The sequence below is a fragment of the Paenibacillus sp. DS2015 genome (assembly GCF_050433705.1).
In the GTDB taxonomy this organism is placed as follows: domain Bacteria; phylum Bacillota; class Bacilli; order Paenibacillales; family Paenibacillaceae; genus Paenibacillus_AQ.
Genome location: NZ_JBNPWS010000031.1, coordinates 1 through 57186, shown reverse-complemented (window position 1 = coordinate 57186; position 57186 = coordinate 1). Strand labels below are relative to the sequence as shown.

The following is a 57186-nucleotide window of genomic DNA, read 5'->3' as shown; positions in this document are numbered from 1 at the left end:
TAATTGAATTAAGCCTGATCCATAACACAACTTCTTTTGACTTAGGCTTGGACATAGAAAAGCCACCTCCTGTCCCACATGGACTCTAATCCATCTATATGGGCGGGGGTGGACAAATATAACCTGATATTATGAGTTCTGTTCTTAAGCCATACCTTCAATAAGTACTTTTGCAACTTCAGGCCGAGTAAATTCTGGCGGTGGACAAAGTCCATCACGTAATAAAGCTCGAACCTTTGTTCCAGATAGTGTCATATGATCCTCTTTGCCATGTGGACATGTTTTGCTAGATGCCATATTCCCACACCGAGTGCAGAAGAAGCTATGTTCAAAAAATAGCGGAGTAATATCCAGCTCTTCAGCGGTAAAGTTCTTAAATATCTCCTGTGCTTCATACGTTCCATAATAATCGCCTACACCCGCGTGGTCTCGTCCTACGATAAAATGTGTACATCCATAGTTCTTGCGAACCATCGCATGAAAAATCGCTTCACGCGGTCCTGCATAACGCATAGCAGCTGGGAATACACCAAGGAAAGTACGATCCTCAGGGTAATAATTCTCAAGTAGCGTTAGATAGCTATTCATTCTTACGTCTGCGGGAACATCGTCGGACTTTGTCTCTCCCACAAGTGGATTCAAGAACAAAGCATCTACAATTTCCATAGCACTTTTCTGAATATACTCATGAGCACGATGCACAGGATTTCGAGTCTGAAAACCTACAACGGTATTCCAACCCTTTTCAGCGAATAAACGACGCGTGTCAACCGGATCGAAGTAGAACTCTTTAAATTTAGCTGGCTCAGGTCGATTTAGAACTTGAATGGCTCCGCCCACATAGATCGAAGAACGCTCCTGCAACTTCTTAACCCCTGGATGCTCTGGATCATTCGTCTTAAATACTTGGAGCGCTTCTTCCTCTTGATCTACAGTATAAATACTCTCTACGAGAAGTGTCCCGTAAATGACGTCATCCTCTGCACCTACGAGAGCTACCTGTTCATTAAGTGTTAGACTAGCTGCGGTAGCATCATCTATAGCCAGCGTAATCGGTATGGACCATACCGTACCATCTGCAAGTCTCATAGAAGAAATAACAGAGCGATAGTCAACTTCATTTAAGAATCCTTGTAACGGAGAAAATGCTCCCACACCAATAAGATCTAAATCAGAAATCGTCCACGTATTGATTGCAATCTTCTTCCAACTCTTTGCTTCTTGCAATAACTTTTCTCTTGCTTCACCTTGTATCACACGCTGAATCAGTTTCCCACCATGAGGAAGTATTGTAGTCATCTGTTTCTCTCCTTGTATCATGCTATTATGAATGCTAATTATTTATGAAGCCCACATTCTGTTTTCTCATTACCTGCCCATCGACCTGCACGAGGATCTTCTCCTGGCATTACAGGACGTGTACATTGTTCACAACCAATACTTGGGAAATTCTGATCATGCAAAGGATTATACAGCACATTATTCTCCCGAATATAATTCCACACTTCATCAGATGTCCAAGCGGCGATAGGATTAAATTTAACAAGTCCGAATTTCGCATCGTATTCTACTTTTCTAGTATTCGCACGCGTAGGAGCTTGATCACGTCTAACACCTGTAATCCATGCATCATATTCGGATAAAATTCTTGTAAGTGGTTCTACTTTTCTAATATTACAACATGCATTGGGTTCCGTCTTCCATAGTGCTTCACCATATTGTGCGGCCTGCTCTTCAGGTGTTATCTTGGGTGATACTCTTACGAAATCAATACCATAATTCAGAGCCATTTGGTCTCTCGTCTCATACGTCTGTTGGAAGTGAAAGTCTGTATCTAAGTAAAAAATATCTGTGGTCGGGCTAATTTGTTGTACCATATGGACCAATACCACATCTTCAGCTCCAAAACTACAAGCAAATGTAATATTAGGAAATGTCTCTACTGCGAATCTGATGACTTCCTCAGCAGATGCATTTTCAAACTCATCTGCCTTCTCCTTAATCATTTGTTCCTTTTCTAGTAAATTCATGTTTATTTCCCCCGTTTCTAAATGAGTATGGTTCTCAATCCCCACTTAACTAATATGAATTATCTATTATAGTATAGATAATTCCCATAGTATGTCAATGATTTAAGATAATTTCTAATTTAATATTATGTATGACAAATGATCAAAGTGAGTGCAACAAGGTTTATACAACCTTACATACTTAGTAAGAAGAAACAGCTGCGCCGTCCTTTCAAGGGACGGCATCCGTTTCTCGTAAAAATATAAGGATCATTTATTATGTACAGCATATAAATTCTTATATTTCAAAAAAAGACCCATTCCTATAGGAATGGGTCTTTCCAAAATAATATTAACGTTTCGAGAACTGAGGAGCACGACGTGCTGCTTTAAGTCCGTATTTCTTACGTTCCTAAATGTTTAGTTCCGATTAGTTCCCAATTCTACGCTATACAAAGGAAGTTAATATTTTAGTTCCGATTACTTTAGATAGGTTCTGTAGAGCATGATGAACCTCAAGTGGAGGAACTGCCACTGCTGAATTGCATCTGCTTGTTCCAATTCAATCAATTCCAGGTCAGAAGCTTCCAAATCCCTTATTCTAATCCTTTATTTGACATCATTCTTTTTATAAAATAGTATTTTAATATCCTTGCCTTACTTCCAGTCTTAAGCGCACGAGGAGGAACAGGACGATGACCCGCAGGTGGAGGAACTGCAGCTGCCGCTTGTAGCGGCTGTTGACGGAATTGCTTCCACCTGATTGAGTTCGATCAACTCCAGATCGAGGTCCTCAAGCTCTTTATCTAAATGATTCATATGTATATTCACCTCCCTCGCCTTCACCGACCATCATTCCAGTAATTACAACATATATATAAATTGCGGTGCGGCTGCAGGTGTTTTTGCAGATTAATATGCATATTTAGGTGCCATACTGATAAAGATTAACGAACAGATACATAGGAGGAAGAAGATCATGGGGGAAAACGTAAGACAAGATCGGGGCAAAATCTTTCTGAATAAAAGGGTATGCGGGTTGTGGCTGGTCTGGGTGGCCGCCATCCTGTTTGCGGGACTGCTTGCGGGCGGAACGCAGCTCATTTCCATGCCTGTATTTTCACTAGGGTATATGGCCGGAATATTTGGAATATTGACCAACAAAACAGTGAACCGCAGACTATCCTACGGTCCGCAAACCGCCTTTCAAGGCAAAATGACGCTCTATTCTATTATTCTAATGTTTATACTAATGGTATTGATTGGCGGTCCTCACTTCGGAGACGGCAATTACCGGATGGTCTGGCTGGGTGCCTTTTTGGCAATAGGCCTTCATTTTGTTCCGATGGCATGGGTGCATGGACGCTCCATGATCCTGCTGGCCGTCCTGCTAAGCGCCAACGCCCTGGCCGGGATGTTCTGGCCGGACCTGTCCTTTCACACCGTCGTTTATGTGGATCTTGCCATTAAATTGGTCTGGGGTGCTGTGCTGCTCCTCTCCGGCCGTCCGGCAGCTGCCGGACAATCTGCATGCCCTTCGGCAATCGCCAAGTAAACGGAACCCTGATAAAACGGATACTTATCCAACGTAAAAAGACACCTGTTAAGAGAGTCTGCAAAAGCCTCGATTTTCTGAATAAAGGTAGCCTCGGAAGGTAAAAGTGATCGGAAAACTAAAATAAAGCAGCTCATTCCTTGTCAGAGAATGGGCTGCTTTTGCTCTATTAGCTTAACCATTCGTTTCACAGTGACAACAAATGCTGTGAGATAGACCTGTATTTGCTTGCGAAATAAACCTAGGTATCTGGCCGTATCTATCCAGTGGAACCTCTTCATCCTTAGAACATATAAGCGTTACAGGGCCTCTATATTGCTCTGAGTGGCGTTTTCGTAATAACCCTAGTGTAGTTTTTGTCTAAGCTAGAACACGGTGGGAAGGGATGTCTTGGAGTTCAGAGCCATGAAGCCGGTATCAATCGTTTTGATTTCTTTCGCCATCTTGTTAATGACTTCCTGACAGTAGGAGCGGGCATATTCAGAGGGCAAAATTAAAGCCCCTGACCCAAAGGGCCAGAGGCTTGATTTCCTTGATAAGCAAGGGATATTAACGTTTCGAGAACTGAGGAGCACGACGTGCAGCTTTAAGTCCGTATTTCTTACGTTCCTTCATACGTGGATCACGAGTCAAGAATCCTGCTTTCTTAAGAGCAGGGCGTAACTCAGGATCTACTTTCAGCAATGCACGTGAAATACCGTGACGAATTGCGCCTGCTTGACCAGAAGTTCCTCCACCGTGAGCAATTACGAGAATATCGTATTTGTCCAAAGTCTCTGTTAAGTTAAGAGGTTGTTTAACGATCAGCTTTAGTGTTTCTAGATTGAAGTATTCATTGATGTCGCGTTTATTGATTAGAATGCGTCCTTCACCCGGTAGAAGGCGAACACGTGCTACCGAATGTTTACGACGACCTGTACCATAGTATTGTACTTGTGCCATGAAAACTGTCCTCCCTTTTAATTACCCGCGAAGTTCGTAGACTTCTGGTTTTTGTGCTACATGTGGATGATCCGTACCTGCATAGACTTTAAGTCTCAATTTCATACTGTTACCCATACGGGTTTTAGGAAGCATACCATAAACTGCTGCTTCAAGAACACGTTCAGGCTTAGTCTTAAGCATGTCTCCAGCTGAAGTTACTTTCAATCCACCTGAATACATGGAGTGACGGTAGTATTTCTTATCCTGTAATTTGTTACCTGTTAAGTGAATCTTCTCAGCATTGATCACAATAACGAAATCTCCTGTGTCAACATGTGTTGTGAATTGTGGCTTGTGTTTGCCGCGAATAAGAGCAGCAGCTTCTGAAGCTAAACGACCAAGCGTTTTACCTTCAGCATCAATGATGTGCCAATCGCGCTCTAATTCGTTTGGCTTAGCCATATAGGTGGTGCGCATAGATAGTTCCTCCTTGTTTTCGTACGAAAATTAATCTTGTTTATTTATTCGATCATATTCGATCATAGTAGTTAGCAAAATCATAATTATTTTAATATTAATGTGATCATCTTATTTGGGGCTGTGGGAAAGCCATTAAGAAAACACAATTTTTATTGTACAGCATATACATACAATTCGCAAGAGTATTTTTATAATTATTCCGTTCTACACCAAAAATATTTCACATTCTTAAAATAGATCACTAAATACATCCAAAACAGATTTCTTCTTCTTGTAATGACCATTCGAGTTGCTATTTTGGGGATATTTAGAATCGTATTTTCCCTCTTCGTAACGCTTATCATTCCACTCGTTATAAGCAGGACGTTGTTCACGTACTTCAGACATTAATTTCTCAAGTTCATTCCGGTCAAGCCATACACCCTTGCACTCAGGACAAACATCAATCATAACATCATTTTTCTCTACTTCACGCATACGAATATCATTACAAACAGGACACTTCATCCGAATAACCTCCTTAACAATTTTGAATCATTACTTAAATAGAATTGAAATGCTGCAATTAAAGATCACTATACTCCACACTACATAACGTAAGCCCTTTTCCTTCGGCTGTTGGTCCTGCCTTAGAACGGTCCAACGAATTGAGTATTATAGGAATATCGTCGGCGTTTTTTTTGCCTTCCCCAACCTCTAGTAAGGTTCCCATTATAATTCGGACCATGTGCTGAAGAAAACCACTTCCCGTTAAGTAGGTATGGATGACACCTTGATCCCGAGTATTCGGTCGACACATAGATTGATCAACCACCATATATGCATCATACAATGTCCGTATATGTGAGGGTTTGGTCGAATTTTTTGAAGCAAAGGAACTAAAGTCATAAGTACCAATTAAATGCTTCAACCCTTCCTCCATAGCAGCAGTGTTCAATCTACTAGTATGATGGTATTGAGTCCGTCTTTGAAATACATCAATAAACTGATTCGCATTAATCGTGTATAGGTATGTCTTACGCTTAGCGGCCCTTCTAGCGTGAAAAGATAACGGAACCTCTATTGCATCCCTCACAATGATATCTTGCGGGAGACGCGTGTTTAGAGCCATACACCATCGTTCCACAGGTATGATAGAAGAAGTAGTGAAATTAAATACCTGTCCATAGGCATGTACACCTGAATCTGTTCGGCCAGAAGCTATAATTTTCAATTCTTCCCCTGTCAAACTCTTAATTGCTTGCTCCAATCGATCCTGCACCGTAATTCCATCTGGTTGTGTCTGGAATCCGTTATAATTCGTACCTTCGTAACTAACCTTCATACAAAGATTACGCATCATTTATCTCACCTCAATTAAGCCCTCAGTAAGAAGAAGAACAATAAAGAAAAAGAAGCTCCTTTCGGAGCTTCTATTGTTCCGAAATGAAGTGAAAAAAAGGGCTAATCTAGAATCTAAGATTCTTTATTCCCCTTTCTCCATTTCGTCAGTTTACACGCTTACGCGCGATCTACTAATTCCAAATATACCATAGGCGCAGAATCGCCACGACGAGGTCCTAGTTTAAGGATACGAGTGTATCCACCTGGACGCTCAGAGTAACGAGGTGCCAAATCTGTAAACAATTTTTGAATAGCGTCTTGTTCACCATCAATAGTTTCTTTACGTACGAATGCTGCCACTTGACGACGGGCATGAAGATCTCCCTTTTTCGCTTTAGTGATCAGTCTTTCAGCAATAGAACGAACTTCTTTTGCCTTAGCTTCCGTTGTTTGGATGCGTTCGTATAAGAATAGGTCCGTTACCAGGTCACGAAATAATGCCTTACGTGCGCTGGAATCGCGGCCCAACTTTTGGTATGCCATGTTTTCCCCTCCTTCACTAACGAATCTAAGAAGCTATTCTTCCGTCCGAAGACCTAAACCAAGTTCCTCAAGCTTCTCTTGTACTTCCTCTAAAGATTTGCGGCCCAAGTTACGAACCTTCATCATATCTTCTTCGGTTTTAGTAGTAAGTTCTTGCACTGTGTTAATACCAGCACGCTTAAGGCAATTGTAAGAGCGGACTGAGAGATCGAGCTCTTCGATCGTCATCTCTAACACTTTTTCTTTTTTGTCTTCTTCTTTTTCAACCATGATCTCTGCATCTTTAGCTTCATCTGTAAGTCCTACAAATAGCATCAAATGCTCAGTCAAAATCTTGGCACCGAGACTCACTGCCTCTTCTGGTCTGATGCTACCATCAGTCCAAATTTCTAGAGTTAGTTTGTCGTAGTTCGTAACTTGCCCTACCCGAGTATTCTCTACGCCATAATTGACACGAGAAATCGGAGTGTAGATAGAATCAATCGGAATAACGCCAATTGGTTGGTCATCACGTTTGTTCTTATCTGCTGTTACATAGCCACGGCCACGACTAGCAAAAATACGCATGTGAAGTCTAGCACCAGGACCCAATGTTGCAATGTGAAGATCCGGGTTAAGGATTTCAACATCACTATCCGCACGAATATCAGCTGCAGTGATTACTCCTTCGCCTTCAGCATCAATCTCGAACACTTTCTCTTCGTCAGAATGAATTTTAAGGGATAGAGCTTTCAGATTCAGGATGATCTCCGTCACGTCTTCTTTCACACCCGGAACTGTTGAGAACTCATGTAGAACACCGTCAATCTGAACCGATGTTACAGCTGCACCAGGCAGTGATGATAACATAATCCGTCGAAGTGAATTCCCCAAAGTAGTACCATATCCCCGTTCCAGCGGTTCTATTACGAACTTCCCATAGGCTCCATCTTCGTTGACATCTACAGTCTCGATTTTCGGCTTTTCGATTTCAATCACGTATTTTCCCTCCTTCAAGCGTCGCTCCTATATGAACTAGTCACCATGTCAAGCGTATCCATGTAGTATGCCTAAACAACCATTGTTAGCAGATTGCGCCGGTTTTATACCACATTGTTCAGGTAGACTTTATTAGACACGACGACGTTTAGGTGGGCGGCATCCATTATGTGGAACTGGAGTAACGTCTTTAATTACGTTAACTTCCAATCCAGCAGCCTGTAAAGAACGGATCGCTGCTTCACGACCAGCACCAGGACCTTTAACCATAACTTCAACTGTTTTCATACCATGTTCCATTGCAGCCTTAGCAGCTTGTTCAGCAGCCATTTGAGCAGCAAATGGTGTAGATTTACGGGAACCTCTAAATCCTAGACCGCCTGAGCTTGCCCAAGAAATTGCGTTTCCGTGTGGATCCGTAATAGTTACAATAGTATTGTTGAACGTGGAACGAATATGTGCCACGCCAGATTCGATATTTTTGCGGTCACGACGTTTAGTACGTACGACTTTTTTCGGTTTAGCCATTGTTCTTTATCCCCCCTTATTATTTCTTCTTATTTGCTACCGTACGACGAGGGCCTTTCCGTGTACGTGCATTCGTCTTGGTACGTTGTCCGCGAACCGGCAACCCACGGCGATGACGCACACCACGATAGCAACCAATATCAACTAGACGTTTAATATTCATGGAAATTTCACGACGAAGGTCACCTTCAACCTTAACCATCTTGTCGATCGTTTCACGTAATTTGCTCACTTCATCTTCCGTCAAATCTCTAACACGAGTTTCAGAACTAATGCCTGTTTCTTTCAAAATCATCTGGGAAGTTGTTCTACCAATCCCGAAAATGTAAGTCAAGGCGATCTCAACGCGCTTTTCACGTGGCAAATCCACACCAGCTATACGAGCCATTTTACGCTACACCCCCTTCTTTAACCTTGTTTTTGTTTGTGTTTCGGATTTTCGCAAATCACCATTACTGTCCCTTTGCGACGAATAACTTTACATTTTTCGCACATGGGTTTTACAGAAGGTCTTACCTTCATGTTAATTACCTCCCTAAAGTTTTGCGAAGCAAAACTAACTTCGTAAGGATCAGCTCAGTTTTGCGAAGCAAAACTGACTTCGAAAGCATTCACCAAGTTTTGCGATGCAAAACTTACTTCGTAGTAACAACTATGCTTTGCCGAGCAAAACACACTACAATCTTACTAGTAATCTTTGTTTAAGAGAACTATTTGCGGTATGTTATACGACCTTTGGATAAATCATAAGGTGATAACTGTACGACCACTTTGTCTCCCGTCAGAATACGGATAAAGTGCATCCGTAGCTTTCCTGAAACATGGGCAAGTATTTGATGACCATTCTCAAGTTCTACCTTAAATGTTGCATTTGGAAGCAACTCAAGGACCGTACCTTCAATTTCAATTACATCTTCTTTAGCCACAGTTAGTCTCCTTTCTCTTCAGCATGTATTGCGGTGGACTCATTAAACTTCATAACTGCATGACGCAGTTTGCCGTTTGTTACCCGACCGCTTTCAATTAAACTGTCTACAACTTCACTGCTAATAAAAGGCTGGGGTTCCAGATGAAGAAGATTTTTCTTTTTCGCTTGGTCAAACTTTCGTTTATCCCCATCCGCAATATAGACAAACTTGTTATCGGCTTTTGAGAGTATAACAGCTACCTGTCCGGTATCCTTACCTCTCAAGATTCTCACAATTTGACCGATGTGCGTATCGGTTTGTTCTTTCATATACAATCACCTACGACTTCAGTTTTGTGATCATCCCATTAACAAGCAGTAATGTAATTGGTAGTTTAATTTGCAACTGTCGGGAAATCCATGCACCTAGACCGAAGCGCAAATGCGAGCAGGAAAACCATTGTAGTCCTTAGAAGAGTGATTGATTTAAGAATGAAGATGTACGGGTTAACAAGCAAACCTGTCACCAATTTATGTCTAGCTTCATTCATAAAGCCAAGTTCCGTTGTGGACTTACTAATGATCATTACATCGAACCTCGCAGTAATGATACGATTTCAGCGGAAACCGCACCAATTTCCTTTTCACCATCGATCTGACGCAATTTACCTTTGTTCTCATAGAATTCTAGGAGCGGTGTTGTTTTGTTGATATATTCGTCAAGGCGAGTTCCTACGCTCTCTTCGTTATCATCAGAGCGTTGATACAATTCACCAGCGCATTTATCACATATACCTTCCTGTATAGGCGGGTTAAAGATCACATGATATGTGGCTCCACAGTTCTTGCATATCCGTCGTCCAGTAAGACGCGCTAACAATTTGTTGCGGTCTACCTTCAAATTAATGACATGATCCAATTGAGTGTTTAAGCGTGATAGAATGCCCTCAAGCGCCTCCGCTTGCGAAAGTGTTCTTGGAAATCCGTCCAATAAAAAACCTTTTTCGCAATCGGACTGCTGTAGCCGTTCTTCCACAATCCCGATCGTTACATCATCCGGTACCAACAAGCCTTGATCCATATATTCTTTGGCTTTGTTCCCGATTGGTGTTCCCTCTTTTATCGCCAGACGAAATGCATCACCTGTTGAAATATGAGGAACACCGTACTCGTTCACAATTGCCGCTGCTTGCGTTCCTTTACCTGCCCCAGGAGGGCCCATGAATAGAATGTTCAATATCTGTCACTCCCTCCAAGAGTTTCCCATTGCAAGAAATAACGCAACAGGCGCCGGGAAGTTCAACAACTTCTCCGGACCTATCCATTATTTATTAATGAAACCTTTATAATGGCGTTTGATCAATTGACTTTCGATTTGCTTCATAGTATCCAATGCTACACCAATAATGATGAGCAATGCAGTACCCCCGATTTGAACCGAGCTAGGCAAACCAGCCAAAGATCCTAATAATATTGGCATTAAAGAGATTACAGCAAGGAATATGGCACCAGACATAGTCAGACGAGACATAACTCTTGTCATATACTTCTCTGTTGCTTTCCCTGGGCGTATGCCTGGGATATATCCGCCATTCTTCTTCATATTATCAGCCATTTGTTGAGGATTCATCTGAACAAATGTATAAAAGAATGTAAAACCAATGATCATCATAACGTAGAGTACCATACCAAGAGGTTCATCATGTCTTAGGTTAACGGTAACCCATTTTGCCCACGCATGTGTAGACCAAAAGTTTGCAATAATAATTGGAAACTGTAGTAACGAAACGGCGAAGATAACTGGAATTACGCCTGCTGCATTTATCTTCAGCGGTATGTGCGTATTTTGTCCTCCGTACATTTTGTTACCAACAACGCGTTTAGCATATTGTACTGGAATCTTGCGAATACCTTGTTGAATAAATATTACTCCAACAATAATCGCCACGATCACAATAAGAATAATAATAGTCTTTAGTGAATTCATAAACAATTGATTCTCTTGAATGAAATCAGATTGAGCCGTTGTACGAATATACGTTGGGATATTTGCTACGATACCTGCGAAGATGATGATCGAGATCCCGTTACCAATACCCTTTTCCGTAATCTGCTCACCAAGCCACATTAGGAACGCTGTACCTGCAGTCAAAACGATTGCAATCAAAACATATTTACCAAATGTTGCATTAGGAATCATTTCGGTTCCATATAAACGGTTGAAACCGATAGACATCGCGAACGCTTGAATTAAACCTAATACTATCGTAGCATAACGTGTCAATTGTGTTGACTTTTTCTTACCATGCTCGCCTTGTTTCGCCCACTCAGCAAGCTTTGGAATAACATCCATTGAGAGCAATTGCACTATGATGGATGCTGTAATATATGGCGTAATTCCAAGGGCTAATATAGAGAACTGAGACAGTGCTCCACCCGAGAAAGTGTTGAGAAGACCAAACAATTCAGCACCTGCATTATTACTAGCGGTTAGGGCTTCTTTGTTTACTCCGGGAACCGGAATAAATGTGCCTATCCGATAAATAAATAGTACGAACAACGTGAACAAAATTCTTTTGCGAAGATCTTCAACATGCCAAATATTTCTAAGAGTCTTGAACATTAGATCACCTCGGTTTTACCGCCGGCAGCCTCGATTTTCTCCACCGCAGATTGAGAAAACTTATTCGCTTTGACAGACAGCTTAACTGTTACTTCGCCGTTGCCAAGAATCTTGATTCCGCTTTTAGCATTTTTCACGATTCCATTTTCGAACAAAAATTCTGGTGTTACTTCTGTATCTGCTGCAAAGTTGTTAAGATCTTCGATGTTTACGATCGCATATTCTTTACGCGTAGGATTTGTAAATCCGCGTTTAGGTAAGCGACGATACAACGGGTTTTGTCCACCTTCGAAACCGGGACGAACACCGCCGCCGGAACGAGAATTTTGACCCTTGTGGCCACGACCTGATGTTTTACCAGTACCACTACTAGTACCGCGTCCAACGCGTTTGCGTTCTTTACGGGCACCAGGGGTAGAGGAAAGCTCATGTAATTTCATCGTTCGTTGCACCTCCTTAAAATTTGTAAGTTAGTCTAAGTAGACTAACCTTCTATTTCTGAAACTGATACTAAATGGCTCACTTTATTGATCATTCCACGAATAGCAGGATTGTCGTTATGAACCACGATTTGGTTGATTTTACGCAAACCTAATGTATTAACAGTCGTACGTTGAGTCTCAGGACGACCAATTAGACTACGGACAAGGGTAACTTGAAGTTTAGTCATGACATTCACTCCTTAACCGAGCAACTCTTCGACGGATTTGCCGCGTAATTTCGCAACATCCTCAGCGCGTTTTAGACGGGATAAACCTTCTAAAGTTGCGTTGACCACATTCATGGAGTTCGAAGAACCCAAAGATTTTGTCAAGATATCTCCTACACCAGCTAGTTCAAGAACAGCACGTACAGGACCACCGGCAATAACTCCAGTACCTTCAGATGCTGGCTTCAACAAAACAAGACCGGCACCAAAGTGACCTGTAACAAGGTGAGGAATGGTTGTTCCAACAAGCGGAACATGAATCAGATTTTTCTTAGCATCATCGATGCCTTTACGGATCGCATCAGGTACTTCGCCAGCTTTACCGATACCAGCGCCAACATAACCTTTACCATCGCCGACAACTACCAACGCGCTAAAGCTAAAACGGCGTCCGCCTTTTACAACTTTAGATACGCGGTTAATATTTACAACTCTTTCAGTCAGTTCTAAAGTATTCGGATCTACACGCAAGTCGTTAACCTCCTTTTTAAAAATGTCTTAGAATTCTAGCCCTGCTTCACGAGCTGCATCAGCAAGTGCTTGAATCCGTCCGTGGTACAAGTAACCTCCGCGGTCAAAAACAACAGATGCAACACCTTTATCCTTCGCACGTTTAGCGATCAATTCGCCAACTTTACGAGCGGATTCTACGTTACCACCATTGCTGATTCCTTCGCTAAGTCCCTTATCAACAGTAGATGCTGATACGATCGTTACGCCAGTTACATCATCAATTAGTTGAGCATAGATATGTTTTGAAGAACGGAATACGTTAAGACGTGGACGTTCAACGGTTCCAGTAATTTTCTTACGAACACGAAGATGTCTTCTTACACGCGCTTTGTTCTTATCTTGTTTGTTAATCATGACTTCCATTTCACTCCTTTCAGTTTGCCTTCAAAGCTCTACTTTAAGACGCACAAGGTAAAAGATAGATAAGAAAAAATAATTTATTTTTTCTTACCAGCTTTACCTTCCTTACGGATAATGCGTTCACCTTCATACTTAATTCCTTTACCTTTGTAAGGTTCAGGCTCGCGTACGGAACGAATCTCAGCAGCATAGGCACCTACGCGCTCTTTATCGATTCCCTTAACGGTGATTTTTGTATTAACAGGTACTTCAAATTCGATACCTGGCTCTGGAGAAATTTCAACTGGGTGAGAGTAACCTACGTTCAATACGATTTTATCTCCGGATTTGCTTGCACGATACCCGACCCCAACCAATTCCAGATTCTTCGTAAATCCTTCAGTTACACCCGTAACCATATTATTGACAACGCTGCGAGTTGTTCCGTGAAGGGAACGATGCGTTTTGTTATCAGATGGACGGTTTACATTGATTTCGTTGTTATCTACCGTTACTATCATGTCTTTATGAAGTTCACGGGTCAAAGTCCCCTTAGGTCCCTTAACTGTGATAACTGTCTTATTAAGTGTGATTTCTACACCACTTGGTACTGCTATAGGCTTGCGACCAATACGAGACATGTGTGTTGCACCTCCTTGTCTTGTGACATTATATTACCAAACGTAGCAGACAACTTCTCCGCCAGCTTTTGATTGACGAGCTTCTTTATCCGTTATAACTCCCTTTGAAGTGGAGATAATCGCAATACCTAGACCGCCTAGAACACGAGGAACTTCATTACTCTTCGTGTATACGCGAAGGCCTGGTTTACTGATTCTCTTCAAACCGGTAATAACGCGCTCATTATTTTGACCATATTTCAAGAAAATACGGATAATCCCTTGTTTGTTATCAGCGATAACTTCTGCATCACGAATGAAACCTTCACGCTTCAAGATATCAGCGATTTGTTTCTTCATAGTTGATGCAGGCATTTCTACTGTCTCATGGCGTACTGTATTAGCGTTACGAATACGAGTCAGCATATCTGCAATTGGATCAGACATAGTCATGTGTGTAAACCTCCTTCCCGTTATGGACTTCTTACCAGCTTGCTTTTTTCACGCCAGGAATCTGGCCCTTATGAGCTAATTCACGGAAACAAATTCTGCAAATTTTAAACTTTTGCAGCACCGAATGCGGACGACCACAACGCTCACAGCGAGTATAAGCACGAACCTTATATTTTGGTGTACGTTGTTGTTTTACTACCATCGAAGTTTTTGCCACTTTAGCCTGACACCTCCTAATAATTTTCGGAGAAATTAATTTGCGAAATTACTTCGCAAAAGGCATTCCCAGTTGAGCCAAGAGCTCGCGGGATTCTTCATCTGTATTGGCTGTCGTTACGATAACGATATCCATTCCACGAACTTTATCTATTTTGTCATACTCTATTTCAGGGAAGATTAATTGATCCTTAAGTCCAAGTGTGTAGTTACCACGTCCATCAAATGCTTTGGTGGATACACCGTGGAAGTCACGAACACGAGCAAGTGTTACATTGAACAATTTATCCAAGAAATAGTACATACGTTCACCGCGAAGAGTAACCTTCACGCCGATTGGCATATTCTCACGTAATTTAAATCCAGCGATGGATTTCTTTGCACGAGTAATGACCGGTTTTTGACCTGCAATCAGTTGCATATCATTAACAGCGGCATCAAGTACTTTAGAATTCGAAACAGCTTCACCAACACCCATGTTGATTACTACTTTCTCAATTTTCGGCACTTGCATGACTGTCGTATAATTAAACTTCTGCATCAAAGCAGGTGTAATTTCGTTCAAGAAACGTTCTTTCATTCTTACTGCCATGGATCACAAACCTCCTTTCTTCACTATTCCTTAGTCGATAACTTCTCCGGATTTTTTCGCTACGCGAACTTTTTTTCCGTTATCCAATACTTTGTATCCGATGCGAGTTACGCTTCCGCTCTTAGGATCAATATGCATCACGTTTGATACGTGAATAGCTGCTTCTTGATCAATGATACCGCCTTGCGGGTTAGCTTGGTTAGGCTTTTGGTGTTTTTTCACCATATTGACGCCTTCCACTAGTACCCGATTGTGACGAGGATAAGCTGCAATGACACGGCCTTTTTTACCTTTGTCTTTACCGCTGATCACCATAACTGTATCATCTTTTTTCACATGAAGTTTATGGCTATGGGATTCTAGAACTTTTTTAACTTTTGGCATTTGTTACACCTCCTGCGGCTTGCGATACGTTGCAAGAACTTTAAGGGTATTAGATTTAGATAACTTCTGGTGCCAAGGAAACGATTTTCATGAAATCTCTGTCGCGAAGTTCGCGAGCAACAGGTCCAAAAATACGAGTTCCACGTGGGCTCTTATCATCTTTAACAACAACCGCTGCATTTTCATCAAAAGCGATATATGAACCGTCTTTACGACGAACTGTACGTTTAGTGCGAACTACAACAGCTTTAACGACATCACCTTTTTTGACAACGCCGCCTGGTGTTGCCTGTTTTACTGCACACACGATCATATCACCAATTGCTGCTGTACGACGACCAGTTCCTCCCAAAACGCGGATACACATTAGTTCCTTCGCTCCGGAGTTGTCTGCTACATGCAAACGTGTAAATGGTTGAATCATTGATATTTCCTCCTTTCGAAAAAAACCTGTAACTGGTTTAGATAATTACCGCTTTTTCAACGATTTCTACTAATCTCCAGCGTTTATCCTTAGAAAGCGGACGAGTTTCCATTATTTTAACGGTATCTCCAATTTTAGCTGTATTATTCTCATCATGCGCTTTAAATTTCTTAGTTGATTTAAGACGCTTGTGATACAACTTATGCGTTTTGTGTGTCTCAACAGCAATAACGATTGTTTTGTCCATTTTGTCGCTGACTACTTTACCGAATTGCACTTTCCGAGCATTGCGTTCTTCGCTCATAGTTAGCCTCCTTCCTGAATATAGACAAGAATGTCCGATTCAATTAACTAATGCCGAGTATTCTCTCATGAATTATAGTTTTAGCACGAGCTATTTCTTTACGTACATCACGAATCCGCATAGGGTTATCAAGCTGACCGGTAGCCAGTTGAAAACGGAGATTAAAGAGTTCTTCTTTAAATCCGGATATTTTTTGCTCTATCTCAGTAGAGGTTAGGTTGCGAAATTCACTAGCTTTCATTTGCTTCACCGCCCAATTCTTCACGTTTCACAAACTTCGTTTTCACTGGTAGTTTATGAGAAGCAAGACGCATCGCTTCACGAGCGATATCCTCAGGTACTCCACCAAGTTCAAACATAATCTTGCCTGGTTTTACTACAGCAACCCATTTCTCCACGTTACCTTTACCACTACCCATCCGCACTTCTAGAGGCTTCTGTGTAACTGGTTTGTCCGGGAAGATTTTAATCCAAACTTTACCGCCACGTTTGATATAACGAGTCATTGCAATACGCGCAGCCTCGATTTGACGGTTAGTGATCCATGAAGGCTCTGTAGCTTGAAGACCGAATTCGCCGAATTTCAGCTCAGTACCGCCTTTTGCCATACCTCTCATGTGACCGCGTTGTTGTTTACGGTGTTTTACACGTTTTGGTACCAACATGATTAGTTGCCTCCTTCCTGAGCAGCTTGTTTCTTAGCCGGAGGAAGAACCTCACCACGATAGATCCACACTTTCACGCCAATACGGCCGTAAGTTGTAGCCGCTTCAGCTGTACCATAGTCAATATCAGCACGAAGCGTATGAAGTGGAACAGTTCCTTCGCTGTAGCCTTCCGAACGAGCGATCTCAGCACCGCCAAGACGTCCGCCGACTTTCGTTTTAATACCTTTAGCGCCTGAACGCATTGTTCTTTGCATTGCTTGTTTCAGTGCACGACGGAAGGAAACACGACGTTCCAATTGTTGTGCAATGCTTTCAGCAACAAGAATTGCATCTAGCTCAGGGTGTTTGATTTCAGAGATGTTGATGTGAACTTTCTTACCATCAGCGATTTTAGTAATTTGGCTCCGTAGTACTTCTACTTCAGAACCGCCCTTACCAATAACCATACCTGGTTTCGCTGTATGGATCGTAACATTCACGCGATTTGCTGCTCTCTCAATTTCGATATGAGAAACAGCTGAATCTTTTAATTTATTTTTAACGTATTCACGAATTTTGATGTCTTCAAGCAAAAGAGTACCGAAATCTTTGCCTGCAAACCACTTAGATTCCCAATCACGGATAATACCTATCCGAAGTCCTACTGGATTTATCTTCTGGCCCACACGTTATCCCTCCTTATTTCTCAGATACCACCAAAGTAATGTGGCTTGTGCGTTTATTTATACGACTTGCGCGTCCCATCGCACGAGGACGGAAACGTTTCATCGTAGGTCCTTGGTTGACATAAGCTTCAGTAACAACCAATTTATTAACATCTAATGAGTAATTATGCTCAGCATTGGCAATCGCCGAGTTAAGCAACTTCTCCACTACCGGGGAAGAAGCTTTCGGAGTGTGGCGAAGAATTGCGATCGCTTCACCAACTTGCTTGCCGCGAATCAAATCGATAACCAATCGAACTTTACGAGAAGAAATTCGAATAGATTTAGCATGTGCTTTTGCTTCCATTGTTTTACCTCCTCTCAGACAAAGAGATTAAAATATTATCTTCTTGTTTTCTTGTCATCATCCGAATGACCTTTGTAAGTACGCGTTGGAGCGAACTCGCCCAATTTGTGACCTACCATATCTTCCGTTACGTATACTGGCACGTGTTTACGTCCATCATATACGCCAAATGTAAGCCCGATAAACTGTGGGAAAATAGTGGAACGACGTGACCAAGTTTTGATTACTGCCTTTTTGTCCGAATCGATCATAACTTCAACTTTTTTCAACAGGTAACCATCAATGAATGGTCCTTTTTTTAAGCTGCGACTCATATGTGAATCCTCCCTTCATCAAATCTCTCGTTACTTTCGGCACTTCACAAAGTTATGCACAGTGTGCATTATTTTGTGCGGCGGCGAACGATATATTTGTCAGAAGCTTTGCCTTTTTTACGGGTCTTGTATCCAAGAGTTGGTTTACCCCAAGGAGACAATGGAGATTTCCGTCCGATTGGAGCGCGACCTTCACCACCACCGTGTGGGTGATCGTTAGGGTTCATTACTACCCCGCGCACTTCTGGGCGTCTTCCTAACCAGCGACTACGTCCTGCTTTACCGATTTTGATTAGTTCGTGGTCACCATTACCAACAGAACCGATCGTAGCACGGCAAACCTTCAGGATATGGCGAACTTCACCGGAAGATAGACGAATGGATACGTATTTCTCTTCCTTACCAAGAAGTTGAGCTTCAGTACCAGCTGCACGTACCAATTGTCCACCTTTACCTGGTTGCAATTCGATGTTGTGGATAACTGTACCTACCGGAATATTCTCCAAAGGAAGAGCATTACCGATTTTGATATCAGAACTAGGTCCGGATTCAACTTGATCTCCGACTTTCAATCCTTTAGGAGCGATAATATAACGTTTCTCTCCATCAGCATAATGAATCAGAGCAATATTGGAAGTACGGTTCGGATCGTATTCAATCGTAGCAACGCGACCTGGTATGCCGTCTTTAGTCCGTTTGAAGTCAATAATACGGTATTTACGTTTGTGTCCACCGCCATGATGACGAACGGTAATTTTACCTTGGTTATTACGACCCGCTGTTTTGCTTAGGGGTGCCAACAATGATTTCTCCGGTTGATCAGTTGTGATCTCTTCAAACGTAGACACTGACATGTTACGTCTGGCCGGGGATGTCGGTTTATACTTTTTAATGGGCACTGAATTTCCCTCCTAACTTTAGCAATTTTACTCTACAGATTCAAAAAATTCTAACGGCTTGCTATCTTTACTAAGCGATACAATGGCTTTTTTCCATTCTGGTGTATAACCAGAATATTTACCATAACGTTTAGGTTTTTGCGGTACACGCATTGTATTAACATTCGTTACTTTAACTTTGAAAATAGCTTCGACAGCTTGCTTGATCTCGGTTTTGTTGGAACGGATATCAACTTCAAAAGCATATTTCATATCGCTCATATAGTCGGCCGTACGTTCCGTAATTACCGGACGCTTAATCACATCGCGCGGATCCTTCATTACGCGAACACCTCCTCTACCTTCTGAACTGCTTCCTTCGTAATGATCAACTTGTCGTATAGAAGCACGTCAAGGACATTAATGCCGTCCGCTGCTACAAATTTCACACCTGGAATGTTACGTGATGCTAATGCAACCACGTCATCATAACTAGGAGCTACGATAAGAGCCTTACGGTCTACTTTCAAGTTGTTCAATATTGCAACAAACTCTTTTGTTTTTGGTGAAGTCAATGTAAGTGCATCTAGGACGATAATATTATTATCAATCACTTTAGAAGACAATGCAGACTTAATTGCCAAACGACGAACCTTCTTAGGCAGTTTAAATGTATAGCTGCGTGGAGTTGGTCCAAATACTACGCCGCCGCCTTTCCATTGTGGCGAACGAATAGAACCCTGACGAGCACGACCTGTACCTTTTTGTTTCCAAGGCTTACGTCCACCACCGCGGACTTCAGAACGCCCTTTAACTTTGTGGGTACCACGACGTAGCGAAGCTCTTTGTAGCAAGACAGCTTCATTCATAACATGTACGTGCGGTTCAATACCGAATACAGTGTCACTCAATTCCACTTCTCCTACTTCTTTTCCGCTGACATTAAAAAGCACTACTTTTGGCACTTTTGTTCCTCCTTTCTTTGGGTGATTATTTCTTCACCGTTTCTTTAATTTTCACAAAGCTGTTTTTAGGTCCTGGAATAGCACCTTTTATTAGAAGAACGTTACGTTCTACATCCACTTTGATCACTTCAAGCTTTTGTACTGTAATTGTTGTGTGACCCATGTGTCCTGGAAGGCGTTTGCCTTTAGGAACGCGGTTCGCTTGGATAGAACCCATTGAACCTGGTCTACGGTGATAACGCGATCCGTGAGCCATTGGTCCGCGGCTTTGTCCCCAACGTTTAATTACCCCTTGGAAACCTTTACCCTTGGAAGTACCAGTTACGTCAACAAATTCACCTACTGTGAAGACATCAGCCTTCAACTCCTGACCCACTTCAACAGTTGTGGAGTCAATCCCGCGAATTTCGCGAACGTAGCGCTTAGGCGTAGCGTTTGCTTTCTTCGCATGACCTGCTTCAGGTTTGTTTGCGTTTTTCTCTTTCTTGTCAGAGAAGCCCAGTTGAACAGCTACATAGCCATCGTTTTCTAGGTCTTTCTTCTGCAATACAACACAAGGGCCTGCTTCGATTACCGTTACAGGAATTACATTACCTTCTGGGGTAAATACTTGAGTCATTCCGAGTTTTTTTCCTAAGATACCTTTCATGTTGACACCTCATTTCCTTTCAATATTCTCTTAAAGAGAAATTACAATTTGATTTCAATATCTACACCGGACGGCAGGTCCAAGCGCATTAAGGCATCCACAGTTTGTGGAGTCGGGTTCACAATATCGATCAAACGCTTATGTGTGCGTTGTTCGAATTGTTCCCGCGAATCCTTATACTTGTGTACCGCACGGAGAACGGTGATAATTTGTTTTTCAGTTGGAAGTGGAATTGGTCCGGAAACACTTGCACCCGAACGTTTTGCAGTTTCAACAATTTTCTCTGCGGATTGATCAAGAATTCTGTGATCGTAAGCTTTCAAACGAATACGAATTTTTTGCTTTGCCATTATAGTCCCTCCTTCTATCGCCCAATTTGGTATCGGACATACTCCGCGAAAATTTTCTAACCAACCGCCCCATGGCAAAGGGGCCTGGTGTGTCAGTAACCTCTCGCATCATCGCAACGTCTCAGAACAACATTCATTATTATATATAATTATTGCCTATAATGCAAGTACTAAATAGATATATTCATAATTTACTGGCTCACAAAAATATATATTACACCTTTTCTTATAATGAAGCAACTCTAAATCATCATTTACATATAAAACCCATAAAAAGAGCTCTCAACCTTACCGAGAGTAAGGACGAGAGCTCTTTAATTTTCGTTTACGATACATTGTTGCTAGTTACAGTACACTGTTGCTTAGTATTACTCTATTTGTTAAAGACCAAAGTCTTATATTACTTAGTGATTGTTGCAACTGAACCAGCGCCCACTGTACGGCCGCCTTCACGAATGGAGAATTTAGTACCATCTTCAATCGCGATTGGGTTGATCAATGTAACAGTTACAGTGATGTTGTCCCCAGGCATAACCATTTCAGTACCTTCTGGCAAAGTGATGACACCCGTTACGTCAGTTGTACGGAAGTAGAACTGTGGACGGTAACCAGTAAAGAAAGGTTTATGACGTCCGCCTTCTTCTTTTGTCAAAACGTAGATTTGTGCAGAAAAATCTGTGTGTGGTTTAACAGTACCTGGTTTAGCAAGTACTTGACCACGCTCGATTTGTGTACGATCAACACCACGAAGCAATGCTCCGATGTTGTCACCTGCTTGAGCGGAATCTAGCAATTTGCGGAACATTTCCACACCAGTAACTACTGATTTCTTAGATTCTTCATGAATACCAATGATTTCGATTTCTTCGCCGACTTTAACAGTACCACGTTCTACACGACCTGTAGCAACGGTACCGCGACCAGTGATGGAGAATACGTCCTCGACAGGCATCAAGAAAGGTTTTTCAGTATCACGAATTGGATCTGGTACATACTCGTCGATAACTTTGAACATTTCAACGATTTTTGCAGCCCATTCTCCGTCTGGATTAGCCAAAGCTTCACGAGCGGAACCTTGGAAAATTGGAGTATCATCGCCTGGGAAATCATATTCATTCAACAGGTCACGAACTTCCATTTCAACTAGTTCTAGCAACTCTTCATCATCAACCATATCACATTTGTTCAAGAAAACTACGATGTAAGGAACACCTACTTGTTTGGACAAAAGGATGTGCTCGCGAGTTTGTGGCATAGGACCATCAGCCGCGGAAACTACCAAGATAGCTCCATCCATTTGTGCAGCACCAGTAATCATGTTCTTAACATAGTCGGCGTGACCTGGGCAGTCAACGTGAGCATAGTGACGATTAGGTGTTTCGTACTCAACGTGAGATGTGGAGATAGTGATACCACGTTCGCGCTCTTCTGGTGCTTTATCGATTTGGTCGAATGCTATTGCTGCACCACCATAAGTCTTGGACAGTACAGAAGTAATTGCAGCAGTAAGTGTAGTTTTACCATGATCGACGTGACCGATAGTTCCGATGTTAACGTGAGTTTTGTTACGTTCAAATTTAGCCTTTGCCATTTTAAACATTTCCTCCTTTAAATATGAATTATTTATGTTATGTTGAGCGGAATGTAGCAAATCTTAGATTGCTGCAACCTCGCTTAACATGAAAACGATATTAGGATTATTCTCCGCCTTTAGCCTTGGAAACAATCTCTTCAGCGATGCTCTTCGGAACTTCTTCATAGTGAGAAAGCTCCATCGAGAACGTACCGCGTCCTTGCGTACCAGAACGAAGTGTTGTTGAATATCCAAACATTTCAGACAAAGGCACCTTGGAACGAATGATTTGAGCTCCTGCGCGCGCATCCATACCTTCGATACGACCACGACGAGAGTTCAGCATACCCATAACGTCACCCATGTACTCTTCTGGTACTGTAACTTCAACTTTCATGATTGGCTCTAACAGGACAGCCTTACACTTCTCTTTAGCTGCTTTAAGCGCTAAAGAACCTGCCACTTTAAATGCCATTTCATTGGAATCGACGTCATGATAAGAACCATCAACAATGGTAGCTTTAACATCAACAAGCGGGAAGCCTGCAATGACACCATTCTTCATTGATTCTTCAATACCTGCAAGTGCTGGAGCGATGTATTCTCTAGGTACAGAACCACCCACTACTTTACTTTCAAACACATTACCTGAGCCTGCTTCAAGAGGTTCAAATTCAACCCAAACGTGACCATATTGTCCACGACCACCGGATTGACGTACGAACTTACCTTCAACACGTGCAGGTTGACGGAATGTCTCACGGTATGCCACTTGTGGTTTACCAACATTCGTTTCCACTTTGAACTCACGACGCATACGGTCGATGATGATATCAAGGTGAAGTTCGCCCATACCTGCCAGAATAGTTTGCCCAGTCTCTTCATCTGTATGAGCACGTAGAGTAGGATCTTCTTCTGTCAGTTTACCAAGAGCAACACCAAGTTTATCTTGGTCAGCTTTAGTCTTAGGTTCTACAGCAATTTCGATAACCGGATCAGGGAAGTTCATAGATTCCAGAATTACTGGATGCTTCTCATCACACAGTGTATCGCCTGTACTTGTATCTTTCAATCCTACAGCAGACGCAATATCACCTGAATATACATCAGAGATTTCTTGACGAGCGTTGGCATGCATCTGAAGAATACGTCCGATCCGTTCGCGTTTACCCTTCGTTGCATTCAGTACATATGAACCGGATTGTAACACACCGGAATATACACGGAAGAACGTAAGTTTACCCACATAAGGATCCGTCATAATTTTAAATGCAAGTGCTGAGAAAGGTTCTTCATCAGAAGATTTACGGATCGTTTCCGTACCGTCTTCAAGGTGTCCGACGATCGCTGGAACGTCAGTCGGAGCTGGAAGATAGTCGATAACGGCGTCCATCATCAATTGAACCCCTTTGTTACGATAAGAAGAACCACAGATTACTGGGAAGATCTTAACTTCCACAACACCTTTACGAAGAGCAGCTTTTAGCTCTGCGATTGTGATTTCTTCCCCTTCTAGATACTTCATTGTTAACTCTTCGTCCAGTTCAGCTACTTTTTCAACTAGCTCTGCACGCAGTGTTGCAACTTGTTCTAGAAATTCAGCAGGGATGTCTGTAACTTCGATATTTTGACCTAAATCGTCATGAAACATATGAGCTTTTTCTTCAATAAGGTCAATAATACCGTCGAAATCATTCTCTGCGCCAATCGGTAATTGAATAGCAATCGCGTTCGCACGAAGACGGTCACGCATGCTTTCAATAACATTCAAATAGTCTGCACCGATAATATCCATTTTGTTAACATATGCAATACGAGGTACGTCATAACGGTCAGCCTGTCTCCATACGGTTTCCGACTGAGGTTCTACACCCTCTTTAGCACTGAAAACTCCTACTGCCCCATCCAATACACGTAGGGAACGTTCAACTTCAACTGTGAAGTCAACGTGCCCTGGGGTATCAATGATATTGATGCGGTGACCCTTCCATTGAGCAGTTGTAGCAGCGGAAGTAATTGTAATCCCGCGCTCCTGTTCTTGCTCCATCCAGTCCATTGTAGCAGCACCCTCGTGAACTTCCCCGATTTTGTGCGTACGGCCTGTATAGAACAAGATTCGCTCTGTAGTGGTAGTTTTACCAGCATCAATATGCGCCATGATCCCGATATTACGTGTATTTTGCAAGGAGAACTCTCTTGACATGAAATAGTCTCCCTTCAAATAAATAATTTATATTATTTATATACGAGCTGATTCTACCAACGGTAGTGAGCAAACGCTTTGTTCGCTTCAGCCATTTTGTGTGTATCTTCGCGTTTCTTAACAGAAGCGCCTGTGTTGTTGGAAGCATCAATGATTTCAGCTGCTAAGCGTTCTTCCATTGTCTTCTCACCGCGGTTGCGAGAGTAATTAACTAACCAACGTAGACCTAATGCCGTACGTCTTTCTGGTTTAACTTCGATCGGCACTTGGTAGTTAGCACCACCTACACGACGAGCTTTAACCTCTAGAACTGGCATGATGTTCTTGATTGCTGCTTCAAATACTTCCATTGGGTCATTACCCGTACGTTCTTGAATAAGCTTGAACGAATTGTATAGAATACTTGCAGCAACCCCTCTCTTACCATCCAGCATGATGCGGTTGATAAGGCGAGTAACTAATTTGCTGTTATACAGCGGATCTGGCAATACGTCTCTTTTTGTAACTGGACCTTTGCGTGGCATGGATATCCCCCTTTCCTTACGTCATTGATTCATTTAGAATTTACTATTGTTTTTTTACTTTAGGACGTTTAGCACCGTATTTAGAACGAGCTTGCATCCGGTTGTTAACACCTGCTGTATCTAGAGCTCCGCGAACGATATGATAACGAACCCCTGCAAGGTCCTTTACTTTTCCTCCACGAATCAATACAACACTGTGCTCTTGAAGGTTATGTCCAATACCCGGGATGTAAGCAGTCACCTCGATACGGTTCGTCAAACGAACACGAGCATATTTACGAAGCGCTGAGTTTGGTTTACGTGGAGTCATTGTACCTACACGTGTACAAACACCGCGTTTTTGTGGAGCACTCAAATCAGTATCGTGACGTTTCAAAGCGTTATACCCTTTTTGTAAAGCAGGGGACTTTGATTTGTAGATCTTGGCTTGACGTCCTTTACGAACTAGTTGATTAATTGTTGGCATGTTATTGCCACCCCCTTCCCATATTTCTATCTCTCACAAACCGACTTTCAAGTCCACAGACCCAGGCGGTTCATTAAAGAGCAAATGAAAAGTTTTTGCCGAAAGAAAACAACTCTTCCCCAACAAAAACATCACTTATAGCTATTGTTTAATGACGGCAGCCATTGCTGCACCCACTTCAATGCTGCATGCTTCGCCCAATTCAATCATGGTATCCACATACGTGATTTTAACACCGTGTTTCTCACACAGCACTACAATCTTTGAAATAAGTCGTTGATCCGCATCGTTCGCTACATAGACTTCTGTAGCTTGGCCCAATTCCACAGCGCGTGTGGTTTGTTTGGTCCCGATTCTCACATGAGCATCCTGTAACCCTTTATCATTAGACATCTTTACGATTCCTCCAAAAATAACAGGAATAAAGCCTCAACTACTCACGCACCTCTGATATATTAGCACCACTAGCTAATGATGTCAAGAAGTTTATTGAAATTATACATTGATAATAGAGTGCCTGTGGAACTATTCACACAAGTTGAACAGTTCCACAGCCAGTTCTAATTATTCTACAGTGACTGTTTCCATGGCATCTGTAGTCTTCAATTCCGGATCAGCATAAGTTACACTGCGGTAACGATTCATACCCGTACCTGCCGGAATCAATTTCCCGATGATAACATTTTCTTTCAGTCCTAACAATTTATCAACTTTTCCTTTGATCGCAGCATCGGTCAACACGCGAGTAGTCTCTTGGAATGATGCAGCTGACAAGAAGGAGTCAGTTTCAAGAGAGGCTTTTGTGATCCCTAGCAGCACTGGTTTTGCAACCGCTGGTTCTTTACCAGAAAGAATAGCCACTTTATTAGCTGCTTCATATTCATGAATATCCGAGAATGCACCTGGTAGAAGCGTAGTTTCTCCTGCATCAACAATTCGGATTTTACGAAGCATTTGCTTAATCATAACTTCAACGTGCTTATCGTTAATTTCTACACCTTGGTTCCGGTATACACGTTGTACTTCTTGTAGAATATAGTTCTGCACTCCACGAATCCCTTTGATACGCAGAATTTCTTTTGGATCAATTGAACCGTCGGTAAGCTCGTCACCAGCTTCAATTTCTTGGCCTTCGCTAACGCGTAGACGTGAACCATAAGTAACAGAGTAAGATTTAGTCTCGGCTTCGCCTTGAATTTCAATCTCACGACGATCTTTTGTTTCACGAATTTCTTTAACGACACCATCAATTTCACTAATTGTAGCTTGACCTTTTGGATTCCGAGCTTCGAAAAGCTCTTGAATACGTGGCAAACCTTGTGTGATATCATCCCCTGCAACGCCCCCGGTATGGAACGTACGCATCGTCAACTGTGTTCCTGGCTCACCAATGGATTGTGCTGCAATAATACCTACTGCTTCACCAATTTCCACGTGTTTACCTGTTGCTAGATTTCGTCCATAACACATTTTACATACGCCATGACGAGCTCTACAGCTGAGTACAGAACGAATTTGTAATTTTTCAACTCCAGCTGCGACAATTGCACTCGCTTTGTCGGAGTCAATCAATTCATTACGATTCACAATAACAGCGCCTGTCTCTGGATGACGAACGGTTTCGAAGCAATAACGACCTTCAATCCGGTCATATAGATCCTCAATAACCTCTTTACCATCCTGAATCTTCGCAACTGAGAATCCTTTATCTGTACCACAATCATCTTCACGAACAATGACATCTTGTGCCACGTCAACTAGACGACGAGTAAGATAGCCGGAATCGGCTGTACGTAGTGCTGTATCGGCCAAACCTTTACGCGCTCCGTGAGTGGATAGGAAGTACTCGAGCACTGTCAGACCTTCACGGAAGTTCGATTTGATTGGAAGTTCGATAATACGTCCTGATGGGTTGGCCATCAGACCACGCATACCGCCCAATTGGGTGATTTGCGATTTATTACCACGAGCCTTGGAATCAACCATGAGCATGATGTTGTTAAAGCGATCCATCGATTTCATGAGTACTTCTGTAATTTCATCCTTCGTTTTAGACCAGATATCAATAACACGGTCATAACGTTCTTCATTGGTAATAAGACCCCGACGGTATTGAGTCGTAACGACATCAACTTTAGCATCCGATGCATGTAGAATTTCATCTTTTTCTACCGGTACAATAACGTCAGATACTGAGACAGTTATACCTGCACGCGTAGAATAAGTGAATCCTAACTGCTTAATCTTATCCAAGATCATGGATGTTTCAGTCGTGTGATAAGTCTCAAAACAACGGGCAATGATATGGCCTAAATAATCTTTACCCACACCACCGGCAATTGGCAGACTGTCTATAATAGCACGAATGTCTGCACCTTTTTCATATACGAAGTACTCGTCAGGAGTCCCTTCAAACAGGTTCTTCCGTGTAGCTTCATTAATATATGGGAAAGTGCTTGGGAATATTTCGTTAAAGATAATTTTCCCAACAGTTGTGATTAAGAATGCATTTTGTTGTGCATCTGTAAAGTTCGTTTTACCAAGCGCTTTGGCAGGTATTGCTACACGTGCATGTAGTCCCGCAACTCCACGTTGATAAGCAGATAATGCTTCGTTTACAGTACGCAGAATCATACCCGAACCTTTTTCTTCTTTGTTGTCCATCGTAAGATAGAACGTTCCAAGTACCATATCCTGTGACGGCGTAACAACGGGCTTACCATCTTTAGGGTTCAAGATGTTACCTGATGCCAACATTAGAATACGTGCTTCCGCTTGCGCTTCAGCAGATAGTGGAACGTGGACAGCCATTTGGTCACCATCGAAGTCAGCGTTATATGCTGTACATACGAGTGGGTGAAGGCGAATAGCATGACCTTCAACAAGAATCGGTTCAAAAGCTTGAATACCCAAACGGTGAAGCGTCGGTGCGCGGTTAAGAAGTACTGGGTGTTCTTTAATTACTTCTTCAAGTACATCCCAAACCTCTGGACTTACACGTTCAACTTTACGTTTAGCACTCTTGATGTTATGAGCGAGTCCCTTGTTAACAAGTTCCTTCATAACAAATGGTTTGAACAATTCTAGTGCCATTTTTTTAGGCAGACCACATTGATACATTTTGAGGTAAGGTCCAACTACTATTACCGAACGGCCAGAGTAGTCAACACGTTTACCTAGTAAGTTCTGACGAAAACGACCTTGTTTACCTTTTAGCATATGACTAAGAGATTTCAAAGGACGGTTACCAGGACCCGTTACTGGGCGACCACGACGACCATTATCGATTAATGCATCTACCGCTTCTTGAAGCATCCGTTTCTCGTTCTGTACGATAATATCAGGTGCGCCAAGATCAAGTAGACGTTTCAAGCGATTATTCCGGTTGATAACGCGGCGGTACAAATCGTTCAAGTCAGACGTTGCGAAACGTCCACCATCCAATTGCACCATCGGACGAAGCTCAGGAGGAATAACAGGTAAAACGTCCATAACCATCCACTCCGGTTTGTTACCGGAATTACGGAATGCCTCAATGACTTCAAGACGTTTAATCGCCCGATTACGACGTTGACCTTGTGCCGTACGTAGTTCCTCTTTTAGGAATACTAGCTCTTTTTCAACATCGATATCTTGTAAAAGCTTTTTAACGGCTTCAGCACCCATCCCAGCTTGGAATCCATAACCATATTTTTCACGATAGCTACGGTATTCTTTCTCCGAAAGAAGTTGTTTTTTCTCAAGTGGTGTTTCACCAGGATCTGTTACCACATATGATGCAAAGTAGATAATCTCTTCGAGCGATCTAGGAGACATATCCAGTGCAAGTCCCATACGGCTTGGAATCCCTTTGAAATACCAGATGTGAGATACTGGAGCAGCCAGTTCAATATGGCCCATACGTTCACGGCGAACTTTAGCTCGTGTGACTTCAACGCCACAACGGTCACATACTACGCCTTTATAACGGACACGCTTATATTTACCACAATGGCATTCCCAATCTTTTGTCGGACCAAAGATTTTCTCGCAGAACAGGCCTTCTTTTTCCGGCTTCAATGTACGATAGTTAATTGTTTCCGGTTTTTTAACTTCTCCGCGGGACCATGAACGAATCTTCTCAGGTGAAGCGAGTCCGATTTTCATGTATTCAAAATTGTTAACGTCCAACAAGGAGCAACCCTCCTTAACCTATTCCTAGATTATTTGATACGTGAGTAGGGCAGTTAGGCAAGCCCAACTGCCAATCACGATCTCTTTATTCTACTCCGACTTCCGCGCCTTCAATGTTGAGACTCAGCTTATCGCCTGCCGCCTCGTCTTCGTCATCGAGTTCTTTCATCTCGATTTCTTGTTCGTCACCACTGAGGATCTTAACATCCAGTCCTAAAGATTGAAGTTCTTTAATAAGAACCTTGAACGATTCTGGAACTCCAGGTTCCGGAACATTCTCACCCTTGACGATAGATTCATAAGTTTTCACCCGACCTACTACATCATCGGACTTAACCGTTAAGATTTCTTGTAGTGTATAAGCAGCACCATAAGCCTCTAGCGCCCAAACTTCCATTTCCCCGAAACGCTGACCACCAAATTGAGCTTTACCACCCAATGGTTGTTGCGTAACAAGTGAGTAAGGACCCGTAGAACGAGCATGGATCTTATCATCAACCATGTGAGCCAACTTAATCATGTGCATAACACCGACTGTGACTTCGCGTTCGAACAAATCGCCCGTACGACCATCGTACAATCTAGTCTTACCATTACGCTGCATGCCGGACTCTTCCATCGTATCGAATACATCATTCTCGTTAGCTCCGTCAAATACTGGCGTTGCTACGTGAATTCCTAGTCGCATAGCGGCCATACCCAAGTGAACCTCAAGTATCTGACCGATATTCATCCGGGATGGTACCCCCAGTGGATTCAGTACAACCTGTACTGGCGTTCCATCTGGAAGGAAAGGCATATCTTCTTCTGGTAAAATACGAGCAACGACACCCTTGTTACCGTGACGTCCTGCCATCTTGTCACCTTCGGAGATTTTACGTTTCTGCGCAATGTAAACACGCACCATTTGATTCACACCAGGAGGTAGTTCATCACCATTCTCACGGGTAAATACTTTCACATCAACGATAATACCGTCACTACCGTGTGGAACACGTAGTGATGTATCACGAACTTCACGAGCTTTCTCACCAAAGATTGCATGTAGAAGGCGCTCTTCAGCAGTCAATTCTGTTACACCCTTCGGAGTAACTTTACCTACCAAGATGTCACCAGCACTAATCTCAGCACCGATCCGAATAATACCTCGTTCATCTAAGTTCCGAAGTGCATCTTCACCAACATTAGGAATGTCGCGAGTAATCTCTTCAGGTCCTAGCTTCGTATCACGAGCTTCCGACTCATATTCTTCAATATGAATTGAAGTGTATACATCTTCCTTGACCATCTTCTCACTTAGAAGGATGGCATCCTCATAGTTGTAACCTTCCCAAGTCATGAAAGCAACGACAACGTTACGTCCAAGAGCAAGTTCACCCATCTCAGTTGAAGGTCCATCAGCTAGGATGTCACCAATCTTCACAGCGTCGCCTATATTAACGATAGGACGTTGGTTAATACAAGTCCCCTGATTCGAACGCATAAATTTGTGTAATTTATGTTTAATGACGTCGCCCTTCACTTCTTTGCCATCTACAAGTTCAATACGACGAACCCAGATTTCATTAGCAGAAGAACGCTCAACAATACCGTCATGTTTGGACACAATACATACACCAGAGTCTTTAGCAGACTTGTGTTCCATACCTGTACCAACCAATGGAGCCTTAGGAATCAAAAGCGGCACGGCTTGGCGTTGCATGTTCGATCCCATTAGCGCACGGTTGGAGTCATCATTCTCTAGGAATGGAATCAAAGCAGTCGCAACCGACACAACTTGTTTCGGAGAAACGTCCATGTAATCTACACGATCACTTGGCATTGAAAGAATGTTATCTGCTTGCTTGTTGTAACGAACAATAACGATATCATCTTCAAACTTACTATCAGCTGTTAGCGTAGCGTTTGCTTGAGCAACAACATAGTTATCTTCTTCGTCAGCAGTCAGATAATCAATCTGTTCCGTAACAATCCCAGTCTTAGGATCAACCCAACGATATGGAGCTTCAATAAAGCCGTATTCGTTCACACGGGCAAAGGTTGACAAGGAGTTAATCAAACCAATGTTCGGACCTTCTGGTGTCTCGATCGGACACATCCGGCCATAATGACTTGGATGGACGTCACGTACTTCGAAACCAGCGCGTTCCCGTGTTAGACCACCAGGTCCCAGAGCAGACAAACGACGTTTATGCGTCAATTCACCCAATGGGTTGGTTTGGTCCATAAATTGCGACAATTGTGAACTTCCAAAGAATTCTTTGATAGATGCTATAACTGGACGAATGTTAATCAACGCTTGAGGCGTAATTACATTCGCATCTTGGATGGACATTCTCTCACGAACGACACGTTCCATTCTAGAAAGACCGATGCGGAATTGGTTCTGAAGCAATTCACCAACAGAACGCAAACGACGGTTACCCAAGTGGTCAATATCATCTGTATTCCCTACGCCATGTAGGAGGTCTATGAAATAGCTGATCGATGAAATAATATCAGCCGGTGTAATATTCTTAACTGATTTATCAATGTTCGCATTAGCAATCACTTTGATAACTTTGCCTTCTTCTATAGGAGAAAAGACTTCAATACTTTGCAGCGGAATATCATCGGCATCAAGTGCACCGTTCGCTACATGATATGTTTTGAGTCCAACACCATTCTCCAAATGAGGCATCAATTCATCTAGTAAACGACGATCTACCATTTGTCCTGATTCAGCCAGAATTTCTCCTGTAGCTGGATCAACTAGAGATTGAGCTAACCGTTGATTGAAAAGACGATTCTTAATGTGTAGTTTTTTATTAATCTTGTAACGTCCTACATTCGCAAGATCATAACGCTTAGGATCAAAGAAACGTGCTACTAATAGACTCTTAGCATTGTCTAGTGTAGGTGGTTCACCCGGACGAAGACGTTCATAGATCTCTATAAGCGCTTTTTCCGTTGAATCCGTATTGTCTTTGTCCAACGTATTACGGATGTACTCATCATTACCAAGCAAATCCAAGATTTCAGCATCTGTGCCAAAACCAAGGGAACGAAGTAACACGGTTACAGGTATTTTACGGGTACGGTCAATCCGGACATACATGATATCCTTAGCATCCGTCTCCAACTCAAGCCATGCGCCACGGTTAGGAATAACAGTTGCTGTGTAATTCTTTTTACCGTTTTTGTCGATTTTTGTACTGAAATAGACGCTAGGAGAGCGAACCAACTGGCTGACAATTACCCGTTCTGCACCGTTGATTATGAACGTACCGGTGTCCGTCATCAGTGGGAAGTCTCCCATGAAAACTTCCTGTTCCTTGACTTCACCAGTTTCTTTGTTGATGAGTCTCACCTTAACCCTAAGTGGAGCTGCATACGTCACGTCACGCTCTTTAGCGTCGTCAACCGTATATTTAGGCTCACTAAGGCTGTAGTCTATAAACTCCAGCACCAAATTACCCGTGAAATCCTGAATTGGTGAAATATCATGAAACATTTCGCGCAATCCTTCCTCCAAAAACCAATCATATGATTTTTGTTGGATTTCGATCAGGTTCGGAATTTCGAGTACTTCGTTAATTCTTGCATAACTCCGCCGAGTGCGTCGACCATACTGAACAAGATGTCCTGCCAACTTAAACTCACCCCTCATGTCTACTCACTTTAAAAATACATTGCGAACCTCTGTTTGGACACTTATAATAGAACCCAAGAGGACGCTCCTACGAATAAAGAAAAAAACTCTTCCCCGAATTCTTTCGAACAAAGAGCACTCTATCCGCAGTCTTACCTTTCATCCATAGGACTTCGTTATCCTTAGATACGCTTCAAATCCTCATAAGGTATATACTTATATGAGCTATGAGATCTTCTCAATAAGACCCTTGACATTTGAGCAAACTAAAGACAACAAGCCTATCCTAATACTGACATTTCATAATAGTATCACATACACAAATTCAAGTCAATAGTCATTTTGCGGATTATTCATATTTTTGTAGCCTTAAATATGTGATATCCCTTATCCTTCGTTATTTCTTCGACTACCTGAAATAAACTTTGAAGTTTAGCCTTAGCCGACGGAGCACCCTGCTTCTTCTGAATGACCACCCACAGTGCTCCTCCAATATGAAGATGTTCATAGGCTAATGCAAAAATAGAATGAACTGTTTCTTTACCCGCTCTGATAGGAGGGTTCGTTACAATGACATCGAAACTTTTCCCTTCCACAGATGCAAATAGATCACTCTCTAGGATAGACACATTTGTAATTCCATTTAACTGTGCATTCTCCTTGGCAAGTGCAACAGCACGGCTATTCACATCTAACATTGTCACATGTCCATCCTCTACCATTCTTGCTGCTGCAAGGCCAATTGGACCATAACCACAACCAACATCAAGCACCGCTGATCCGCTGGGCATATCCATGGCTTCAATCATTACCTTACTACCATAATCGACACCATTCTTTGAAAACACACCCGCATCACTTATAAAACGATAGTTATGACCTTTTAGATTTTCTTCAATCATTTTGCGGTTATGCTGTGACTCCGGTTGGTTGGAATAATAATGCTGTGGCATCCTTCTCCTCCGAATCTTTAGTTCTCATTCTATTTTTTCCAAATAACAGTATTTTAGACACATACTAATCAAAAACAAACCCCTTGAACAGAATTCAAGGGGTTTGTTCTATTAGATGTAAATCTAATTAAAAGAAGGTGAGAAGGAATTACTTCACTTCTACAGATGCGCCTGCTTCTTCTAATTTAGCTTTAACAGTATCAGCTTCTTCTTTAGATACTTTTTCTTTCAAAGCTTTTGGAGCGTTGTCTACTAGGTCTTTTGCTTCTTTCAAACCTAGACCAGTGATTTCGCGAACCGCTTTGATAACGTTGATCTTGGAAGCGCCAGCGCCTGTCAAGATTACGTCAAATTCGGATTGCTCTTCTGCTTCAACTGCAGCAGCACCTGCAGCAGCTACTGGAGCTGCAGCTGTTACGCCGAATTCATCTTCGATTGCTTTTACAAGATCGTTCAATTCCAATACAGTCATACCTTTAATAGCTTCCAAAATTTGTTCGTTACTCATGGTTGAACCTCCAATTTTATATTTAAATTATTTAGTCCTACATTAAACTTTAGAAGATTCCAGCACTTACGCGCTTTGTTCTTCTTTTTCAGCAACAGCTTTAACAGCAAGCGCGAAGTTCCGCACAGGTGCTTGCAATACGCTGAGTAGCATGGAAAGAAGTCCATCGCGAGAAGGAAGTTCTGCCAGTGCTTTAATTTCGTCTACGCCAATCACTTTGCCTTCAACCACTGCACCTTTTAATTTCAATGCATCATTCTTCTTAGCGAAATCGTTAAGAATTTTGGCTGGTGCCACAACATCTTCTCCACCGAAAGCTACAGCAGTTGGTCCTGTTAATACAGCATCCAATTCTGTAAGCCCGGTAGCAGCAGTTGCGCGGCGTAGCAAGGAGTTCTTCAGAACTTGAAATTCAATCCCAGCTTCACGAAGCTGCTTACGCAGTTCAGTTGCTTGGGCAACGTTCAATCCACGGTAATCCGCAATAACGGTCGTTACACTTCCTTGAAACTTTGCCGTTACGACATCAACTGCTTCTTGTTTAGCTTGAATTACTTTTGCATTTGCCAATCTATACACCTCCTGATAGTTTACTATACAGCATCATGATAGATGCTGAACCATTCTACATAGGCAAGTAAAAAGCCTCCGTAGAATTACGAAGGCCTGATGAATCATCATTTGCAAGGACTTTCGTCCAACAACTACTGACGTTCTATCACAACACCTCGGTAGGATATTAAGCCATATGGCTCCTACTGTCTACGGTAAGCATATTCAACTTTGGGTTAGTTCAAATTCACTCACAACAACTTTTACATATTAACAAATAATATTAACAAAGTCAATATTACTATATTATTTGTAAGAAGCAGTGCTCACGTGTGCACTTGGGCCCATCGTGGAAGAGATCGCAATCCCTTTCAGATATACACCTTTAGCAGATGATGGCTTAGCACGGTTTAACGCTTCAAGTAAAGATTTAAGGTTCTCATTCAATTGTTCTGAAGTGAACGATACTTTACCAATTGGCGCATGAATTTGACCAGCTTTGTCGAGACGGTATTCAATCTTACCGGCTTTAATTTCTTGAACAGCCTTAGTAACATCAAATGTAACTGTGCCAGCTTTAGGGTTAGGCATTAAACCTTTACCACCAAGCAGACGACCCAGCTTACCAACCTCGCTCATCATATCAGGTGTCGCTACGCAGACATCGAAATCGAACCAACCTTGTTGAATTTTGTTGATCATATCAGCATCACCAACAAAATCTGCACCAGCCGCTTCCGCTTCTTTCGCTTTGTCACCCTTTGCAAATACCAATACGCGTTGTGTTTTACCTGTGCCGTGAGGCAAGACAACAACACCACGAACGGCTTGGTCTTGTTTACGTGGGTCTACGCCCAAACGAACTGCTGCTTCAACAGTTTCATCAAACTTAGCAGTCGCTACCTTTTTCACCAGTTCAACGGCTTCTGAAGGCTCATATACTGTTTCACTATTAATTAGCTTCGCAGCTTCTTGATATTTCTTACCATGTTTAGCCATGAGTTTGTTCCTCCTTTGTGGTGTTAGCGGAAATTCCTCCCACAATATAACGATCTTCATCAGACCTTTGTTGTATTAGAACGAGATACTAATCTACGATCGTAATACCCATACTACGAGCAGTACCTTCAACCATACGCATTGCAGCTTCAACAGTTGCAGCATTTAGATCAGGCATTTTTTGTTCAGCGATTTGACGAACAGCTTCACGTTTAAGTGTAGCCACTTTCTTCTTGTTAGGTTCGCCTGAACCCTTCTCAACCTTAGCAGCTACACGAAGTAAAACTGCAGCCGGTGGAGTTTTGGTGATGAACGTAAAAGAACGGTCTTCAAACACCGAAATTTCAACCGGAATGATCAAACCTGCTTGATCAGCTGTACGAGCATTGAACTCTTTACAGAATGCCATAATGTTGACACCTGCTTGACCCAACGCTGGACCTACCGGTGGTGCTGGATTCGCTTTACCTGCAGGAATCTGCAGTTTTACCATCTTGATAACCTTTTTAGCCATGTAAAACACCTCCTTGCATCAATAGTGGTAAACGGACAATAGTGCCCTCCCACAAGAAACTAGAAGATAATTAAATCTTCTCCACTTGAGTAAAATCTAACTCTACTGGGGTTTCCCGTCCAAACATGTCAACATGAACCTTAATCTTGCTCTTGTCGACCAAAATTTCTTCCACGGAGCCCACGAAATTTGCAAAAGGTCCGACTTTAATTCTGACGGATTCCTTAAGTTCGAATTCAATATGCGGCTTAGGTTCATTCATGCCCATGTGTTTGAGAATCTGTTCCATTTCCTCTGGAAGCAGAGCAGTGGGTTTAGAACCTGAACCTGTTGAACCGACAAAACCTGTTACTCCCGGTGTGTTGCGAACAACATACCAAGAATCGTCAGTCTGAATCATTTCGACAATGACATATCCTGGGTAAACTTTACGCATGACGATTTTTTTCTTACCGTCTTTGTTTACCACTTCTTCTTCCATCGGAACAAGAACGCGGAATATCTTGTCTTCCATGCCCATGGACTCAACGCGTTTTTCCAAATTAGCCTTGACCTTATTCTCATACCCGGAATAGGTATGAACGACATACCACATTTTCTCCATATCAAGCCACCTGGGACCCTTCTTAAATAATCGCTTCGATCACGTAGGAAATACCGATGTCTAGTACCCAAAAATAAATTGTGACGACTGCAATGGTGCCAAGAACGATGAGAGTATAATTCGTCAGTTCTTTACGATTGGGCCAGCGAACTTTTTTGAGTTCACCCCAGCTTTCAGAGAAAAAGGAAAAAAGAGACTTGAAGCTGCGTTTCACGCCGACACCTCCCAATATGCTATCTGGTTTCGCGATGAGGAGTTTGCACGTTACAATACTTGCAAAACTTCTTCATCTCCATGCGGTCGGGGTTATTCCGCTTGTTCTTCGTCGTTGCGTAGTTTCTTTGCTTGCAATTTGTACAAGCCAAAGTGATAATTACCCGCATGATGTTGCACCTCCCGTAGACGCCTTTTGTACAAAGACTCTATATTGGTCCCAAAATAGAAACGTTTAGACCTTCATTGCTGAAAGGAAAAAGCCGTTTCTGCGAGATGAATAAGAAAGACTGCAAGAAAATTTCCGCTTCCTCATCCATTAAAAAACACGCGAAATTAGGCCTACCTGAACCACTTTATCACATGGTGCCATACCATGTCAATGAAAGAATGAAGGCAACGGGGCTACACACAAACCTCTTTTATCAGTCTTCTCAATCCCTTTTTTACTCTCAAATAACTGCTTGCAATCATTTACCAGTATGGTTCATTCTTGCAAAGACTAAACCTTCTTATTTCACGAGTGAAAAAAAGACTCGGTTTACGAGTCTTTCAGTATCAGCGTCTGTTTAGTTGTCTCTTACTTCTAGATATCTCTCCAACTTACGTTTCACACGTTGTAGAGCGTTGTCGATTGACTTAACATGCCGTTTAAGATCGACTGCAATTTCCTGATAAGAACGACCGTCCAAATACAACATGAGGACCTTTCGTTCTAAATCACTTAAAATTTCCGCCATCTTGTCTTCTAATCCTATAAACTCTTCTTGATTGATAATCAATTCTTCGGGATCACATATCTGTGAGCCACAAATAACATCGAGTAAAGTGCGGTCGGAATCTTCATCATAAATGGGCTTGTCCAAAGATATATAAGAATTCAGAGGAATATGCTTCTGCCTTGTCGCCGTCTTAATTGCCGTAATAATCTGTCTAGTAATACACAGCTCAGCGAAAGCTTTAAACGACGATTGCTTGTCTCCTCTAAAATCCCGTATCGATTTATATAAACCGATCATTCCTTCTTGAACAATATCTTCACGATCAGCACCGATTAAAAAATAAGACCTAGCCTTGGCGCGCACAAAGTTCCGGTATTTGTTGATTAAGAACTCTAACGCCTCGCTCTCTCCTAAACGGAAAGCCTCGACGATGTCTTCATCACTCAGGCATGCATATTCAGAAAACATTAAATCCTTGAGGTCAACACTCACCAAGAATCCCCCCGGCTGCAACGCAAGGTACACCGTTACTCTGTGAAATATAGGCTAAGTATATATTATGTAACCTAGACCGTCAACCACCTGATACCTAAATAGAACGATGACTAACATAAATGTCAACAGCTTCAATTTGGTAAGCCATCCGTTTAGCTCACTCACGACGCCAACGTTCAAATAATTTACGCTGTTCAGCGCTTAATTTAGCATCCAACGTATTGAGGTTCGATTTACTATTGTCTCTCTCAATTTGTTTCTGAATTTCACGATCACTATTCTCGACGTCAATAAGCAGCTCCCTAGCTGAAATTCGGAGTGCACCTTTAGCAAAAGTGACATGCTGTTCGATGAAATCACTTGTAGCCACATAGATCTGACGACGTTTTCTACTTAGTTCGCCTACTAAGCGCTCTATCGTTTCATCTGCTGTTTCTTTTTCCTTAGTGAAATATACTTGTAATTTGCTCTGAGAGAATGATTTACCGAGTCCAGGAACTCGATAAGCATCAAAGACAACGATCACACGCATTCCAGTAAAAGCCTGATAGTCTGACAATCGTTCAAGCAATCTGTCCCTTGCTCCTTGCATATTATTCAGCGCTAATTCCGCAAGCTCGGGCCAGCCCCCGATCATGTTATAAGCGTCTACAAGAAGCACATCCCGCAAATCAGCCATACATATCTACCCTTCGAGGCGTCGACGGCGCAGCACTTCGTACATCACTACACCTGCTGCAACGGAGGCATTTAGCGAATTAATCTTACCTTCCATAGGCAACTTGATCAACACATCGCACTTTTCACGAATTAATCGGCCCATCCCTTTCCCTTCGTTACCTATAACCAAGGCAACAGGACCATTAAATACTTGTGTATCGTAGATCTCCTGAACAGCATCTACATCTGTACCTACTACCCACACACCCAATTCTTTTAACTGATCAATCGTTTGACCTAGATTAGTCACTTGAGCCACGGGTACATATTCAACGGCTCCGGCAGACGTTTTGGAAACCGTTGCTGTAACTTGCGCAGAACGACGCTTTGGAATGATAACACCATGAGCCCCTGTGCAGTCTGCCGTACGAAGAATTGAGCCTAGATTATGTGGATCTTCTATTTCATCCAATAGAATTAGAAAAGGGTGCTCTCCCTTTTGCTCGGCTATAGCTATTATCTCCTCCACCTCAGCGTAAGTGTAAGGCGCTACTTGAGCAACCACTCCTTGATGCTGCACATCGGGCACAAGTTGATCCAACTTGCGTTTGTCCACGTGCTGGATGACAACTCCCCGTTTCTTAGCCTCTGCAACGATGGGAAGTGTTAAATGTTTCTGTGCATTCTCATATATCCATATTTTATTAATACTTCGTCCTGAACGAAGCGCCTCTGTAACTGAATGTTTACCCGCAATCATTTCTTCTTCCATGTCAATCCTCCTGAGTATATCTGAATCCGTCATTTAACTTTGTTGTTCCATATATTGAATTCCGATCTCAACTAATTCATTTAATCTTTCGGTTTGATTCGTATAGTACAAATATCCAATTAAACATTCGAATGCTGTTGCATGTCGATACTCTAATACATCTGCATTCTTAGGAACACTTCCCGATTTAGCATTACGGCCCTGACGAACCACATCCCGCTCATCGTCCGATAATACAGCATCTAGATGTTTGACGATCTTACTTTGAGCTTTAGCAGATACCAACTGCGTAGCTGAGCGGTGAAGATGGTTAGGTCGCAAATTGGTCTTAGATACCAAGTATTGTCTTACTGCTACTTCATACAACGCGTCTCCAACATAGGCGAGCACAATAGGAGCAATCAACTTTGCTGGTTTGGAAGGAGGATAAGGAAACCACTCTCCCGCTCCCTTTTGAGACTGCCCTTTCACTTCGTCCGGGCTGCTCATTTACGCCGCCAACGCATGCCTTGAGCGGTATCTTCTAGAAGAATCCCCTTAGACGCAAGCTGATCGCGAATTTCATCTGCGCGGTTCCAGTTCTTGCTCTGGCGTGCTTCTACTCTTTCGACAATAAGCTGCTCAATTTCTTCATCAAGTAATTCATCCTCAACAGACGCGTAAATACGTAGCACCTGGTTCATCTCGTCAAAAACTTCCAATAAAGCTCGTAATTCGACAGATTTAGCGATCGGCTGTTGCAACAATAAGTTAACTTCATTTACCCATTCAAATATAGCTGTAATAGCATCAGGAGTATTGAAGTCATCCTGCATTTTATCATGATACGTTTGTAGAATCGTGGAAAGTCTACCCTGAAGAGCTTCACTTATAGGTTCATCAGCGTTATCAACTATAGAGGTCAAGCGATGTTTAATATTAGTTACTGCGTTGCTAATACGTTCGGTGCTCTTCTCCGCTTGGTCTATTGTCTCATCATTGAAATTAAGGGGGTTACGATAATGAGTAGATAGCATGAAATAGCGTATGGACTCCCACTTATACTGTTTGCGCAAATCCTTAACCAGAATACCGTTACCAAGTGACTTAGACATCTTCTCGTTATCGATTTTAATATAGCCATTGTGCATCCAATAATTAGCAAACGTCTTTCCTGTCAATGCTTCCGTCTGTGCCACTTCACATTCATGATGCGGGAACTGAAGATCTTGGCCCCCCCCATGAATATCGATGCTATCACCCAGATAGCGACGTGCCATAGCAGAGCACTCAATATGCCAACCTGGACGGCCGTTCCCCCATGGACTAGACCAATAAATTTCACCTGGCTTTGCTGCTTTCCAAAGAACGAAATCTTCTGGATGCTCTTTACGTTCATCCACTCCAATCCGTATTCCGAACTGAAGCTCTTCTAACTTCTGGTGAGATAGCTTACCATACTCGGAGAACTTATGAGTTCGGTAGAACACGTCTCCACCATTCTCATATGCATAGCCTTTATCTTCAAGTTCTTGTATAAATTCAAGAATAGAATCCATATTCTCTGTTACTCGTGGATTTAATGTGGCGCGCGTAAGCCCCAAACCTTCAAGATCCTCATAATAGGCTCCGATAAAAGTATCCGCAACTTCCGGTACGGTTCTGTTCATTTGCTCCGATTTACGAATCAACTTATCATCAACATCGGTGAAATTAACAACAAAATTCACTTCATTACCCAACTGTTCTAAATACATTCGAACGACATCGAACACAATCATCGGACGTGCATTGCCAATATGAATGTAATCATAAACGGTAGGTCCGCATACGTACATTTTCACTTTTCCAAGTTCTAACGGTACAAATTTCTCTTTCTTCCGAGTCATTGTGTTATAAATTTTAAGCACCATGTGTTCAAGTCCTCTCGTTCTTTAAGATTATTCACATCCAGTAGGCACTTCTTTCGAATCTAATCGCTGTTTCTCACGCCTTACACTCTCTAGCTCCATTCGAAGCTCCTCAACTTCCAACTGAAGCAAGCGCATAGAATCCACAACAGGGTCGGGTAGCTGGTGACTAAGACGATCCACTCGTCTGCCGTCCCTCTTAACGATTGTGCCTGGTATACCCACCACAGTACTATTGGATGGAACCTCTTTTAATACAACCGAATTAGCTCCAATGTTACACTGGTCACCTATCTTAAAAGAACCGAGTACCTTAGCTCCAGATGCAATAACAACATTATTTCCAATTGTAGGGTGGCGTTTACCCTTTTCCTTACCTGTTCCCCCAAGGGTTACACCTTGATAGATAACTACGTCATCTCCAATTTCACATGTCTCACCAATAACTACCCCCATGCCATGGTCTATAAAAAATCGTTTGCCGATTGTAGCACCAGGATGGATCTCTATTCCCGTCATAAAGCGACTGCCTTGTGAGATACAACGCGCCATCGCAAACCATCGATGCTTATAGAGCGAATGAGCAACACGATGGGCCCAGATAGCATGGAGCCCTGAATAGGTAAAGATAACTTCAAATAGTCCCCTGGCCGCAGGATCATTCTCATATACCGCTTGGATATCTGATTTGATGTGCTTAAACATATCTTTTCCCCTCTTCGTCACTTTCAGTTCTCCATGCGGCGTCCACTTAATTTGCCAGTTAAATCTAAACAAAAAACGCCCCTGCAGCATATGCTGCAGAGACGTTGGACGCGGTTCCACTCTGCTTGGGCTGATCATATTGTCTCTTAAATAACTCAGACAACATTGCTCAGCCCCTCTTCAGCGTTCGATAACGGGAGACGACCCGACACGGCCTAACAGAGTCTACTTACTCCGCTCAGACATATAGCTCACAGGCGCATTTCTGCAACTGACATATAGATAACTTTCAGCCATTAAGAAGCCTGCCCTCAGCTTCTTTGGTTATCCTCTCTGGAAAATGTCAAGGTAAACATACTTCTCCTGATCCCAGCTGTTACATATTCATTTATATTGTATATATTCTCTATATATCCACAATTATCATTGTATCATTCATCATACAGTTATTTGGATAGTATTATATCGAAAAGACTGAGTCCTGACAAGGATTAAACTAGACTCGTCATTTCGAATATATTATGCTATGCACCTGTAATCTGTGCTTTCAGTCTATTCTGAACCAGATCCTTACCCAATAGATATATCGTCTGGTTTAAATCACGACCGTGCATTTGACCTGTCAGAGCAACACGAATGGGCATAAATAACTGCTTACCCTTGAACCCTGTTTCTTTCTGTACTTCCTTGATCAAAATAGCCATGTTAGCTGCTGTAAATTCATTCGTACCTTCTATTTTGGCCAGGAATGCTGACAATACGGTGGGTACTTGCTCTTCTGCAAGAATACCTTTCGCTTCGTCGTCCAATTCTAAGTGTGTACGGAAGAATAACTCTGATAACTCAACAATATGAGATGCAGAAGTTAACTGTTCTTGATAAAGTGCAATCAATGATTTAGCCCAAGTCTTCTGCTCTTCATTCAATTCCTCGGGTAGCTTTCCTGCACGCTGTAAATGAGGAATAGCTAATTCGGCAATTCGATCTGGATCTGCATGCTTAATATAATAATTGTTCAGATGGGCAAGCTTATTCTGGTCAAATACAGCTGGACTCTTAGATAAACGATCAGCATTAAAAATGGAAATTAGCTCTTCCTTACTGAAAATCTCTTCCTCGCCTTCAGGGGACCAACCCATCAAAGCGATGAAATTGAATAAGGCTTCAGGTAAGTATCCCAATTGATCATACTGTTCAATAAACTGAATAATAGATTCATCACGCTTACTTAGCTTCTTGTGATTCTCATTCACAATTAATGTCATATGTCCAAAACGTGGCGCTGTCCAGCCCAACGCTTCATAAATCATTAACTGTCTCGGTGTGTTAGAAATATGATCTTCTCCACGTAGTACATGGGTAATTTCCATCTCATGATCATCAATAACTACCGCAAAGTTATAAGTTGGAATACCGTCTTTCTTCACAATAACAAAATCACCGGTATCATGAGTATTGAAAGAAATAGTACCCTTTACCATATCATCAAAAGTATACGTTGCATCATCCGGCACACGGAAGCGAATACTCGCAACACGTCCTTCGGCCTCAAACGCACTACATTGCTCTGGCGTTAAGTTACGGTGTTTACCGGAGTAGCGCGGTGTTTCCCCAAGAGCGGTCTGTTCTTCTCGCTCCTGTTCAAGCTCCTCTTCTGTACAGTAACAACGGTAAGCAAGACCACGATCAAGCAAATCCTGCCAGAACGTACGATAAATATCGAGGCGTTCTGTCTGACGATAAGGACCAAAAGCTCCCCCAACGTCTACGCTCTCATCCCATTCCATACCAAGCCACTTCAAATATTTCAGCTGGCTTTCTTCCCCTCCAGCAACATTCCGTTTCACATCTGTATCTTCAATTCGTATAATTAATTTTCCACCTAGATTACGGGCATACAGATAGTTAAAAAGAGCTGTTCTGGCATTTCCAATATGTAAATGTCCTGTTGGGCTTGGCGCATAGCGCACACGCACACTACTGGTCATATGAATCCCTCCGATTCGTCATTTCCGATACTTCAAGATGATAGCATACCTTGGACAAGGCATACAATAGATTGCGCGGCAATTCCCTCTCCACGTCCGGCGAATCCAAGTTGTTCCGTAGTCGTGGCTTTTACATTAACTTGAGAGCTCTCAGCTTCTAACACTTTTGCAAGAACCTCAACCATTTGTGGAATGTAAGAGGCCATTTTGGGTTTTTGAGCTATAATCGTGGAATCTATATTACCAAGGCGATAGCCTTTTTCCTTAGCGAGACTCCACACATGCTCTAGTAACTTAAGGCTATCCGCATCCTTATATTCAGGATCTGTATCCGGAAAATGCTTGCCTATGTCTCCAAGTCCCAATGCACCTAGAATAGCATCTGTAACAGCATGCAATAGAACATCAGCATCCGAGTGACCCAGCAATCCCTTTTCATAAGGAATTGTAACCCCACCTATAATACATGGCCTTCCCGCTACCAGTTGATGCACATCAAATCCTTGTCCTACTCTTATCACGATTTACCCTCTCCTTTACGTTCCTCTATAAATTCCGCATACTCCAAGTCCTCTGGCGTTGTCAATTTGATATTGGTGTAGCTTCCTTCTACAATAGCAACAGAAATCCCCATTCGCTCCACTAGCATCGAGTCATCTGTTCCCACAAATCCAGATGCTTGTGCATCTTCATGGGCATGAATCAGATCGGACATACGAAAAGCCTGTGGGGTCTGAATAGCCCACAGACTTTGACGATCTGGCGTTGCTACAATCGTACCTGTGCCATCCACCTGCTTAATCGTATCTTTCACAGGAACCGCCAGTACCGCCGCTCCTTTACGAACTGCCATATCATAACAAGCCTGAATATGAAGAGGGTCTATAAACGGTCGGACACCATCATGTACCATGACCCATTCCGTTCCGATCTTCTTCAAACCCTTATATACCGAATGTTGTCTCTCATTGCCACCAGGAATCACCTGTACTACTTTACTTAACTTGTAGTCTCTCACCCATCGCTGGCAACGCTCTATGTCCTCTTCACCTGTCACCAGGACGATTTCCTGTACTAGAGCCATGTCATTAAACACTTCCAATGTATGGATGATTACGGGCTTCTCCTGCAGCAGTAAATACTGCTTATTCTCAAGAGTTCGCATACGAGAACCTTTGCCCGCTGACACAATGACGACTCCTAGACTGTTCTCCATCACTATACCCCTGTCTTCTACTCCCAAGTATACAAGGTTGTTCAAAAAGTCAGCTATTTCGAACACACACTATAGGGAAATGTTATTACTCCCATCATACCGTTTTTACTGGGCTTTTTCCAACAGTTTCGGTTTCGCGAATATCATCCTACCCGCCGAAGTCTGGAGAACGCTCGTTACAAGCACTTCCATAATCGTACCAATATACTCTCGTCCACCTTCCACAACAATCATTGTACCGTCATCTAAATAGGCTACACCTTGTCCATGTTCTTTACCATCCTTAATCACTTGCACCATAATTTCTTCACCCGGTAATACGACAGGCTTGACCGCATTGGCTAGATCATTAATATTTAATACAGATACACCTTGAAGTTCACATACTTTATTAAGATTGAAGTCATTGGTAACCACTTTCCCTTGTAGTACTTTAGCCAACTTCACTAGCTTACTATCAACTTCAGATATTTCCTCAAAATCACCCTCATAGATCATGACTCGAATATCTAATTCTTTTTGAATTTTGTTTAAAATATCAAGACCCCTTCGCCCACGATTTCGCTTCAATAAATCGGAAGAATCCGCGATATGCTGCAACTCTTCAAGCACAAATTCAGGAATAACAATGGTACCTTCAATAAATCCCGTTTTACAAATATCCGCAATTCTTCCATCAATAATAACGCTCGTATCCAGAATTTTGTGTTCCTCAAGCTTCCTTTCATCGGATAGCTCGGCCCGGATCCATCTTCCAGATGTCCATAATGTTGCTAATTCTTCCTTTTTATCCATCCCTACACGGAATCCCATGTAACCGCATATTAATGTGATGCCTACCTCAATCATTTGCCCTACTTTACCTAACCATACCAGACTTGGATACAGTAATAGTGCGAGCACTAGTCCCCCTATTAAGCCGGCTGCTCCAGCCGTTAGCTCATTCATTGGCATTTTTGAAAAGGACCCAATGAAATGATGTAATGTGTATACAGTCCGCTCTGCACAAAGGGAGCCTATCAGCATAAATAAAATTGCACCCAACATAGCAAAGACTAAACTACCCACGATGGATGATTGTTCCCCAAACATTTCTATTACCTTTGGGAACGAACTTCCCGCCGTATGATATAACGTGTAACCGAACCAAGCACCACATAGTCCTATGAATGCTAAAATAGCTTTTCTTAACATAAGTTCCCTCACCTCCTTCTTAAAAAACATAATTGTAAATCAATTCCTATATCTCCAGTATGGTCCGTTTTCATACAATGTAACCCTGATCCCCCACTTTTTTTATGTGATACTTCGTGGGATTTGCGAACTATGGAGAAAAGATGTTTCATTTCTTGTTGAAAATAACTAAAAGACTGGCATATAATGAATTCAATTCATAATACTAGAGGTGGTTGGAAAAATGAGCGCTCCAAGTTTACAAGAATTTCAGGATCAAGTATCCGAACTGTTACTTCGTCACCGTAGTCTATTGGATGTACTATCCAAGAATGGACAGAGTAGCGCCTCTGTGAACCGTGCCGTCACCAAAGCGATAACCGACTGTGGCTGTATTGAATTGCATGCTACGAAACAAGTTTATGAGCCTGGGATTAATCTAGAAACAGCTAGAGATGTTATAGGGAGTCATGTTCAAGGACAATTGTGCGAGAACTGTAAAGAAATTGTTAGTACAGAATTAGGACGTAATTTATTCTATATGTCCGCTCTCTGTAATTTACTAGAGATCAATATGGACAATGTTATTCATGAGGAATCGAAGAAATGTTCGACACTTGGTCTGTTTAACATGTCTTAATGTTGTGACAAGGATAAACGACTTTGTCGTCCCAAAAGGACGGCATTCGTTTACCAATGGAATAGGGCTGGAAGTTCATAATCTCTAGTATTTCTATAAATCTATACACAAAAAGCATCTATCTCACTGCTCGTTGCAGGAAATAAATGCTTTTTATTTGAATGAAAGTCATTTAATTATGATCGGAATGTGCTCGCTCTTCCTCAGATGCTTTATTGCGACGACGTCTAATGTCTCTTTGGATACTTTGTTTCACACCATATCCGGCATATACAACAAGAGGAATAAAAATTAGTTTAGAAATCTGTTCCGGAAAAATAACGGCAATCGCCACAGCGCCTACGATTACAATGGGTGCAATCATAACTGCCTTTTTAGGTAATCCTATCTTTTTGAAATTAGGGTACCTCACTCGACTTATCATCAAATAAGAAAGTAATAACATGGCAATAATCATATAAGTGCCAGAAATCTCTTTGTAGAATAAGGATAGTGTAGCAAGTACACCACCAGCAATCGGAATAGGTAGCCCCACAAAAAATCCAGGAATTCCACGTCGAACATTAAACCGAGCTAAACGGAGCGCTCCACACATCGGGAAAATAGCCGTAACCGTCCAAGCTAATGAATCCGGCATCCCTTGTAATGTAACCATATACATAATAAGTGCAGGTGCTACACCAAAAGAGATAACGTCAGAGAGTGAATCTAATTCCTTCCCGAATTCACTTTGTACATGCAGTGCACGGGCTACGCGGCCATCTAGGCCGTCCAGCAACATTGCAATAATGACCATGATCGCAGCCATGCTGAATTTCCCTTGCAAAGCCATCATCATTGCAATCATTCCGAGAAATAGATTACCTAAAGTAAACATATTCGGAATTGACTTTGTTATCATCTCTTCACCTCAAATATCATATTGCCCCATATCATCCATTGATTGTAGGTTATTTATACTTGCCTGTCAATGAATACCTGCTCTTGTAAGCGTATCAACCCTTCCTTGATATTTCTTGCTCTAACCTCACCAATTCCATCAACTTCGTCCAATTCATCCACAGTTGCCATCATGATCTGAGGCAGTTGTTCGAAGCGTTCCAGAAGATTATGAATGATTATGTTGGGTAATCTCGGTATCTTATTTAATACTCTATACCCTCGAGGGACAATTGATTCTTCAGACCCTACAGCAGATACTGGATAACCAAGTAAACGGACAATGTAGTTAATATCAAACAGTTCATCGTTAGAGGCCCGCTTCAACCCTGCAATAATTTCGCGAATTTTATCCTCATCATCCACTTTGGCATAATCTTTATATAATAACCACGCTTCGACTTCCATGTTACTAACTAATTCATCTAACTGCATGCTAATAAGGCGTCCTTCGTTCCCTAGCTCCGTGATATATCTTTTGATCTCCGTCTTAACTCGCAACACCATCTCAACGCGTTGAATTACGTTAACAACCTCTGGTATAGTAACTAATTCTTCGAACTCTGAAGCGGATAAATTCGTAAGCGATTGGTTTAATACGGCTCTGTATTTCTCTAACGTCTGGATCGCTTGATTGGCTTTGGTAAGAAGAACACCGATCTCTTTGAGTGAATAACGAATCGAACCTTGATAGAGCGTAATAATATTACGCCGCTGCGAGATAGAGACCACCAATTTCCCCGTTTGTTTGGCCACCCGCTCCGCTGTTCTATGTCTGATACCTGTCTCTGAAGATGCAATAGAGGATTCAGGAATTAGCTGAGTATTCGCGTAGAGGATACGCTTCAAGTCCTCACTCAATATTATGGCTCCATCCATCTTCGCTAACTCATATAAGTAATTGGGTGAGAAATCACAGTTGATTGAGAACCCACCATCCACAACCTCCATCACTTCCGGACTGTAGCCCACAACAATAAGTGCACCTGTATTTGCCCGCAGTACATTCTCTAGACCGTCCCTAAAAGCTGTCCCCGGTGCCACTAACCTCAGTAAATCATTCATTGTATCTAATGTATTTGCTTCTTTCATCTTGTTAATCCCCCTAATCTAACGCAACCGATAATGCCTTTGCCACGGTCGTGACACCGACAAGTTCTATACCTTTGGGATGTTTCCATCCTTTCAGACTTTTCTCTGGTAAAATAACTCTCTTGAACCCTAACTTCTCTGCTTCCTTGACACGCTGCTCAGCACGAGATACCCCTCTAACTTCCCCTGTTAATCCAACCTCTCCAAAAAATACATCAAAGGGTTTAGTGGGTAAATCTCGAAAACTAGAGGCAATGCTCACAGCAATTGCTAAATCTACTGCAGGTTCATCAAGCTTCACACCGCCCGCAACGTTCAGATAAGCATCTTGATTCTGAAGAAACATGCCCATTCTTTTCTCCAAAACAGCAATTATAAGCCCCACTCGATGATGGTCTATTCCCGTACACATACGTCTTGGGGATGGAAAGTGAGTAGGCGTTATCAGTGCCTGCAACTCTACGAGTACAGGCCTTGTTCCTTCAACACTGGCTACAACCGTTGAACCAGCTACACCTAAGGGTCGTTCAGAGAGAAATAGCTCTGATGGGTTCTCTACTTCAGTTAATCCCACCTCGCCCATTTCAAAAATCCCAATTTCATTCGTCGATCCAAATCGATTCTTTACTGCTCTCAGCAATCTATACGTATGATGCCGTTCCCCTTCAAAATAAAGAACGCAGTCTACCATGTGTTCAAGCATCCTAGGCCCTGCAATAGCGCCTTCCTTGGTTACATGGCCTACTAATACCGTAGCAATCCCCATTCCTTTGGAGACCCTCATAAAACGTGCTGTACATTCTCTTACTTGAGATATGCTTCCTGGTGCACTAGTTACTTCAGGTAAATAAACGGTCTGAATGGAATCAATCACTAAAAATTGAGGTTGAACACTCTCAATGGCTTCCTCTATAGCTTCCATATTGGTTTCACATAATACATACAGTTCAGGAGAGAGAGCACCTAATCGATCAGCACGTAACTTCGTTTGCCGTACAGATTCTTCTCCTGATATATATAGCACTCGTAAGCCAGACATCGATAAAGAATGCGAAGCCTGAAGTAATAAAGTTGATTTCCCGATTCCGGGATCCCCACCAACAAGGACTAGTGAACCTGGAACAATACCGCCACCTAATACCCTATTCAGTTCACCAATTCCCGTATCGATTCTGCTTTCTTCACTACTCTCTATATTTATGATGGAAAGCGGCTTTTCTTTACTCTGAAAAATAGAAGAGTTCATGCCTTGCGTTTTAACGACAACAGTCGACTCTTCCACCATGGAATTCCAAGACTGACACCCCGGACATTTACCATACCATTTGGGTGTTTCATATCCACATTCACTACAAAAAAACTTTGTTTTACCTTTAGCCATGGATGTCTCCTTCTTAAAATCACTTAAATTATGTTAGAACCTTCTTAGTTGATGTCGAAATGTATGTTAATTAAATTTTACCATTTATAAATATTTATCGTAAAGTATTATCAAAAAGTTTACAGTAGCTGAAAATATAGCTACAAAGTGTGAACTTCTATCCACTTATCATGATCTTATATTTCATCAACATGGAACAGGCAATAAGAAAGGACAACACCCACATGGTAGGTATTGCCCTTCATTATTGATTATTTATTCAGATACAGGTGTATCCACTGGCTCTGTTTTAGGCTCTTGTTTCTCAACAGTTAAACCATTCTCACCCTCATCAATAATAAGGGAGTCACCTTTACTGATATTTCCTGTCAGTAACTCCTCGGATAAGCGATCCTCAATATGTTTTTGAATGGCTCGACGAAGGGGTCTTGCACCAAATGCCTGATCATAACCTTCTTTGGCCAAGAAAGCCTTGGCCTTGTCGGTAAGAACGAAGTCAACCTCATGTTCAAGTAGACGTTTACGTAACACTTCCGACATCAGGGTAACTATCTCTGCAATATGTTCTTTCTCTAAAGAATGGAACACGATAATCTCATCGAGTCTGTTCAAGAATTCTGGACGGAAGCTCTTCTTAAGCTCTCCCATAACCTTACCCTTCATATTTCCATAATCAGCACCAGCGTCTTGTACAGCGGTGAAACCTAAGGTGGAATTTTTCTTAATAGCTTCCGCACCCACGTTAGATGTCATAACGATTAGTGTATTACGGAAGTCCACCACACGACCTTTGGAATCCGTTAGACGACCATCTTCTAGTACTTGAAGCAATATATTGAACACTTCAGGGTGAGCTTTCTCAATCTCATCCAATAGTACAACAGAATACGGTTTACGACGTACTTTCTCCGTTAGTTGACCGCCCTCTTCATAACCAACATATCCTGGAGGTGCTCCAACGAGACGAGATGTTGAATGTTTCTCCATATACTCAGACATATCAATCCGAATAACTGAATTCTCATCACCGAACATAGCTTCCGCCAAAGCACGCGCTAATTCTGTTTTACCTACACCTGTAGGACCTAAGAAAATAAATGAACCAATAGGACGCTTAGGATCTTTAAGTCCAGCACGAGCGCGACGAATTGCACGACTTACTGCTTTTACAGCTTCATCTTGACCTACAAGACGTTCATGCAGAATAGACTCCATATTTAGGAGACGTGCTGTCTCTTCTTCCTTCAACTTACTTACAGGTATTCCTGTCCAGCTAGCAACCACTTGAGCAATATCCTCCGGCGTTACTTCAGAGTCAGTGCTTCCTTGTTTCTCTTTCCATTGGTTCTTGGTCACATCTAGCTCTTCACGAATTTTTTGTTCTGTATCACGTAAAGCGGCTGCCTTTTCAAATTCCTGACTTTGTACAGAGGCATCCTTTTCCTTACGAATATCTTCCAGGCGATTTTCCAATTCTTTTAGATTTGGTGGGATAGTATACGAATGTAGTCGTACCTTCGATCCTGCCTCATCAATCAAATCAATTGCTTTATCTGGTAGGAAGCGATCTGGAATATAACGATCTGACAACTTAACAGCTTCTACAATTGCTTCATCCGTAATCTTCACCCGGTGATGCGCTTCATAACGATCACGCAAACCATACAGAATTTGAATAGCTTCTTCTGGAGATGGTGGGTCTACTGTGATCGGTTGGAAACGACGCTCTAATGCAGCATCTTTTTCAATATATTTACGATACTCGTCAAGGGTAGTGGCACCAATACATTGCAGCTCCCCACGAGCAAGTGAAGGTTTCAGTATGTTAGAAGCATCAATAGCACCTTCGGCACCGCCGGCACCAATCAATGTATGCAATTCGTCAATGAAAAGAATAATATTACCTGCTTGGCGAATCTCATCCATAATCTTTTTGAGACGATCTTCAAACTCACCACGATACTTTGTACCGGCTACAACCGATCCCATATCAAGGGTCATCACACGTTTGTCCCGCAAGGTTTCTGGAATTTCATTGTTAATAATTTTTTGCGCGAGTCCTTCGGCAATGGCTGTTTTACCAACCCCTGGTTCCCCAATTAGAACTGGATTGTTCTTTGTCCGACGACTTAATACCTGAATAACTCTTTCAATTTCCTTGCTCCGACCAATGACTGGGTCTAAATTACCCTCTTTAGCATACGCCGTTAAATCACGTGCTAAACTGTCAAGTGTTGGTGTGCTTACATTAGCTTGTGCACCATTATGGTTGGATACAGCTTCGCTGCTGCCCAAAAGTTGAAGTACTTGTTGACGTGCTTTGTTCAAGCTAATCCCCAAATTATTCAATACTCGTGCCGCTACACCTTCGCCTTCACGAATCAGCCCTAGCAAGATATGTTCTGTTCCTACATAGGTATGACCCAGTTTGCGAGCTTCATCCATAGAAAGTTCAATGACCTTCTTAGCGCGGGGGGTATAAGCGATATTCGTTGGTTGTTCTTGTCCCCTGCCGATCAGTGTCTCCACTTCATCTTGAATTTTCTCAAGACCGAGACCAAGTCCAATTAAAGCCTTGGCTGCAATGCCATCTCCTTCACGAATAAGACCAAGCAAAATATGTTCTGTTCCTATATTATTATGTCCTAAACGAACAGCCTCTTCCTGAGCCAAAGCCAGCACCTTTTGCGCACGTTCCGTAAATCTTCCAAACATCATAATCTCCTACACCTCCATGAGTTTTGATACCTTTGTAATTCTAAATAACGATATCGTATTAAGCAGGTGTTGCACCTAACTTTTCACGAATTAATCTCGCTCGATACATATCTCGTTCCTCTAAGTTCATTTGTTCCCCAAATGTTTTCTGTAGAAACCCTTGTTGCGTCATCACATTCAGTTCATTCATCATGGGAATGGATGGGCCTTCAATAATTGCTAAATCAACACCAAGTCTCACATCTGATAATCGCTGTGCAGCCTCTTTAGAATCCAGCATTTGTGCATATAGCAAAATACCATATGATCGTTTAATACGATCCTCAATTCGTAACCTAGACTCATTCAGCAACCTTTGTCTAGCATTCTTCTCTTGTTCGATAATTTGTAAGACTACATTGTGTAAATTATCGATGATTTCGATCTCTGTCTGACCTAGCGTAATCTGATTCGATATTTGAAAAATATTACCCGCAGCTTCACTGCCCTCACCATAAATGCCTCTTACGGTTAATCCTACTTGAGATACAGCGGAGAGAATTCTGTTAATTTGTTGAGTCATCACAAGTGCAGGTAAATGCATCATAACAGATGCTCTTAGTCCTGTTCCAACATTTGTCGGGCAACTTGTAAGATATCCCCTTTTACCATCAAAGGCATAGTCGATATGTGCTTCAAACAAATCATCTATGGCGGTTGCTTTCTCCCAAGCTTCACGTACTTGGAATCCGGGATATAAACACTGAATGCGCAAATGGTCTTCTTCGTTAATCATAATACTTACGGATTCATCTTCACTAAGAATAACGGCCCCGTTCTGCGACTCGTTAGCAAGACTAGGACTAATAAGATGCTTCTCTACGAGTACTTTTCTATCTAGCGGAGCAATTTCCTTTAAGGGTATCATATGAAAAGTTCCAAAGGATTGAAGATCTTCATAGGTCTTCATATCCGTTAGAAGCTCCAATACTTCCATGGACTGCTCACTTGTGGCAAGTAGCGGAAAGGGAATATGCTGTATATTACGAGCAACACGAACACGGCTGCTTATGGCAATCTCGGAATCATTTGCGTTACCGAGCATCCAGTCACTAAGTGCTTTTTCTGTAAACCGGAGATTTGGCGTCACGCATCATTCCTCCTTCTTCATTGTCCAGATATTTCTTTCTCAAGCTCTCTAATTTGATCCCGAAGGCTTGCTGCTTCCTCAAATTCCTCCTGTACAATACGGTGCTGAAGCTCATGCTTTAGCTCATCCAACTTACGTCTCACCTGGATTTTGCTGCCGCCTCGCTTTGGTATTTTACCCACATGGTCCGTACTCCCATGAACTCTTTTGAATAAAGGATCTAGACGGCTATCAAAATGTTTATAACATGAGCTACAACCAAAACGCCCCGTCTTACTAAATTGCGTATACGTCATCCCACATTCTTCGCACCGAAGTGTCTGGGCTGCTTGCGAGATACCTGATTGAATCTTACTTGCTGTATCAAAATCAATGAGTCCTGACAACAAACTGTGAATTGAAAATCCACCTGCCGCTCCCGGGATATTCTCACCTTTCTCACGAGCACAGCTCTCACAAATATGAAATTCCGTCTTCTCTCCATTTACAATCTTAGTGAAGTGAAGAGTAGCTGGTTTACTTCCGCATTCTTGGCAAAGCATTTCGATGTACCTCCTTGTCTTAGCAGGTTATTTACCTAATAAAGAGATCAGCATCGCTTTCATTATTCTGGCACGGATCTCGTCCCGATAAGGAAGTTTTATCATAAGACATTCTCTGGAAATCGCTGCTCGCATCAAGTTAGCTTCACGTTTGCTTAAAAAGCAGGATCCCTCAAGTTGATAGATTAATCCTTCCGCCACCGTTTGATCGATGCCTTCACCAATGGTCTGACGGAGATGGGTGTGCAGTCCCGAGTGCTCAGGGAGATCAATTCTTTGTATACGAATATAACCTCCACCACCTCTTTTACTCTCCACGAGATAGCCCTTCTCCAACGTAAAGCGAGTACTGATGACATAATTGATCTGCGATGGTACACAGGAAAATTTATCGGCCAGATCGTTGCGCTGAATTTCTATCGTTCCTTCGGGACTTTCATGCAGAATATTCTTCAGATATTGTTCGATAATATCGGAGATATTTCGCATCATTCATCCTCCACTGTTTGATACGTTAACCTAGATACACCACATCTTGTTAAAAAAACCCACAAATGATTCTATTCCGGTCTGCCAACTACAGCACTGACCTGATTAAGTACATATGTAGCAAGTGGATTATAGGTTATTGAAGCAAATCATTGATATTTCAACACTGTTGACTTTGACTTTCTTTGACTTTGTTAATATTATATCATATTTTTTTATTTTGCCAAGAGGTGGCGTTAATTTTAGTGTGGACCTGTATATACGAAATTATTCTAATAACAATGAAAGCTTCGCCTATAATTTAATGTCACCATCTTAAACTCATCTAAAACACAAAAAACCACTGTCGATGAAATCAACAGTGGTTTCTGCTTGGCGACGTCCTACTCTCCCAGGACCCTGCGGTCCAAGTACCATCGGCGCTGGAGGGCTTAACGGTCGTGTTCGGGATGGGTACGTGTGGA

At 42.2% G+C, this 57186-nt stretch carries 72 protein-coding genes, 1 rRNA gene, 1 pseudogene and 1 other annotated feature (1 of these 75 only partly in view); of the genes and pseudogenes, 2 read left to right on the top strand and 72 right to left on the bottom strand.

Features of this window, described 5'->3' with window-relative positions:
- The 5 genes and pseudogenes from cwlD to J2T13_RS21140 all read right to left on the bottom strand — a co-directional run.
- Positions 1-55 carry the 5' portion of an N-acetylmuramoyl-L-alanine amidase CwlD gene (gene cwlD / locus J2T13_RS21160; RefSeq protein WP_429374340.1) on the bottom strand. It extends 719 nt beyond the left edge of the window, so the window shows 55 of its 774 coding nt (coding positions 1-55); its start codon is at positions 53-55; its stop codon lies off the left edge, out of view.
- A gap of 89 nt (positions 56-144) precedes the next feature.
- A complete protein-coding gene (sat, locus tag J2T13_RS21155; protein ID WP_429374339.1) occupies positions 145-1299 on the bottom strand; it encodes a sulfate adenylyltransferase in 1155 nt (384 codons plus the stop codon).
- A 38-nt stretch (positions 1300-1337) separates the two neighbouring features.
- Complete coding sequence (locus J2T13_RS21150; RefSeq protein WP_429374338.1) at positions 1338-2030, bottom strand: phosphoadenylyl-sulfate reductase; 693 nt, start codon at positions 2028-2030, stop codon at positions 1338-1340.
- Between the two features lie 331 nt (positions 2031-2361).
- Positions 2362-2421 (bottom strand): annotated as a pseudogene (rpsI, locus tag J2T13_RS21145) (30S ribosomal protein S9); the annotation flags it as partial.
- 257 nt (positions 2422-2678) lie between these two features.
- Positions 2679-2828 carry a thiazolylpeptide-type bacteriocin gene (locus J2T13_RS21140; protein WP_429374337.1) on the bottom strand — a complete coding sequence of 50 codons (150 nt, stop codon included), beginning with the start codon at positions 2826-2828 and terminating at the stop codon, positions 2679-2681.
- 160 nt (positions 2829-2988) lie between these two features.
- Between J2T13_RS21140 and J2T13_RS21135 the strand changes: the two genes are divergently transcribed.
- A complete protein-coding gene (locus J2T13_RS21135) occupies positions 2989-3564 on the top strand; it encodes a DUF6609 family protein (RefSeq protein WP_429374336.1) in 576 nt (191 codons plus the stop codon).
- 549 nt (positions 3565-4113) lie between these two features.
- Here J2T13_RS21135 and rpsI (J2T13_RS21130) read toward each other — a convergent pair.
- The 59 genes from rpsI (J2T13_RS21130) to J2T13_RS20840 form a co-directional block, all read right to left on the bottom strand.
- On the bottom strand, positions 4114-4506 hold the full coding sequence (gene rpsI, locus J2T13_RS21130) for a 30S ribosomal protein S9 (RefSeq protein ID WP_429374335.1): 393 nt from the start codon (positions 4504-4506) through the stop codon (positions 4114-4116).
- Between the two features lie 21 nt (positions 4507-4527).
- Positions 4528-4965: a 50S ribosomal protein L13 gene (rplM, locus tag J2T13_RS21125; RefSeq protein WP_429374334.1), complete on the bottom strand. Its 438-nt coding sequence runs from the start codon at positions 4963-4965 to the stop codon at positions 4528-4530.
- Between the two features lie 231 nt (positions 4966-5196).
- Entirely contained in the window at positions 5197-5475 is a 279-nt protein-coding gene (locus J2T13_RS21120; RefSeq protein WP_429374333.1) for a zf-TFIIB domain-containing protein, read from the bottom strand.
- A 58-nt stretch (positions 5476-5533) separates the two neighbouring features.
- Positions 5534-6307, bottom strand: a complete 774-nt coding sequence (gene truA / locus J2T13_RS21115) for a tRNA pseudouridine(38-40) synthase TruA (protein ID WP_429374351.1) — start codon at positions 6305-6307, stop codon at positions 5534-5536.
- Positions 6308-6468: 161 nt separating this feature from the next.
- The gene (gene rplQ / locus J2T13_RS21110) at positions 6469-6834 is read right to left on the bottom strand and encodes a 50S ribosomal protein L17 (protein ID WP_429374332.1); all 366 of its coding nucleotides are present in this window, start codon (positions 6832-6834) and stop codon (positions 6469-6471) included.
- 33 nt (positions 6835-6867) lie between these two features.
- Complete coding sequence (locus J2T13_RS21105) at positions 6868-7812, bottom strand: DNA-directed RNA polymerase subunit alpha (protein WP_429374331.1); 945 nt, start codon at positions 7810-7812, stop codon at positions 6868-6870.
- A gap of 132 nt (positions 7813-7944) precedes the next feature.
- Positions 7945-8340: a 30S ribosomal protein S11 gene (gene rpsK, locus J2T13_RS21100; RefSeq protein ID WP_044878696.1), complete on the bottom strand. Its 396-nt coding sequence runs from the start codon at positions 8338-8340 to the stop codon at positions 7945-7947.
- A gap of 19 nt (positions 8341-8359) precedes the next feature.
- Complete coding sequence (rpsM, locus tag J2T13_RS21095; RefSeq protein ID WP_429374330.1) at positions 8360-8728, bottom strand: 30S ribosomal protein S13; 369 nt, start codon at positions 8726-8728, stop codon at positions 8360-8362.
- Between the two features lie 20 nt (positions 8729-8748).
- Positions 8749-8862: a 50S ribosomal protein L36 gene (gene rpmJ / locus J2T13_RS21090; protein WP_026688601.1), complete on the bottom strand. Its 114-nt coding sequence runs from the start codon at positions 8860-8862 to the stop codon at positions 8749-8751.
- A gap of 188 nt (positions 8863-9050) precedes the next feature.
- A complete protein-coding gene (gene infA, locus J2T13_RS21085; RefSeq protein WP_429374329.1) occupies positions 9051-9266 on the bottom strand; it encodes a translation initiation factor IF-1 in 216 nt (71 codons plus the stop codon).
- A 2-nt stretch (positions 9267-9268) separates the two neighbouring features.
- Positions 9269-9577 (bottom strand): hypothetical protein, encoded by a 309-nt coding sequence (locus tag J2T13_RS21080; RefSeq protein ID WP_429374328.1) that lies wholly within the window; start codon positions 9575-9577, stop codon positions 9269-9271.
- Positions 9578-9833: 256 nt separating this feature from the next.
- Positions 9834-10484, bottom strand: a complete 651-nt coding sequence (locus J2T13_RS21075) for an adenylate kinase (RefSeq protein ID WP_429374327.1) — start codon at positions 10482-10484, stop codon at positions 9834-9836.
- A gap of 87 nt (positions 10485-10571) precedes the next feature.
- Positions 10572-11870: a preprotein translocase subunit SecY gene (gene secY, locus J2T13_RS21070; protein WP_429374326.1), complete on the bottom strand. Its 1299-nt coding sequence runs from the start codon at positions 11868-11870 to the stop codon at positions 10572-10574.
- A complete protein-coding gene (gene rplO, locus J2T13_RS21065; RefSeq protein WP_429374325.1) occupies positions 11870-12310 on the bottom strand; it encodes a 50S ribosomal protein L15 in 441 nt (146 codons plus the stop codon). Before rplO ends, secY begins: the two co-directional genes overlap by 1 nt.
- 44 nt (positions 12311-12354) lie before the next feature.
- A complete protein-coding gene (gene rpmD, locus J2T13_RS21060; protein WP_429374324.1) occupies positions 12355-12540 on the bottom strand; it encodes a 50S ribosomal protein L30 in 186 nt (61 codons plus the stop codon).
- A gap of 12 nt (positions 12541-12552) precedes the next feature.
- Positions 12553-13050, bottom strand: coding sequence for a 30S ribosomal protein S5 (gene rpsE / locus J2T13_RS21055; RefSeq protein ID WP_429374323.1), 498 nt, complete (start codon positions 13048-13050; stop codon positions 12553-12555).
- Positions 13051-13077: 27 nt separating this feature from the next.
- Positions 13078-13446, bottom strand: a complete 369-nt coding sequence (rplR, locus tag J2T13_RS21050; RefSeq protein ID WP_429374322.1) for a 50S ribosomal protein L18 — start codon at positions 13444-13446, stop codon at positions 13078-13080.
- Positions 13447-13529: 83 nt separating this feature from the next.
- Complete coding sequence (rplF, locus tag J2T13_RS21045; RefSeq protein WP_429374321.1) at positions 13530-14072, bottom strand: 50S ribosomal protein L6; 543 nt, start codon at positions 14070-14072, stop codon at positions 13530-13532.
- A gap of 33 nt (positions 14073-14105) precedes the next feature.
- Positions 14106-14504, bottom strand: coding sequence for a 30S ribosomal protein S8 (rpsH, locus tag J2T13_RS21040; RefSeq protein ID WP_044878706.1), 399 nt, complete (start codon positions 14502-14504; stop codon positions 14106-14108).
- Between the two features lie 31 nt (positions 14505-14535).
- Positions 14536-14721, bottom strand: a complete 186-nt coding sequence (locus tag J2T13_RS21035; protein WP_429374320.1) for a type Z 30S ribosomal protein S14 — start codon at positions 14719-14721, stop codon at positions 14536-14538.
- A 48-nt stretch (positions 14722-14769) separates the two neighbouring features.
- Positions 14770-15312, bottom strand: coding sequence for a 50S ribosomal protein L5 (rplE, locus tag J2T13_RS21030; RefSeq protein WP_044878708.1), 543 nt, complete (start codon positions 15310-15312; stop codon positions 14770-14772).
- Between the two features lie 30 nt (positions 15313-15342).
- Positions 15343-15696 (bottom strand): 50S ribosomal protein L24, encoded by a 354-nt coding sequence (gene rplX / locus J2T13_RS21025; RefSeq protein ID WP_044878709.1) that lies wholly within the window; start codon positions 15694-15696, stop codon positions 15343-15345.
- A gap of 55 nt (positions 15697-15751) precedes the next feature.
- The gene (rplN, locus tag J2T13_RS21020) at positions 15752-16120 is read right to left on the bottom strand and encodes a 50S ribosomal protein L14 (RefSeq protein ID WP_429374319.1); all 369 of its coding nucleotides are present in this window, start codon (positions 16118-16120) and stop codon (positions 15752-15754) included.
- 37 nt (positions 16121-16157) lie between these two features.
- Positions 16158-16424 (bottom strand): 30S ribosomal protein S17, encoded by a 267-nt coding sequence (gene rpsQ / locus J2T13_RS21015; RefSeq protein ID WP_429374318.1) that lies wholly within the window; start codon positions 16422-16424, stop codon positions 16158-16160.
- Positions 16425-16467: 43 nt separating this feature from the next.
- On the bottom strand, positions 16468-16665 hold the full coding sequence (rpmC, locus tag J2T13_RS21010) for a 50S ribosomal protein L29 (RefSeq protein WP_429374317.1): 198 nt from the start codon (positions 16663-16665) through the stop codon (positions 16468-16470).
- On the bottom strand, positions 16655-17089 hold the full coding sequence (gene rplP / locus J2T13_RS21005; protein ID WP_429374316.1) for a 50S ribosomal protein L16: 435 nt from the start codon (positions 17087-17089) through the stop codon (positions 16655-16657). The genes rpmC and rplP overlap by 11 nt, the downstream gene beginning before the upstream one ends.
- A 2-nt stretch (positions 17090-17091) precedes the next feature.
- A complete protein-coding gene (gene rpsC, locus J2T13_RS21000) occupies positions 17092-17757 on the bottom strand; it encodes a 30S ribosomal protein S3 (protein ID WP_429374315.1) in 666 nt (221 codons plus the stop codon).
- 13 nt (positions 17758-17770) lie between these two features.
- A complete protein-coding gene (rplV, locus tag J2T13_RS20995; RefSeq protein ID WP_429374314.1) occupies positions 17771-18103 on the bottom strand; it encodes a 50S ribosomal protein L22 in 333 nt (110 codons plus the stop codon).
- 35 nt (positions 18104-18138) lie between these two features.
- On the bottom strand, positions 18139-18417 hold the full coding sequence (rpsS, locus tag J2T13_RS20990) for a 30S ribosomal protein S19 (protein ID WP_429374313.1): 279 nt from the start codon (positions 18415-18417) through the stop codon (positions 18139-18141).
- Positions 18418-18485: 68 nt separating this feature from the next.
- Positions 18486-19316: a 50S ribosomal protein L2 gene (rplB, locus tag J2T13_RS20985; RefSeq protein WP_429374312.1), complete on the bottom strand. Its 831-nt coding sequence runs from the start codon at positions 19314-19316 to the stop codon at positions 18486-18488.
- A gap of 27 nt (positions 19317-19343) precedes the next feature.
- Positions 19344-19637: a 50S ribosomal protein L23 gene (gene rplW / locus J2T13_RS20980; RefSeq protein WP_429374311.1), complete on the bottom strand. Its 294-nt coding sequence runs from the start codon at positions 19635-19637 to the stop codon at positions 19344-19346.
- Positions 19637-20260 carry a 50S ribosomal protein L4 gene (gene rplD, locus J2T13_RS20975; RefSeq protein WP_429374310.1) on the bottom strand — a complete coding sequence of 208 codons (624 nt, stop codon included), beginning with the start codon at positions 20258-20260 and terminating at the stop codon, positions 19637-19639. Before rplD ends, rplW begins: the two co-directional genes overlap by 1 nt.
- A gap of 25 nt (positions 20261-20285) precedes the next feature.
- Entirely contained in the window at positions 20286-20909 is a 624-nt protein-coding gene (gene rplC / locus J2T13_RS20970; protein WP_429374309.1) for a 50S ribosomal protein L3, read from the bottom strand.
- Positions 20910-20950: 41 nt separating this feature from the next.
- Entirely contained in the window at positions 20951-21259 is a 309-nt protein-coding gene (gene rpsJ / locus J2T13_RS20965) for a 30S ribosomal protein S10 (protein ID WP_102715347.1), read from the bottom strand.
- Between the two features lie 400 nt (positions 21260-21659).
- Positions 21660-22850, bottom strand: coding sequence for an elongation factor Tu (tuf, locus tag J2T13_RS20960; RefSeq protein ID WP_429374350.1), 1191 nt, complete (start codon positions 22848-22850; stop codon positions 21660-21662).
- 106 nt (positions 22851-22956) lie between these two features.
- Complete coding sequence (gene fusA, locus J2T13_RS20955; protein WP_429374308.1) at positions 22957-25035, bottom strand: elongation factor G; 2079 nt, start codon at positions 25033-25035, stop codon at positions 22957-22959.
- A gap of 53 nt (positions 25036-25088) precedes the next feature.
- Entirely contained in the window at positions 25089-25559 is a 471-nt protein-coding gene (gene rpsG, locus J2T13_RS20950) for a 30S ribosomal protein S7 (RefSeq protein WP_429374307.1), read from the bottom strand.
- 43 nt (positions 25560-25602) lie between these two features.
- Entirely contained in the window at positions 25603-26025 is a 423-nt protein-coding gene (rpsL, locus tag J2T13_RS20945) for a 30S ribosomal protein S12 (RefSeq protein ID WP_429374306.1), read from the bottom strand.
- 141 nt (positions 26026-26166) lie between these two features.
- On the bottom strand, positions 26167-26418 hold the full coding sequence (locus J2T13_RS20940) for a ribosomal L7Ae/L30e/S12e/Gadd45 family protein (RefSeq protein ID WP_429374305.1): 252 nt from the start codon (positions 26416-26418) through the stop codon (positions 26167-26169).
- Between the two features lie 171 nt (positions 26419-26589).
- Complete coding sequence (gene rpoC, locus J2T13_RS20935; RefSeq protein WP_429374304.1) at positions 26590-30198, bottom strand: DNA-directed RNA polymerase subunit beta'; 3609 nt, start codon at positions 30196-30198, stop codon at positions 26590-26592.
- Positions 30199-30283: 85 nt separating this feature from the next.
- Positions 30284-33829 (bottom strand): DNA-directed RNA polymerase subunit beta, encoded by a 3546-nt coding sequence (gene rpoB, locus J2T13_RS20930; RefSeq protein ID WP_429374303.1) that lies wholly within the window; start codon positions 33827-33829, stop codon positions 30284-30286.
- 353 nt (positions 33830-34182) lie between these two features.
- Positions 34183-34782 (bottom strand): class I SAM-dependent methyltransferase, encoded by a 600-nt coding sequence (locus J2T13_RS20925; RefSeq protein WP_429374302.1) that lies wholly within the window; start codon positions 34780-34782, stop codon positions 34183-34185.
- A gap of 148 nt (positions 34783-34930) precedes the next feature.
- Positions 34931-35290 (bottom strand): 50S ribosomal protein L7/L12, encoded by a 360-nt coding sequence (gene rplL, locus J2T13_RS20920; protein ID WP_429374301.1) that lies wholly within the window; start codon positions 35288-35290, stop codon positions 34931-34933.
- A 66-nt stretch (positions 35291-35356) separates the two neighbouring features.
- Positions 35357-35860: a 50S ribosomal protein L10 gene (gene rplJ / locus J2T13_RS20915; RefSeq protein WP_429374300.1), complete on the bottom strand. Its 504-nt coding sequence runs from the start codon at positions 35858-35860 to the stop codon at positions 35357-35359.
- 59 nt (positions 35861-35919) lie between these two features.
- Positions 35920-36076: a sequence feature (ribosomal protein L10 leader region), on the bottom strand.
- 72 nt (positions 36077-36148) lie between these two features.
- The gene (gene rplA, locus J2T13_RS20910) at positions 36149-36841 is read right to left on the bottom strand and encodes a 50S ribosomal protein L1 (protein ID WP_429374299.1); all 693 of its coding nucleotides are present in this window, start codon (positions 36839-36841) and stop codon (positions 36149-36151) included.
- Between the two features lie 88 nt (positions 36842-36929).
- Positions 36930-37355: a 50S ribosomal protein L11 gene (gene rplK, locus J2T13_RS20905; protein WP_429374298.1), complete on the bottom strand. Its 426-nt coding sequence runs from the start codon at positions 37353-37355 to the stop codon at positions 36930-36932.
- 70 nt (positions 37356-37425) lie between these two features.
- On the bottom strand, positions 37426-37959 hold the full coding sequence (gene nusG / locus J2T13_RS20900) for a transcription termination/antitermination protein NusG (protein ID WP_429374297.1): 534 nt from the start codon (positions 37957-37959) through the stop codon (positions 37426-37428).
- Between the two features lie 22 nt (positions 37960-37981).
- The gene (gene secE / locus J2T13_RS20895; protein ID WP_429374296.1) at positions 37982-38173 is read right to left on the bottom strand and encodes a preprotein translocase subunit SecE; all 192 of its coding nucleotides are present in this window, start codon (positions 38171-38173) and stop codon (positions 37982-37984) included.
- 19 nt (positions 38174-38192) lie between these two features.
- The gene (gene rpmG, locus J2T13_RS20890) at positions 38193-38342 is read right to left on the bottom strand and encodes a 50S ribosomal protein L33 (RefSeq protein WP_076577037.1); all 150 of its coding nucleotides are present in this window, start codon (positions 38340-38342) and stop codon (positions 38193-38195) included.
- Between the two features lie 399 nt (positions 38343-38741).
- Complete coding sequence (sigH, locus tag J2T13_RS20885; RefSeq protein WP_429374295.1) at positions 38742-39386, bottom strand: RNA polymerase sporulation sigma factor SigH; 645 nt, start codon at positions 39384-39386, stop codon at positions 38742-38744.
- A 160-nt stretch (positions 39387-39546) separates the two neighbouring features.
- A complete protein-coding gene (locus tag J2T13_RS20880) occupies positions 39547-40068 on the bottom strand; it encodes an NYN domain-containing protein (RefSeq protein WP_429374294.1) in 522 nt (173 codons plus the stop codon).
- A 6-nt stretch (positions 40069-40074) separates the two neighbouring features.
- Complete coding sequence (gene rlmB, locus J2T13_RS20875; protein ID WP_429374293.1) at positions 40075-40821, bottom strand: 23S rRNA (guanosine(2251)-2'-O)-methyltransferase RlmB; 747 nt, start codon at positions 40819-40821, stop codon at positions 40075-40077.
- A gap of 33 nt (positions 40822-40854) precedes the next feature.
- Entirely contained in the window at positions 40855-41310 is a 456-nt protein-coding gene (locus J2T13_RS20870) for a Mini-ribonuclease 3 (RefSeq protein WP_429374292.1), read from the bottom strand.
- Positions 41307-42713 carry a cysteine--tRNA ligase gene (gene cysS / locus J2T13_RS20865; RefSeq protein WP_429374291.1) on the bottom strand — a complete coding sequence of 469 codons (1407 nt, stop codon included), beginning with the start codon at positions 42711-42713 and terminating at the stop codon, positions 41307-41309. Before cysS ends, J2T13_RS20870 begins: the two co-directional genes overlap by 4 nt.
- Before the next feature lie 27 nt (positions 42714-42740).
- Positions 42741-43505 (bottom strand): serine O-acetyltransferase, encoded by a 765-nt coding sequence (gene cysE, locus J2T13_RS20860; RefSeq protein WP_429374349.1) that lies wholly within the window; start codon positions 43503-43505, stop codon positions 42741-42743.
- 434 nt (positions 43506-43939) lie between these two features.
- Positions 43940-45403 carry a glutamate--tRNA ligase gene (gene gltX / locus J2T13_RS20855; RefSeq protein ID WP_429374290.1) on the bottom strand — a complete coding sequence of 488 codons (1464 nt, stop codon included), beginning with the start codon at positions 45401-45403 and terminating at the stop codon, positions 43940-43942.
- 32 nt (positions 45404-45435) lie between these two features.
- Positions 45436-45924 (bottom strand): 2-C-methyl-D-erythritol 2,4-cyclodiphosphate synthase, encoded by a 489-nt coding sequence (ispF, locus tag J2T13_RS20850; protein WP_429374289.1) that lies wholly within the window; start codon positions 45922-45924, stop codon positions 45436-45438.
- Positions 45921-46619: a 2-C-methyl-D-erythritol 4-phosphate cytidylyltransferase gene (ispD, locus tag J2T13_RS20845; protein ID WP_429374288.1), complete on the bottom strand. Its 699-nt coding sequence runs from the start codon at positions 46617-46619 to the stop codon at positions 45921-45923. Before ispD ends, ispF begins: the two co-directional genes overlap by 4 nt.
- Positions 46620-46724: 105 nt before the next feature.
- Positions 46725-47813, bottom strand: a complete 1089-nt coding sequence (locus J2T13_RS20840; protein ID WP_429374287.1) for a PIN/TRAM domain-containing protein — start codon at positions 47811-47813, stop codon at positions 46725-46727.
- Positions 47814-48036: 223 nt separating this feature from the next.
- On the opposite strand from J2T13_RS20840, the gene J2T13_RS20835 reads away from it, so the two are divergent.
- Positions 48037-48432 (top strand): DUF1573 domain-containing protein, encoded by a 396-nt coding sequence (locus J2T13_RS20835; protein ID WP_429374286.1) that lies wholly within the window; start codon positions 48037-48039, stop codon positions 48430-48432.
- 172 nt (positions 48433-48604) lie between these two features.
- Here the strand turns inward: J2T13_RS20835 and pssA are convergent, their stop codons facing one another.
- From pssA to rrf, 8 genes are all read right to left on the bottom strand, one after another.
- Positions 48605-49333: a CDP-diacylglycerol--serine O-phosphatidyltransferase gene (gene pssA, locus J2T13_RS20830; protein WP_429374285.1), complete on the bottom strand. Its 729-nt coding sequence runs from the start codon at positions 49331-49333 to the stop codon at positions 48605-48607.
- A gap of 53 nt (positions 49334-49386) precedes the next feature.
- Positions 49387-50463 (bottom strand): DNA integrity scanning diadenylate cyclase DisA, encoded by a 1077-nt coding sequence (gene disA / locus J2T13_RS20825; protein WP_429374284.1) that lies wholly within the window; start codon positions 50461-50463, stop codon positions 49387-49389.
- 13 nt (positions 50464-50476) lie between these two features.
- Positions 50477-51844 (bottom strand): DNA repair protein RadA, encoded by a 1368-nt coding sequence (radA, locus tag J2T13_RS20820; RefSeq protein ID WP_429374283.1) that lies wholly within the window; start codon positions 51842-51844, stop codon positions 50477-50479.
- 255 nt (positions 51845-52099) lie between these two features.
- Positions 52100-54562 (bottom strand): ATP-dependent protease ATP-binding subunit ClpC, encoded by a 2463-nt coding sequence (gene clpC, locus J2T13_RS20815; RefSeq protein WP_429374282.1) that lies wholly within the window; start codon positions 54560-54562, stop codon positions 52100-52102.
- Positions 54563-54620: 58 nt separating this feature from the next.
- A complete protein-coding gene (locus J2T13_RS20810; RefSeq protein ID WP_429374348.1) occupies positions 54621-55646 on the bottom strand; it encodes a protein arginine kinase in 1026 nt (341 codons plus the stop codon).
- A gap of 62 nt (positions 55647-55708) precedes the next feature.
- On the bottom strand, positions 55709-56233 hold the full coding sequence (locus J2T13_RS20805) for a UvrB/UvrC motif-containing protein (RefSeq protein WP_429374281.1): 525 nt from the start codon (positions 56231-56233) through the stop codon (positions 55709-55711).
- A gap of 27 nt (positions 56234-56260) precedes the next feature.
- Entirely contained in the window at positions 56261-56722 is a 462-nt protein-coding gene (locus tag J2T13_RS20800; protein WP_429374347.1) for a CtsR family transcriptional regulator, read from the bottom strand.
- 370 nt (positions 56723-57092) lie between these two features.
- A 5S ribosomal RNA gene (gene rrf, locus J2T13_RS20795) occupies positions 57093-57186 on the bottom strand; the annotation flags it as partial.

Bases quoted from the DNA above. Each gene is read 5' to 3' on its own strand.
- rpsM (WP_429374330.1), bottom strand. From the start codon at position 8,728: ATGGCTCGTATAGCTGGTGTGGATTTGCCACGTGAAAAGCGCGTTGAG.
- secY (WP_429374326.1), bottom strand. From the start codon at position 11,870: ATGTTCAAGACTCTTAGAAATATTTGGCATGTTGAAGATCTTCGCAAA.
- rpsS (WP_429374313.1), bottom strand. From the start codon at position 18,417: ATGAGTCGCAGCTTAAAAAAAGGACCATTCATTGATGGTTACCTGTTG.
- J2T13_RS20880 (WP_429374294.1), bottom strand. From the start codon at position 40,068: ATGGCTGATTTGCGGGATGTGCTTCTTGTAGACGCTTATAACATGATC.
- J2T13_RS21120 (WP_429374333.1), bottom strand. From the start codon at position 5,475: ATGAAGTGTCCTGTTTGTAATGATATTCGTATGCGTGAAGTAGAGAAA.
- cysE (WP_429374349.1), bottom strand. From the start codon at position 43,505: ATGCTGCAGGGGCGTTTTTTGTTTAGATTTAACTGGCAAATTAAGTGG.
- rpmC (WP_429374317.1), bottom strand. From the start codon at position 16,665: ATGAAAGCTAGTGAATTTCGCAACCTAACCTCTACTGAGATAGAGCAA.
- gltX (WP_429374290.1), bottom strand. From the start codon at position 45,403: ATGACCAGTAGTGTGCGTGTGCGCTATGCGCCAAGCCCAACAGGACAT.
- rpsQ (WP_429374318.1), bottom strand. From the start codon at position 16,424: ATGAGCGAAGAACGCAATGCTCGGAAAGTGCAATTCGGTAAAGTAGTC.
- J2T13_RS21140 (WP_429374337.1), bottom strand. From the start codon at position 2,828: ATGAATCATTTAGATAAAGAGCTTGAGGACCTCGATCTGGAGTTGATC.
- truA (WP_429374351.1), bottom strand. From the start codon at position 6,307: ATGCGTAATCTTTGTATGAAGGTTAGTTACGAAGGTACGAATTATAAC.
- cysS (WP_429374291.1), bottom strand. From the start codon at position 42,713: ATGGTGCTTAAAATTTATAACACAATGACTCGGAAGAAAGAGAAATTT.
- rplA (WP_429374299.1), bottom strand. From the start codon at position 36,841: ATGGCTAAACATGGTAAGAAATATCAAGAAGCTGCGAAGCTAATTAAT.
- sat (WP_429374339.1), bottom strand. From the start codon at position 1,299: ATGACTACAATACTTCCTCATGGTGGGAAACTGATTCAGCGTGTGATA.
- rpsL (WP_429374306.1), bottom strand. From the start codon at position 26,025: ATGCCAACAATTAATCAACTAGTTCGTAAAGGACGTCAAGCCAAGATC.
- rplO (WP_429374325.1), bottom strand. From the start codon at position 12,310: ATGAAATTACATGAGCTTTCCTCTACCCCTGGTGCCCGTAAAGAACGC.
- rplC (WP_429374309.1), bottom strand. From the start codon at position 20,909: ATGAAAGGTATCTTAGGAAAAAAACTCGGAATGACTCAAGTATTTACC.
- J2T13_RS20805 (WP_429374281.1), bottom strand. From the start codon at position 56,233: ATGCTTTGCCAAGAATGCGGAAGTAAACCAGCTACTCTTCACTTCACT.
- ispD (WP_429374288.1), bottom strand. From the start codon at position 46,619: ATGGAGAACAGTCTAGGAGTCGTCATTGTGTCAGCGGGCAAAGGTTCT.
- rplP (WP_429374316.1), bottom strand. From the start codon at position 17,089: ATGTTGGTACCAAAACGTGTAAAACACCGTAAACAACAACGCGGTCAC.
- nusG (WP_429374297.1), bottom strand. From the start codon at position 37,959: ATGGAGAAAATGTGGTATGTCGTTCATACCTATTCCGGGTATGAGAAT.
- rlmB (WP_429374293.1), bottom strand. From the start codon at position 40,821: ATGGAAGAAGAAATGATTGCGGGTAAACATTCAGTTACAGAGGCGCTT.
- J2T13_RS20800 (WP_429374347.1), bottom strand. From the start codon at position 56,722: ATGCGAAATATCTCCGATATTATCGAACAATATCTGAAGAATATTCTG.
- J2T13_RS21135 (WP_429374336.1), top strand. From the start codon at position 2,989: ATGGGGGAAAACGTAAGACAAGATCGGGGCAAAATCTTTCTGAATAAA.
- tuf (WP_429374350.1), bottom strand. From the start codon at position 22,850: ATGGCAAAGGCTAAATTTGAACGTAACAAAACTCACGTTAACATCGGA.
- rplE (WP_044878708.1), bottom strand. From the start codon at position 15,312: ATGGCAGTAAGAATGAAAGAACGTTTCTTGAACGAAATTACACCTGCT.
- clpC (WP_429374282.1), bottom strand. From the start codon at position 54,562: ATGATGTTTGGAAGATTTACGGAACGTGCGCAAAAGGTGCTGGCTTTG.
- rpsG (WP_429374307.1), bottom strand. From the start codon at position 25,559: ATGCCACGCAAAGGTCCAGTTACAAAAAGAGACGTATTGCCAGATCCG.
- rplW (WP_429374311.1), bottom strand. From the start codon at position 19,637: ATGAAGGATCCGCGCGATGTGATTAAGCGTCCGGTAATTACGGAACGT.
- rplM (WP_429374334.1), bottom strand. From the start codon at position 4,965: ATGCGCACCACCTATATGGCTAAGCCAAACGAATTAGAGCGCGATTGG.
- J2T13_RS20925 (WP_429374302.1), bottom strand. From the start codon at position 34,782: ATGCCACAGCATTATTATTCCAACCAACCGGAGTCACAGCATAACCGC.
- J2T13_RS20870 (WP_429374292.1), bottom strand. From the start codon at position 41,310: ATGAGCAGCCCGGACGAAGTGAAAGGGCAGTCTCAAAAGGGAGCGGGA.
- fusA (WP_429374308.1), bottom strand. From the start codon at position 25,035: ATGTCAAGAGAGTTCTCCTTGCAAAATACACGTAATATCGGGATCATG.
- rpmJ (WP_026688601.1), bottom strand. From the start codon at position 8,862: ATGAAGGTAAGACCTTCTGTAAAACCCATGTGCGAAAAATGTAAAGTT.
- rplQ (WP_429374332.1), bottom strand. From the start codon at position 6,834: ATGGCATACCAAAAGTTGGGCCGCGATTCCAGCGCACGTAAGGCATTA.
- rplN (WP_429374319.1), bottom strand. From the start codon at position 16,120: ATGATTCAACCATTTACACGTTTGCATGTAGCAGACAACTCCGGAGCG.
- rplR (WP_429374322.1), bottom strand. From the start codon at position 13,446: ATGATTAACAAACAAGATAAGAACAAAGCGCGTGTAAGAAGACATCTT.
- rpmD (WP_429374324.1), bottom strand. From the start codon at position 12,540: ATGACTAAACTTCAAGTTACCCTTGTCCGTAGTCTAATTGGTCGTCCT.
- J2T13_RS20840 (WP_429374287.1), bottom strand. From the start codon at position 47,813: ATGTTAAGAAAAGCTATTTTAGCATTCATAGGACTATGTGGTGCTTGG.
- disA (WP_429374284.1), bottom strand. From the start codon at position 50,463: ATGAAAGAAGCAAATACATTAGATACAATGAATGATTTACTGAGGTTA.
- rplV (WP_429374314.1), bottom strand. From the start codon at position 18,103: ATGGAAGCAAAAGCACATGCTAAATCTATTCGAATTTCTTCTCGTAAA.
- radA (WP_429374283.1), bottom strand. From the start codon at position 51,844: ATGGCTAAAGGTAAAACAAAGTTTTTTTGTAGTGAATGTGGATATGAA.
- rpsI (WP_429374335.1), bottom strand. From the start codon at position 4,506: ATGGCACAAGTACAATACTATGGTACAGGTCGTCGTAAACATTCGGTA.
- rpmG (WP_076577037.1), bottom strand. From the start codon at position 38,342: ATGCGGGTAATTATCACTTTGGCTTGTACAAATTGCAAGCAAAGAAAC.
- rpsJ (WP_102715347.1), bottom strand. From the start codon at position 21,259: ATGGCAAAGCAAAAAATTCGTATTCGTTTGAAAGCTTACGATCACAGA.
- rplF (WP_429374321.1), bottom strand. From the start codon at position 14,072: ATGTCTCGTATTGGTCGCAAGCCTATAGCAGTACCAAGTGGTGTAGAA.
- J2T13_RS20835 (WP_429374286.1), top strand. From the start codon at position 48,037: ATGAGCGCTCCAAGTTTACAAGAATTTCAGGATCAAGTATCCGAACTG.
- rplX (WP_044878709.1), bottom strand. From the start codon at position 15,696: ATGCCAAAAGTTAAAAAAGTTCTAGAATCCCATAGCCATAAACTTCAT.
- J2T13_RS21080 (WP_429374328.1), bottom strand. From the start codon at position 9,577: ATGAAAGAACAAACCGATACGCACATCGGTCAAATTGTGAGAATCTTG.
- pssA (WP_429374285.1), bottom strand. From the start codon at position 49,333: ATGATAACAAAGTCAATTCCGAATATGTTTACTTTAGGTAATCTATTT.
- rpsH (WP_044878706.1), bottom strand. From the start codon at position 14,504: ATGACTATGTCTGATCCAATTGCAGATATGCTGACTCGTATTCGTAAC.
- J2T13_RS20940 (WP_429374305.1), bottom strand. From the start codon at position 26,418: ATGTCTAATGATAAAGGGTTACAGGATGCTCATGTGAGAATCGGGACC.
- J2T13_RS21150 (WP_429374338.1), bottom strand. From the start codon at position 2,030: ATGAATTTACTAGAAAAGGAACAAATGATTAAGGAGAAGGCAGATGAG.
- rplL (WP_429374301.1), bottom strand. From the start codon at position 35,290: ATGAGTAACGAACAAATTTTGGAAGCTATTAAAGGTATGACTGTATTG.
- J2T13_RS20810 (WP_429374348.1), bottom strand. From the start codon at position 55,646: ATGCTCGGTAACGCAAATGATTCCGAGATTGCCATAAGCAGCCGTGTT.
- rpsK (WP_044878696.1), bottom strand. From the start codon at position 8,340: ATGGCTAAACCGAAAAAAGTCGTACGTACTAAACGTCGTGACCGCAAA.
- rplK (WP_429374298.1), bottom strand. From the start codon at position 37,355: ATGGCTAAAAAGGTTATCAAGATGGTAAAACTGCAGATTCCTGCAGGT.